This window comes from Streptomyces sp. NRRL F-4489, from assembly GCF_001509485.1.
Lineage (GTDB): Bacteria > Actinomycetota > Actinomycetes > Streptomycetales > Streptomycetaceae > Streptomyces.
The window spans coordinates 1-56566 of sequence record NZ_LLZI01000090.1 but is presented as its reverse complement, the minus strand read 5'-3'; the positions used below and the strand labels follow the sequence as shown (position 1 = coordinate 56566).

The 56566-nt window shown below is 74.0% G+C and carries 51 protein-coding genes and 2 tRNA genes (1 of these 53 cut by a window edge); 39 read left to right on the top strand and 14 right to left on the bottom strand.

Annotated features, from left to right (window positions below):
- From ADL22_RS09580 to ADL22_RS09570, 3 genes are all read right to left on the bottom strand, one after another.
- A protein-coding gene (locus tag ADL22_RS09580) for a Cmx/CmrA family chloramphenicol efflux MFS transporter (RefSeq protein ID WP_066975757.1) crosses the window boundary here: on the bottom strand, positions 1 to 10 show its start. Its footprint begins 1187 nt before the window's first position; only the first 10 of its 1197 coding nucleotides appear in the window; it begins with the start codon at positions 8 to 10; the stop codon falls past the left edge of the window.
- Positions 11 to 390: 380 nt separating this feature from the next.
- A complete protein-coding gene (locus ADL22_RS09575) occupies positions 391 to 2820 on the bottom strand; it encodes a Tex family protein (RefSeq protein WP_066975755.1) in 2430 nt (809 codons plus the stop codon).
- Positions 2821 to 3021: 201 nt separating this feature from the next.
- Entirely contained in the window at positions 3022 to 3894 is an 873-nt protein-coding gene (locus tag ADL22_RS09570; protein WP_066975753.1) for an SCO6745 family protein, read from the bottom strand.
- Positions 3895 to 4052: 158 nt separating this feature from the next.
- Between ADL22_RS09570 and ADL22_RS09565 the strand changes: the two genes are divergently transcribed.
- Together ADL22_RS09565 and ADL22_RS09560 are read left to right on the top strand one after the other, a co-directional pair.
- Positions 4053 to 5015, top strand: coding sequence for a GlxA family transcriptional regulator (locus tag ADL22_RS09565; RefSeq protein WP_066975805.1), 963 nt, complete (start codon positions 4053 to 4055; stop codon positions 5013 to 5015).
- Between the two features lie 66 nt (positions 5016 to 5081).
- A complete protein-coding gene (locus tag ADL22_RS09560; RefSeq protein WP_066975751.1) occupies positions 5082 to 5726 on the top strand; it encodes a DJ-1/PfpI family protein in 645 nt (214 codons plus the stop codon).
- A gap of 46 nt (positions 5727 to 5772) precedes the next feature.
- Here the strand turns inward: ADL22_RS09560 and ADL22_RS09555 are convergent, their stop codons facing one another.
- On the bottom strand, positions 5773 to 6579 hold the full coding sequence (locus ADL22_RS09555) for an enoyl-CoA hydratase/isomerase family protein (RefSeq protein WP_066975749.1): 807 nt from the start codon (positions 6577 to 6579) through the stop codon (positions 5773 to 5775).
- A 54-nt stretch (positions 6580 to 6633) separates the two neighbouring features.
- Here ADL22_RS09555 and ADL22_RS09550 point away from each other — a divergent pair, with 54 nt between their 5' ends.
- From ADL22_RS09550 to ADL22_RS09535, 4 genes are all read left to right on the top strand, one after another.
- Entirely contained in the window at positions 6634 to 8286 is a 1653-nt protein-coding gene (locus ADL22_RS09550) for an ABC-F family ATP-binding cassette domain-containing protein (RefSeq protein WP_066975747.1), read from the top strand.
- A 78-nt stretch (positions 8287 to 8364) separates the two neighbouring features.
- A tRNA-Met gene (locus ADL22_RS09545) sits at positions 8365 to 8438 on the top strand.
- Between the two features lie 139 nt (positions 8439 to 8577).
- Positions 8578 to 9168 (top strand): HdeD family acid-resistance protein, encoded by a 591-nt coding sequence (locus ADL22_RS09540; RefSeq protein ID WP_066975745.1) that lies wholly within the window; start codon positions 8578 to 8580, stop codon positions 9166 to 9168.
- Positions 9169 to 9370: 202 nt separating this feature from the next.
- Positions 9371 to 9862 carry an ATP-binding protein gene (locus ADL22_RS09535; protein WP_066975742.1) on the top strand — a complete coding sequence of 164 codons (492 nt, stop codon included), beginning with the start codon at positions 9371 to 9373 and terminating at the stop codon, positions 9860 to 9862.
- Here the strand turns inward: ADL22_RS09535 and idi are convergent.
- A complete protein-coding gene (gene idi, locus ADL22_RS09530) occupies positions 9837 to 10448 on the bottom strand; it encodes an isopentenyl-diphosphate Delta-isomerase (protein ID WP_066975740.1) in 612 nt (203 codons plus the stop codon). The two genes, ADL22_RS09535 and idi, sit on opposite strands and share 26 nt — an antisense overlap.
- Positions 10449 to 10887: 439 nt before the next feature.
- On the opposite strand from idi, the gene ADL22_RS09525 reads away from it, so the two are divergent.
- The 15 genes from ADL22_RS09525 (at position 10888) to ADL22_RS09455 (ending at position 28229) form a co-directional block, all read left to right on the top strand.
- The gene (locus ADL22_RS09525; protein ID WP_066975737.1) at positions 10888 to 12699 is read left to right on the top strand and encodes a DUF5941 domain-containing protein; all 1812 of its coding nucleotides are present in this window, start codon (positions 10888 to 10890) and stop codon (positions 12697 to 12699) included.
- Positions 12696 to 13454 (top strand): sugar phosphate nucleotidyltransferase, encoded by a 759-nt coding sequence (locus ADL22_RS09520; RefSeq protein ID WP_066975735.1) that lies wholly within the window; start codon positions 12696 to 12698, stop codon positions 13452 to 13454. Before ADL22_RS09525 ends, ADL22_RS09520 begins: the two co-directional genes overlap by 4 nt.
- Entirely contained in the window at positions 13442 to 14503 is a 1062-nt protein-coding gene (locus ADL22_RS09515) for an iron-containing alcohol dehydrogenase family protein (protein ID WP_066975732.1), read from the top strand. The genes ADL22_RS09520 and ADL22_RS09515 overlap by 13 nt, the downstream gene beginning before the upstream one ends.
- Positions 14481 to 15260 (top strand): CDP-alcohol phosphatidyltransferase family protein, encoded by a 780-nt coding sequence (locus ADL22_RS09510; protein ID WP_079063977.1) that lies wholly within the window; start codon positions 14481 to 14483, stop codon positions 15258 to 15260. The genes ADL22_RS09515 and ADL22_RS09510 overlap by 23 nt, the downstream gene beginning before the upstream one ends.
- Positions 15257 to 16156 carry a glycosyltransferase family 2 protein gene (locus tag ADL22_RS09505; RefSeq protein ID WP_066975728.1) on the top strand — a complete coding sequence of 300 codons (900 nt, stop codon included), beginning with the start codon at positions 15257 to 15259 and terminating at the stop codon, positions 16154 to 16156. Before ADL22_RS09510 ends, ADL22_RS09505 begins: the two co-directional genes overlap by 4 nt.
- A 77-nt stretch (positions 16157 to 16233) precedes the next feature.
- A complete protein-coding gene (locus ADL22_RS09500; RefSeq protein ID WP_066975725.1) occupies positions 16234 to 17163 on the top strand; it encodes an ABC transporter permease in 930 nt (309 codons plus the stop codon).
- A gap of 4 nt (positions 17164 to 17167) precedes the next feature.
- On the top strand, positions 17168 to 17959 hold the full coding sequence (locus ADL22_RS09495) for an ABC transporter ATP-binding protein (protein WP_066975803.1): 792 nt from the start codon (positions 17168 to 17170) through the stop codon (positions 17957 to 17959).
- Positions 17960 to 18409: 450 nt separating this feature from the next.
- Positions 18410 to 19276, top strand: coding sequence for a squalene synthase HpnC (gene hpnC / locus ADL22_RS09490; RefSeq protein WP_066975723.1), 867 nt, complete (start codon positions 18410 to 18412; stop codon positions 19274 to 19276).
- A 25-nt stretch (positions 19277 to 19301) separates the two neighbouring features.
- Complete coding sequence (gene hpnD / locus ADL22_RS09485) at positions 19302 to 20225, top strand: presqualene diphosphate synthase HpnD (RefSeq protein ID WP_066975721.1); 924 nt, start codon at positions 19302 to 19304, stop codon at positions 20223 to 20225.
- A gap of 100 nt (positions 20226 to 20325) precedes the next feature.
- The gene (hpnE, locus tag ADL22_RS09480) at positions 20326 to 21771 is read left to right on the top strand and encodes a hydroxysqualene dehydroxylase HpnE (protein ID WP_066975719.1); all 1446 of its coding nucleotides are present in this window, start codon (positions 20326 to 20328) and stop codon (positions 21769 to 21771) included.
- 12 nt (positions 21772 to 21783) lie between these two features.
- Positions 21784 to 22899, top strand: coding sequence for a polyprenyl synthetase family protein (locus tag ADL22_RS09475; protein ID WP_066975717.1), 1116 nt, complete (start codon positions 21784 to 21786; stop codon positions 22897 to 22899).
- A 107-nt stretch (positions 22900 to 23006) separates the two neighbouring features.
- Entirely contained in the window at positions 23007 to 25076 is a 2070-nt protein-coding gene (shc, locus tag ADL22_RS09470) for a squalene--hopene cyclase (protein WP_066975716.1), read from the top strand.
- Positions 25076 to 25732, top strand: coding sequence for a 1-hydroxy-2-methyl-2-butenyl 4-diphosphate reductase (locus tag ADL22_RS09465; protein WP_066975714.1), 657 nt, complete (start codon positions 25076 to 25078; stop codon positions 25730 to 25732). Before shc ends, ADL22_RS09465 begins: the two co-directional genes overlap by 1 nt.
- A 5-nt stretch (positions 25733 to 25737) precedes the next feature.
- Positions 25738 to 26763 carry an adenosyl-hopene transferase HpnH gene (gene hpnH / locus ADL22_RS09460; RefSeq protein ID WP_066975712.1) on the top strand — a complete coding sequence of 342 codons (1026 nt, stop codon included), beginning with the start codon at positions 25738 to 25740 and terminating at the stop codon, positions 26761 to 26763.
- Positions 26764 to 26846: 83 nt separating this feature from the next.
- Positions 26847 to 28229 (top strand): aspartate aminotransferase family protein, encoded by a 1383-nt coding sequence (locus ADL22_RS09455; RefSeq protein ID WP_066975710.1) that lies wholly within the window; start codon positions 26847 to 26849, stop codon positions 28227 to 28229.
- Between the two features lie 49 nt (positions 28230 to 28278).
- On the opposite strand, the gene ADL22_RS09450 is transcribed toward ADL22_RS09455, so the two are convergent.
- Positions 28279 to 29085 carry a tyrosine-protein phosphatase gene (locus ADL22_RS09450; protein WP_066975708.1) on the bottom strand — a complete coding sequence of 269 codons (807 nt, stop codon included), beginning with the start codon at positions 29083 to 29085 and terminating at the stop codon, positions 28279 to 28281.
- A 284-nt stretch (positions 29086 to 29369) separates the two neighbouring features.
- Between ADL22_RS09450 and ADL22_RS09445 the strand changes: the two genes are divergently transcribed.
- On the top strand, positions 29370 to 30170 hold the full coding sequence (locus ADL22_RS09445; protein ID WP_066975706.1) for an SGNH/GDSL hydrolase family protein: 801 nt from the start codon (positions 29370 to 29372) through the stop codon (positions 30168 to 30170).
- A 68-nt stretch (positions 30171 to 30238) separates the two neighbouring features.
- Here ADL22_RS09445 and ADL22_RS09440 read toward each other — a convergent pair whose 3' ends face one another.
- Positions 30239 to 30622, bottom strand: a complete 384-nt coding sequence (locus ADL22_RS09440; RefSeq protein ID WP_066975704.1) for an ATP-binding protein — start codon at positions 30620 to 30622, stop codon at positions 30239 to 30241.
- Positions 30623 to 30836: 214 nt separating this feature from the next.
- Here ADL22_RS09440 and ADL22_RS09435 point away from each other — a divergent pair, with 214 nt between their 5' ends.
- From ADL22_RS09435 to ADL22_RS09425, 3 genes are read left to right on the top strand one after another with little or no spacing between them, the layout of a single operon-like run.
- On the top strand, positions 30837 to 31703 hold the full coding sequence (locus ADL22_RS09435) for a helix-turn-helix domain-containing protein (RefSeq protein ID WP_066975703.1): 867 nt from the start codon (positions 30837 to 30839) through the stop codon (positions 31701 to 31703).
- A gap of 7 nt (positions 31704 to 31710) precedes the next feature.
- Positions 31711 to 31974, top strand: a complete 264-nt coding sequence (locus ADL22_RS09430) for a DUF397 domain-containing protein (RefSeq protein WP_066975701.1) — start codon at positions 31711 to 31713, stop codon at positions 31972 to 31974.
- Positions 31975 to 31984: 10 nt separating this feature from the next.
- A complete protein-coding gene (locus tag ADL22_RS09425; protein WP_079063976.1) occupies positions 31985 to 32890 on the top strand; it encodes an SAM-dependent methyltransferase in 906 nt (301 codons plus the stop codon).
- A 20-nt stretch (positions 32891 to 32910) separates the two neighbouring features.
- On the opposite strand, the gene ADL22_RS09420 is transcribed toward ADL22_RS09425, so the two are convergent.
- The gene (locus tag ADL22_RS09420; RefSeq protein ID WP_066975699.1) at positions 32911 to 33918 is read right to left on the bottom strand and encodes a carbohydrate kinase family protein; all 1008 of its coding nucleotides are present in this window, start codon (positions 33916 to 33918) and stop codon (positions 32911 to 32913) included.
- Positions 33919 to 34258: 340 nt separating this feature from the next.
- Here ADL22_RS09420 and ADL22_RS09415 point away from each other — a divergent pair, with 340 nt between their 5' ends.
- The 7 genes from ADL22_RS09415 (at position 34259) to ADL22_RS09385 (ending at position 41816) form a co-directional block, all read left to right on the top strand.
- Positions 34259 to 35662, top strand: coding sequence for an NAD(P)/FAD-dependent oxidoreductase (locus ADL22_RS09415; protein ID WP_066975697.1), 1404 nt, complete (start codon positions 34259 to 34261; stop codon positions 35660 to 35662).
- A 292-nt stretch (positions 35663 to 35954) separates the two neighbouring features.
- Entirely contained in the window at positions 35955 to 37301 is a 1347-nt protein-coding gene (locus ADL22_RS09410; protein ID WP_079063975.1) for an MBL fold metallo-hydrolase, read from the top strand.
- Positions 37302 to 37631: 330 nt separating this feature from the next.
- Positions 37632 to 39707, top strand: coding sequence for a sensor histidine kinase (locus tag ADL22_RS09405; protein ID WP_066975694.1), 2076 nt, complete (start codon positions 37632 to 37634; stop codon positions 39705 to 39707).
- Complete coding sequence (locus ADL22_RS09400; RefSeq protein ID WP_066975692.1) at positions 39697 to 40146, top strand: roadblock/LC7 domain-containing protein; 450 nt, start codon at positions 39697 to 39699, stop codon at positions 40144 to 40146. The genes ADL22_RS09405 and ADL22_RS09400 overlap by 11 nt, the downstream gene beginning before the upstream one ends.
- Positions 40143 to 40556, top strand: coding sequence for a DUF742 domain-containing protein (locus tag ADL22_RS09395; RefSeq protein WP_079063974.1), 414 nt, complete (start codon positions 40143 to 40145; stop codon positions 40554 to 40556). The genes ADL22_RS09400 and ADL22_RS09395 overlap by 4 nt, the downstream gene beginning before the upstream one ends.
- The gene (locus ADL22_RS09390) at positions 40534 to 41160 is read left to right on the top strand and encodes a GTP-binding protein (protein ID WP_066975690.1); all 627 of its coding nucleotides are present in this window, start codon (positions 40534 to 40536) and stop codon (positions 41158 to 41160) included. Before ADL22_RS09395 ends, ADL22_RS09390 begins: the two co-directional genes overlap by 23 nt.
- 74 nt (positions 41161 to 41234) lie before the next feature.
- Positions 41235 to 41816: a GAF domain-containing protein gene (locus ADL22_RS09385; RefSeq protein WP_066975797.1), complete on the top strand. Its 582-nt coding sequence runs from the start codon at positions 41235 to 41237 to the stop codon at positions 41814 to 41816.
- 38 nt (positions 41817 to 41854) lie between these two features.
- Here ADL22_RS09385 and ADL22_RS09380 read toward each other — a convergent pair whose 3' ends face one another.
- Positions 41855 to 43111, bottom strand: coding sequence for an acyl-CoA dehydrogenase family protein (locus tag ADL22_RS09380; protein WP_066975688.1), 1257 nt, complete (start codon positions 43109 to 43111; stop codon positions 41855 to 41857).
- A 277-nt stretch (positions 43112 to 43388) separates the two neighbouring features.
- On the bottom strand, positions 43389 to 46607 hold the full coding sequence (locus ADL22_RS09375) for an amidohydrolase family protein (protein ID WP_066975685.1): 3219 nt from the start codon (positions 46605 to 46607) through the stop codon (positions 43389 to 43391).
- 165 nt (positions 46608 to 46772) lie between these two features.
- On the opposite strand from ADL22_RS09375, the gene ADL22_RS09370 reads away from it, so the two are divergent.
- Positions 46773 to 47687 (top strand): alpha/beta fold hydrolase, encoded by a 915-nt coding sequence (locus ADL22_RS09370; RefSeq protein ID WP_066975683.1) that lies wholly within the window; start codon positions 46773 to 46775, stop codon positions 47685 to 47687.
- A 120-nt stretch (positions 47688 to 47807) separates the two neighbouring features.
- On the opposite strand, the gene ADL22_RS09365 is transcribed toward ADL22_RS09370, so the two are convergent.
- Together ADL22_RS09365 and ADL22_RS09360 are read right to left on the bottom strand one after the other, a co-directional pair.
- Positions 47808 to 48788, bottom strand: coding sequence for a transketolase family protein (locus tag ADL22_RS09365; RefSeq protein WP_234430615.1), 981 nt, complete (start codon positions 48786 to 48788; stop codon positions 47808 to 47810).
- A 56-nt stretch (positions 48789 to 48844) separates the two neighbouring features.
- Positions 48845 to 49546 (bottom strand): thiamine pyrophosphate-dependent enzyme, encoded by a 702-nt coding sequence (locus tag ADL22_RS09360; RefSeq protein ID WP_066975681.1) that lies wholly within the window; start codon positions 49544 to 49546, stop codon positions 48845 to 48847.
- Positions 49547 to 49695: 149 nt separating this feature from the next.
- Here ADL22_RS09360 and ADL22_RS09355 point away from each other — a divergent pair.
- The 6 genes from ADL22_RS09355 to ADL22_RS09330 all read left to right on the top strand — a co-directional run bounded on the left by ADL22_RS09355 (position 49696) and on the right by ADL22_RS09330 (position 55181).
- Positions 49696 to 49769: transfer RNA gene (locus ADL22_RS09355), tRNA-Pro, on the top strand.
- Between the two features lie 367 nt (positions 49770 to 50136).
- On the top strand, positions 50137 to 50643 hold the full coding sequence (locus tag ADL22_RS09350; protein ID WP_066975679.1) for a helix-turn-helix domain-containing protein: 507 nt from the start codon (positions 50137 to 50139) through the stop codon (positions 50641 to 50643).
- A 61-nt stretch (positions 50644 to 50704) separates the two neighbouring features.
- Complete coding sequence (locus ADL22_RS09345) at positions 50705 to 51277, top strand: hypothetical protein (RefSeq protein WP_234430618.1); 573 nt, start codon at positions 50705 to 50707, stop codon at positions 51275 to 51277.
- Positions 51270 to 52490: an MAB_1171c family putative transporter gene (locus ADL22_RS09340; protein WP_066975675.1), complete on the top strand. Its 1221-nt coding sequence runs from the start codon at positions 51270 to 51272 to the stop codon at positions 52488 to 52490. Before ADL22_RS09345 ends, ADL22_RS09340 begins: the two co-directional genes overlap by 8 nt.
- Before the next feature lie 167 nt (positions 52491 to 52657).
- Positions 52658 to 53923 carry a cytochrome P450 family protein gene (locus tag ADL22_RS09335; protein WP_066975673.1) on the top strand — a complete coding sequence of 422 codons (1266 nt, stop codon included), beginning with the start codon at positions 52658 to 52660 and terminating at the stop codon, positions 53921 to 53923.
- A gap of 289 nt (positions 53924 to 54212) precedes the next feature.
- Positions 54213 to 55181 carry a D-alanyl-D-alanine carboxypeptidase family protein gene (locus ADL22_RS09330; RefSeq protein WP_066975670.1) on the top strand — a complete coding sequence of 323 codons (969 nt, stop codon included), beginning with the start codon at positions 54213 to 54215 and terminating at the stop codon, positions 55179 to 55181.
- A gap of 92 nt (positions 55182 to 55273) precedes the next feature.
- On the opposite strand, the gene ADL22_RS09325 is transcribed toward ADL22_RS09330, so the two are convergent.
- Both ADL22_RS09325 and ADL22_RS09320 read right to left on the bottom strand, forming a co-directional pair.
- Positions 55274 to 55885: a DUF309 domain-containing protein gene (locus ADL22_RS09325; protein ID WP_079063973.1), complete on the bottom strand. Its 612-nt coding sequence runs from the start codon at positions 55883 to 55885 to the stop codon at positions 55274 to 55276.
- Between the two features lie 75 nt (positions 55886 to 55960).
- Positions 55961 to 56290 (bottom strand): DUF427 domain-containing protein, encoded by a 330-nt coding sequence (locus ADL22_RS09320; protein ID WP_234430614.1) that lies wholly within the window; start codon positions 56288 to 56290, stop codon positions 55961 to 55963.
- Positions 56291 to 56566 lie beyond the last annotated feature (276 nt).

The window sequence follows — 56566 nt, the reverse complement described above, 5'->3', positions numbered from 1 at the left end:
CGAATGGCATGAGATTTCTCCGCACCACACACGACCGGCACGGCCCGGCGGCACCGTCGGCGGACCCGACGGCGCACCAAGGACGGCCGGTAGGGGAAGCGGCAGCCCCGGCTACCGCGATGACAAGACCTGCCTCAACGGCGGCCCAGTGGCGGAGAGTTGATGAGCAAACGCCACCGGACGGCGCCGGTGGCTAGCGTCTTGACGCCTCGGGGCTGTTCATGATCCGCAGGCTAACGGGCCCGGCCCGCCCCGTCCACGGATTTATCCACCGGGGCCCGGCCCCGGCAGGCACCGGCCCCGGAAACACCCCGGGCGGCGGCAGGACACCGCGTCCCACCACCGCCCGGAAGCAACGCCCAACGGCTCAACGGCCAGGGCTCCGCGCACTCAGCGCCCGCTCCGGCCCCCCAGCAGTCCGGCCCGCCGCAGCGCGTCCGCCATCGCGTCGTTGACCGGTGCGGCGTCCCGGCCGCCCCGGCCCTCACCGCCGCCGCGCCGGCCGCCGCCGCCCTGCCGCTGCCGCGGCGCGCCGCCCCGGCCCTCGCGGCCCTCGCGGCCTTCCCGGCCACCGCCGCCACCGCGCCGTTCGCCGCCGCCCGCCGGGCCCTTGCCGGGCTCGTCGTCCAGCCGCAGGGTCAGCGAGATCCGCTTGCGCGGGATGTCCACGTCGAGCACCTTGACCCGCACGATGTCGCCCGGCTTCACCACGTCCCGCGGGTCCTTGACGAAGGTCTTCGACATCGCCGAGACATGCACCAGACCGTCCTGGTGGACGCCGATGTCCACGAACGCCCCGAAGGCGGCGACGTTGGTCACCACACCCTCCAGGAGCATCCCCGGCGCCAGGTCGCCGATCTTCTCGACACCCTCCTTGAAGGTCGCGGTCCGGAACTCCGGGCGCGGGTCACGGCCCGGCTTCTCCAGCTCCTGGAGGATGTCGGTCACGGTCGGCAGACCGAAGGAGTCGTCCACGAAGTCCGCCGGGCGCAGCGCGCGCAGCACCGCCGTGTTGCCGATCAGCTCCCCGACCTCGCTCTTGGCCGCCGTGACGATCCGGCGCACCACCGGATACGCCTCCGGGTGCACGCTGGAGGCGTCCAGCGGGTCGTCGCCGCCGCGGATCCGCAGGAAGCCCGCGCACTGCTCGTACGCCTTCGGGCCCAGCCGCGGTACGTCCTTGAGGGCCTTGCGGGAGCGGAACGGGCCGTTGCCGTCGCGGTGCGCGACGATGTTCTCGGCCAGGCCCGCGCTGATGCCGGAGACCCGGGCGAGCAGCGGCGCGGAGGCGGTGTTGACGTCCACCCCGACGCCGTTCACGCAGTCCTCGACCACCGCGTCCAGCGAACGGGACAGCTTGGTCTCGGCCAGGTCGTGCTGGTACTGGCCGACGCCGATCGACTTGGGGTCGATCTTGACGAGTTCGGCCAGCGGGTCCTGGAGGCGGCGGGCGATGGACACCGCTCCGCGCAGCGACACGTCCAGCTCCGGCAGCTCCTGGGAGGCGAACGCGGAGGCGGAGTACACCGACGCGCCCGCCTCGGACACCATCACCTTCGTCAGCTTCAACTCCGGGTGCGCGGCGATGAGTTCGGCCGCCAGCTTGTCGGTCTCCCGGGAGGCGGTGCCGTTGCCGATCGCGATCAGCTCGACGCGGTGCTCGCGCGCCAGCCGCGCCAGCGCCGCCAGCGCCGCGTCCCACTTCTGCTGCGGCACATGCGGGTAGATGGTCTCGGTCGCCGCCACCTTGCCGGTCGCGTCGACGACGGCCACCTTCACGCCCGTACGGAAGCCGGGGTCCAGGCCCATCGTGGCGCGCGTCCCGGCGGGCGCCGCGAGCAGCAGATCGCGGAGGTTCGCGGCGAAGACCCGGACGGCCTCGTCCTCGGCGGCCTGCCGCAGCCGCAGCCGCAGATCGATGCCCAGGTGCACCAGGATCCGGGTGCGCCAGGCCCAGCGGACGGTGTCCTGGAGCCACTTGTCGCCCGGCCGCCCGCGGTCCGTGATGCCGAAGCGGTGCGCGATGGCCCGCTCGTAGGCGCTGGGGCCCTCGCCGGCCTCCGCCGGGTCCTCCGGCTCCAGGGTCAGGTCGAGGACGTCCTCCTTCTCGCCGCGCAGCATCGCCAGCACGCGGTGCGAGGGCAGTTCGGTGAACGGCTCGGCGAAGTCGAAGTAGTCCGCGAACTTGGCGCCGTCCTCCTCCTTGCCCGGACGGACCTTCGCCGCCAGCCGGCCGCGCGACCACATCCGCTCGCGCACCTCGCCGATCAGGTCCGCGTCCTCGCTGAACCGCTCGGTGAGGATCGCCCGCGCGCCCTCCAGGGCCGCGGCCGCGTCGGCCACGCCCTTGTCCGGGTCCACGAACGCCGCGGCGGCCGCGGAGGGTTCGGCCGACGGGTCGGCCAGCAGCCCTTCGGCCAGCGGCTCCAGGCCCGCCTCCCGGGCGATCTGCGCCTTGGTGCGCCGCTTGGGCTTGAACGGCAGGTAGATGTCCTCCAGCCGGGCCTTGGACTCGGCGCCGCGGATCCGCGCCTCCAGGGCGGCGTCCAGCTTGCCCTGGGAGCGTACGGACTCCAGGATCGCGGTGCGCCGCTCCTCCAGCTCCCGCAGATAGCGCAGCCGCTCCTCCAGGGAACGCAGCTGCGCGTCGTCGAGCATCTCGGTCGCTTCCTTGCGGTAGCGCGCGATGAACGGGACCGTCGAGCCGCCGTCGAGCAGCTCGACCGCGGCCTTCACCTGCCGCTCCTTGACGCCGAGCTCCTCGGCGATCCTCGCTTCGATGGACCCGAGGGCCCCGGTCGGCTCCGTGGCTGCCGTCACGTTGATCCTGCCCGCCTTCCAGCGACTTGCCTTGAGCCTGCATTGTGCCGGGTGGCGGCCCGCACTGTCGCACCGCCCGGCCGGGGCGGCGCGGTGTGAGATGACGCACCCACAGCCCGCCGCCCCGGAACGAACGCGGAGCGTCCGGTGGTGTTTCACGTGAAACACCACCGACGTCTCACGTCCGCCGCCACGCGGTGCCTACTCCTTGCCGAACATCTCCGCGGGGAACGCCCCGGCGGCCATGAGGCGCGTGGTGAACCCGCCCGCCAGCTCGGTCAGCCGGGCCACCCCGGCCGCCCCCAGGTGCTCGTACGGCCCCCGGTCCAGCCGGTCGGTGGTCCGCTCCAGGTCCTTGCGCAGTTCGACGCCGGCCGCGGTCAGCTCGTTGCCGGCGTCCAGCAGACCGCGCCCGCGCAGCCGTTCCTGGGCCGCCGCCAGCTCCTCCTGAGACCAGCCGCGGGTCGCCAGCAGACCGCGGTAGCTCATCCCGCGCCCGGTGGCGGTGTGGGTGACCAGTGCCTCGACGGGGTCCAGCTCCGCCTCCACCAGCGCCACCAGGTGCCCGTCGCCGCGGTGCTCGCGCAGCAGGGAGGCGGCGTGCCAGTAGGCCAGGTGCGGGGCGTCGGGCACCGGGAGGTCGGCGTGCGCGGCGTACAGGGGGCGGAAGGCCCGGGAGCAGCCCTCGGCGGCGCGCAGCGCCAGCCGCGCCGCCTCGGCCATCTCCGGCGAGGCCAGTGCCTCGTCGCCGAGCAGGCGGCGCAGGGTGGCGTCCACGGCGCGCAGCCGGGCGTCCAGTACGGCCTGCGGGGTCGTCACCGTCCACACCTGCGGGACGTGCCGGGCGACCAGCTCGTACTTGAACGAGAAGAAGGCCGCGGCGACCGTGCCCGGGCCCACCGCGCCCATCGGCGCGCTCCGGGACGCGAAGTAGCCGGCGCGGCCGTCCTCGACGCCCAACGCGGCCATTTCCGCGGAGAGTTCGGGGGCGAAGTAGTGCGCCGAGTGGAAGGGGTTGAGCACCTGCTGGCAGTGGCGGCCGGCCTTGTCGGGCAGTGCGCTGGATGAGGTCATGACGAGCAGGTTACCGACCCGTTGGTATGGCGTCGCCGGGGGTCCGCCGCCACCCGGCCCCGGCACCCCGGCGGGACAGCGACGATGACGAACCCATGGCAGAAAAGGTGGGTTTTCCGTCATTGCCGCCACACCGCCCGATGATCAGGATGGACGGTATGGAACCCCGCGATGTGCTGGTCGTCCTCTACGACGGCGTGCAGAGCCTCGACGTGACCGGCCCGGTCGAGGTGTTCACCGGCGCCGCCGGCCGCGTCCCGGGCGCCTACCGCATCCGCACCGCGAGCCCGGACGGCGCCCCGGTCCGCGCTTCCAGCGGCCTCACCCTCGTCCCCGACCTCGCGCTCGCCGAGGCCACCGCCCCGCCGCACACCCTCCTCGTCCCCGGCGGCGAGGGCACCCGCAACCCCGACCCCCGGGTCGTCGACTGGCTGCGCGCCCACGCCCCGCGCGCCCGCCGCAAGGTCTCGGTGTGCTCCGGCGCCTTCCTGCTGGCCGCGGCCGGCCTGCTCGACGGCCGCCGCGCGACCACTCATTGGAGCCTGTGCGCCGCGCTCGCCGCCCGCCACCCGGCCGTCCGCGTCGAACCCGAGCCGATCTACGTCCGGGACGGCGACCTGGCCACCTCCGCCGGCGTCACCGCCGGTATCGACCTGGCGCTGGCCCTGGTGGAGGAGGACCTCGGCCGGGACACCGCCCTGTGCGTCGCCCGCCTGCTGGTCGTCTTCCTGCGCCGCCCGGGCAACCAGACCCAGTTCAGCGCCCAGCTCGCCGCGCAGACCGCCGAACGCCGCCCGCTGCGCGACGTCCAGCAGTGGATCAGCGAGAACCCGGGCGCGGACCTCTCCGTCGAGGCGCTGGCCGCCCGCGCCGGACTCTCCCCGCGCCACTTCGCCCGCGCCTTCCGCGACGAGACCGGAATGACCCCGGGGCGGTACGTCGACCGGGTCCGCCTGGAGGCCGCCCGGCGGCATCTGGAGGACACCGCCGACGGCATCGAGCGGATATCGCGGCGCTGCGGCTACGGCACCCCCGAGGCGATGCGCCGGGCCTTCGTCCGGGCCCTGGGCACCTCCCCGGCCGAATACCGCCGCCGCTTCCGCCCCGCCGCCCTGCCCTGACCCGGCCCCCGGACCGCACCACCCAGCACGCACCCCTCACCCGCACGATCGGAAACGAGGCACCCCATGCAGATCGCCATCCTCCTCTACGACCGCTTCACCGCCCTCGACGCCATCGGCCCGTACGAGACCCTGGGCCGCCTCCCGGGCGCCGAGGTGGTCTTCACCGCCGAGCGCCCCGGCACGTACCGCAGCGACCTGGGCAGCCTCGGCCTGACCGCCGGCGCCGCGCTCGCCGACGTCCCGGCCCCGGACGTGCTCGTCGTCCCCGGCGGCCCCGGCCAGACCGCGCACATGCAGGACGGCCCGCTGCACGAGTGGATCCGGGCGGTGGACGCCGGCACCACCTGGACCACCTCGGTGTGCACCGGCTCCCTCATCCTCGGCGCCGCCGGCCTCCTCACCGGCCGCCGGGCCACCAGCCACTGGCTCGCCCTGGACCAGCTCCCCGCCCTCGGCGCCGAACCGACCGGCCAGCGGGTGGTCTTCGACGGCAAGTACGTCACCGCCGCCGGCGTCTCGTCCGGGATCGACATGGGCCTGGCGCTGGCCGGCCGGATCGCCGGCGACACCGCCGCCCAGACCATCCAGCTCGGCATCGAGTACGACCCGCAGCCGCCCTACGACGCCGGCTCGCCGGACAAGGCCCCGGCCGAGGCCGTCGCGGCCCTGCGCGGTATGACCCGCTTCGTCCTGACCGGCGAGGAGTGAAGGACGGCCGGAGGGGGCGGCCGGGACGCGTAGACCTGACGGGCCGTCAGGTCAGGTCGGTCTCCCGGTCCTCCGCCCCCTCCGGTCCCTCCGCCCACGGGAAGCGCGGCACCCGCCGCTCCAGGAAGGCCGCCGCGCCCTCCGCCGTCTCCCCGCTCTCCCGCGCCCGCGCCGCCCAGTACGCCCCGCGCGCCTCCGCCTCTTCCGGGGGCACGTCCCACGTCCCGTTGGCCAGCTCCTTGGCCGCGGTCTGGGTGAGCAGCGACCGGCTCGCCAGGACGGCGGTGAACTCCGCGATCCGCTTGTCCAGCCCGCCCGCGTCCACCACCTCGTCCACCAGCCCGGTCCGCAGCGCCCGCGCGCAGTCGATCAACTCCCCGGAGAACAGCAGGTACTTGGCGGCCGGCAGCCCCACCAGCCGGACCAGCCGCCGGGTCGCCGACGCCGGATACGCCACCCCCAGCTTCGCCGGCGTCACCCCGAAGCGCGCCCCCTCCTCGGCGAACCGCAGATCGCAGGCGGCCGCCAACTGCGCCCCGCCGCCCACGCAGTAGCCGCGTATCGCCGCCACGGTCGGCCGGGGGAAGGCCGCCAGCGCCTCCTCGGCCGCCACCGCCAGCCCCGGCGAATCGCCCGCCGCGTCCCGCAGCGACCCGATGTCCGCGCCCGCGCAGAACGTGCCGCCCTCGCCGGTCAGCACCAGCGCCCGCACCGCGCGGTCCGCCGCCAGCCGCGCCAGCAGCGGCGGCAGCTCCCGCCACATCGCCGTGGTCATCGCGTTGCGCTTGCCCGTATTGCTGATCGTGACGGTCGCGGTACCGCCGCCGACCTGCGTCCTGAGACCCGGTTCCATGCCCGGATATTAGAGCGACCGCCGCCCGCCGGGCCGGATACGATCGGCGGCCTGATGTCAGCCACACTCGTCGCCAAAGACCTCGCCGCCGGCCACGGCGAGCGCGTCCTGTTCTCCGGTCTCGATCTGGTCGCCGCCCCCGGCGACGTGATCGGCCTCGTCGGTGCCAACGGCGCCGGGAAGTCCACCCTGCTGCGCATCCTGGCCGGCCTGGTGCCCCCGGAGGAGGGCGGCCTCGCGCTCAGCCCGCCCACCGCCACCGTCGGCCACCTCCCGCAGGAGCCCGACCGCCGCCCCGGGGAGTCGGTCCGCGCCTTCCTCGCCCGCCGCACCGGCGTGGCCGACGCCCAGCGCGCCCTGGACGCCACCACCGAGGCGCTGGCCGCGGGCCGCCCCGGCGCCGACGACGCCTACGCCACCGCCCTGGAGCGCTGGCTCGCCCTGGGCGCCGCCGACCTCGACGAACGCGCCGAGGAGACCGCCGCCCAGCTGGGCCTGGCGGTCAGCCTCGACCAGCCGATGACCACCCTCTCCGGCGGCCAGGCCGCCCGTGCCTCGCTCGCCTCCCTGCTGCTCTCCCGCTACGACGTCTTCCTCCTGGACGAGCCCACCAACGACCTCGACCTGGACGGCCTGGCGCGGCTGGAATCCTTCGTCACCGGCCTGCGCGCCGGCACCGTCCTGGTCAGCCACGACCGCGAGTTCCTGGCCCGCACGGTCACCCGCGTCGTCGAGCTGGACCTCGCCCAGCAGCAGGTCAACACCTACGGCGGCGGCTACGCCGGCTATCTGGAGGAGCGCGAGCGGGCCCGCCGGCACGCCCGCGAACGCTACGAGGAGTACGCCGACACCAAGGCCGCCCTGGAGACCCGCGCGCACACCCAGCGCAACTGGATGGAGAAGGGCGTCCGCAACGCCCGCCGCAAGGCCCCCGACAACGACAAGATCGCCCGCAAGGGCCGTATCGAGGCCACCGAGAAGCAGGCCGCCAAGGCCAAGCAGACCCAGCGGATGATCGAGCGGCTGGAGACCGTCGAGGAGCCCCGCAAGGAGTGGGAGCTGCGGATGGAGATCGCCGCGGCGCCCCGGGCCGGCGCGGTGGTGGCCACCCTCCGGCAGGCCGAGGTCCGCCGCGGCGCCTTCCGCTTCGGCCCGGTCGACCTCCAGATCGACTGGGCGGACCGGGTAGCCATCACCGGCCCCAACGGCTCCGGCAAGTCCACCCTGCTCGCCGCCCTCCTGGGCCGGCTGCCGCTGGACTCCGGCGCGGCCGCGCTCGGCCCGGGCGTGGTGGTCGGCGAGATCGACCAGGCCCGCGGCCAGCTCTTCGCCGGCGACGGCGACACCTCGCTGATGGACGCCTTCCGGGCCGCCGTCCCGGACCTGCCGCCCGCCGACGTGCGCACCCTGCTCGCCAAGTTCGGCCTCAAGGCGAACCACGTCCCGCGCCCGGCGCGCACCCTCTCGCCCGGGGAGCGCACCCGCGCCGCGCTGGCCCTCCTCCAGGGCCGCGGGGTCAACCTCCTCGTCCTGGACGAGCCGACCAACCACCTCGACCTGCCGGCCATCGAGCAGCTGGAGTCCGCGCTCGCCTCGTATCCGGGCACCCTGCTGCTGGTGACCCACGACCGCCGGATGCTGTCGGCGGTGCGGACCACCCGCCGGATCGAGGTCGAGGCCGGCCGGATCACCGACCGCCCGGTCTGACCGGCGGCCCGCTCCGGAGCCCGCGCCGGTTTTCGATTTGTGTCCGGGGCGCCGGCCCCGTACAGTCATCCGAGTCGACGCGGGGTGGAGCAGCTCGGTAGCTCGCTGGGCTCATAACCCAGAGGTCGCAGGTTCAAATCCTGTCCCCGCTACTCGTAAGACAGCAGGCCCGGTGCACACGCGCCGGGCCTGCTGCCGTTTCCGCGTGTCCGCGGAGCGCCTTCCTCACCCTGCCCGCCCCCGTGATCCGGGGTATACCGGGTAAAACGGTCACGATCGAGGGAGGCGGCGATGGTCCGCAGGTCCAGGTCCTCCGGGCGCAACCCCGGCGCGGTCCGGCTGGGACGCGGCTTCGGTCTGCTGGCGGTGCTCGGGATCGTCCTCGCCCTGGCCGGGATCGTCGGCCTGGTCTACGTGGGCGTGGCCACGCTCACCACGATGCTGCTCTTCGGCTGGCTGCTGCTGATCGGCGGCGTGGTGGGGCTGGTGCACGCCGTGCAGTCCCGGGGGTCGGGCTTCTTCTGGCTCGCGGCGATCGTCGCGGCGCTGAACATCGCGGCCGGGGTGGTGGTGCTGCGCCGGCCGGACGCCTCCGCCGCCGCGCTGACCATGTTCGCGGCCCTGCTCTTCCTGACCGGCGGGCTGTTCCGGCTGGCCGGCGCCGTGGTGGTGCGCGGCCCGCAGTTCGGCTGGACGCTGCTCCAGGGCGTGATCGGCATCCTGCTCGGCATCCTGGTGCTGGCCAACTGGCCGCACAGCAGCCTGTACGTGATCGGCTGCTTCTTCTCGCTGGCGCTGCTCTTCGACGGGCTCGGCCTGTTCGCCATGGGCGTCGGCGGGCGGCGGGTGGTCGGCATGGTCGAGCAGCGCGGAGTGGCTTGATCCGTACCCCGCGCGGAGCGGTTCCGGTGGTGCGCCGGCGCCTCCCCCCGGCCACCACCGCCACAAGAGGAAAGAAAACCAACAGAAGGCGCCGCGCGGCCGATCAATTCCGACAGAATCGGTCAAAAAGCGTCGATAGGCGCTGACTTGCGTTCAGCGGGCCGGGACGGACCGGCGGATTCTCAACACTCGTCGTGTGAGGATGCCTTCCGGACCACCCGCAGAACCCCCCGAGGAGCTGACCTCCCCGCCCGCCTACGAAGGTGTCTGGCGGTTCACCGCCCCGGCACTGGAGTCCTCGGTGCCGCAGGCGCGCCACGCGGTGCGGGATCTGCTCGCCGAACAGCGCGCCCCGGTCGCCGCCGGCACCCTGGACGCCCTGCTGCTGATCGTCTCCGAACTGGTCACCAACGCCGTCCGGCACGCCGCGCTGCTCTCCCCGCACATCGCCGTCCAGCTCGGCATCGGCGCCGGCTGGCTGCGGATCGCCGTCGAGGACGGCCACCCCTACCGCCCCAAGGCCCTGGAGGCGGACGAGGGGGACGTCGGCGGCCGCGGCCTGTGGCTGGTGAAGGTGCTCACCGCGGAGGCGGGCGGGAAGTGCGGTGTGGAGCACACCGCGGACGGCGGCAAGGCGATCTGGGCCGAGCTGCCGCTCGCCCCGCCCGCTACCAGCCCGCCGCCTGCCCCGTGAGCTCCCGGACCGCCGGCCGCGCCGCGTCCAGCACCGTCATGAACCACGCGGAGAACGGTGCCGCGCCGTGCCGCTCGGCCAGCTCCTCCGGCGTGACGAACGCGATCTCGGCGATCTCCTCCGGGTCCGGCGCCGGCTCGGCCCGCACCAGCCCGACGAACAGGTGGTTGTACTCCTGCTCCACCAGGCCGGAGGCCGGATCCGGGTGGTTGTAGCGCACCGTCCCCGCCTCGGCCAGCAGCGCCGGGGCGACGCCCAGCTCCTCCGCGGTCCGCCGGGCCGCCGCCGCGAACGGCGTCTCGCCCGGGTACGGGTGCCCGCAGCAGGTGTTGGACCACACACCGGGGGAGTGGTACTTCGCCAGCGCCCGCCGCTGGAGCAGCAGCCGCCCCTTCTCGTCGAAGAGGAAGACCGAGAAGGCCCGGTGCAGCCGGCCGGGGGGCTGGTGCGCGGAGAGCTTCTCCGCCGTGCCGATCGTCGTGCCGTCCTCGTCGACCAGCTCCAGCATGATCGGCTCGGCGGCGCCGTCCGGCGTGCCCGCCGCCGAGGTCCCGGCGGTCTGTCCGTTGGCAGGTGTGATCGGCATGCCCATCCTTGTCGTCGGTCGTCCACGCCAAGTCTGCCCCACCGGGCCGCCCGCCACGGGCAGAGCACTGCCGGACACCGCGCGGCGCCGCGTGTCCCGGCGCGCACCGGCCACCGCGCGCCCCCGCCACGCCCCCGGCATGGCCCTCGCCACAGCCTCACCGCGGCAACCCGTGACCAGCCCCCGCATAACCGGCGCCCCGCCCAGGCCGCCGGTTGTTCCGGCACCGCCCGATCCACCATGATGATCGCGGCAGGCGCACCCGCCGCTCACCCGATCGAGTGGTGAATACGTGGTGAACGGCCGCATCCCGCGATCCGATAGCCTCTGCCGACGTGCCACCCGGCCCGCCCGGACGAGGTGTGCCGCACCCGCCGCCCGGAGAGTTCGCCTACGGACAGACCGGCGCCGCTCGTCAGCATCCAAGGAGTGAGTTCGTCTGTCGACCGCCATCCTCACCGGTCCGCCGGTCGCCGGGTCGTCGCTCGAGGCCGACCTGCGCACACTGGGTTTTGACGTCCGCACGGCCGGTGACCCCGCCGCCACCGCCGAGCTGCTGGCCCAGGTGCCCGCCGACGAGCGGGTCGCCCTGGTGGACCCCCGCTTCGTCGGCCACCTGCACGCCCTGCGGCTCGCGCTGACCGACCCGCGCTTCCCGGCCGCCGCGGTGCCCGGCGCGCTCACCGTGCAGCCCGCCGCCCGCGCCGAGCTGGACCGCGCTGCCGCCCGCATACCGGTCGGCGCCGGCACCGCGCACCTCACCGACCTGCTCACCGACACCCTCACCGACGCCCTGGACCGGGCCGGTGCCGGCCTCCACCGGGTCGAGCTGGGCAGCCTCACCGCCACCATCGCGCTCACCCCCGCCCAGCGGGCGGAGGCCAAGGAGGCGGTCGCCGCCGTCGACGACGAAGCGGTCCGGCTGCGCACCGCCGTGAAGTCCCGCGACGGCTTCTTCACCACCTTCTTCATCAGCCCGTACTCCCGCTACCTCGCCCGCTGGTGCGCGCGCCGCGGCCTGACCCCCAACCAGGTCACCACCGCGTCCCTGCTCACCGCCCTGATCGCGGCGGGCTGCGCGGCCACCGGCAGCCGCGGCGGCTTCATCGCCGCCGGCGTGCTCCTGCTGCTCTCCTTCGTCCTGGACTGCACCGACGGGCAGCTCGCCCGCTACTCGCTCCAGTACTCCACGCTCGGCGCCTGGCTGGACGCCACCTTCGACCGGGCCAAGGAGTACGCCTACTACGCCGGGCTCGCGCTCGGCGCGGCCCGCGGCGGCGACGACGTCTGGGCGCTGGCGCTCGGCGCGATGATCCTCCAGACCTGCCGCCACATCGTGGACTTCTCGTTCAACGAGGGCAGCGAGTTCGAGGGCGGCGCCGGGAGCGCCGGGCCCGCCGTCGCCCTGTCCGACCGGCTCGACCGGGTCGGCTGGACGGTCTGGGCCCGCCGGATGATCGTGCTGCCGATCGGCGAACGCTGGGCCATGATCGCCGTCCTCACCGCGCTCACCACCCCGCGTATCGTCTTCTCCGCCCTGCTCATCGGCTGCGCGCTGGCCGCCTGCTACACCACCGCGGGCCGGGTGCTGCGCTCCCGGGCCCGCCGCGCCCGCCGCACCGACCGCGCCGCCCGGGCGCTCGCCGACCTCACCGACTACGGCCCGCTGGCCGAGCTGCTCACCCGCGGCGGCCGGGGCCGGGCGGCCACCGGTTCCCTGCTCGCGCCCGTTATGGCGTTTCTCTCGTCCGCGGTGCTGCTGGTGTGGGTGATCTCCCAGCCGGACCCCGCGTCCTGGCGCACCGCCGGGGTCGCGGCCTGCGCCGCGCTGCTGGCCGCCGCGGCCCTGTCCCGCCCGCTCAAGGGCGGGCTGGACTGGCTCGTCCCGCCCTTCCTGCGGGCCGGCGAATACGTCACGGTGCTGGTGCTGGCCGCCCGGTCCGGCGCCCACGGGGCGCTCCCCGCGGCGTTCGGGCTGGTCGCGGCGGTCGCCTACCATCACTACGACACGGTCTACCGCATCCGCGGTGGCACGGGGGCCCCACCGCGGTGGCTGGTCCGGGCGACCGGCGGATACGAAGGGCGGATCCTGGTCATCACCGTCCTCGCCGCGCTGCTCCCCGCCACAGGTTTCACGCTCGCGCTCACGGCCCTCGCTGTGGTCCTGGCGCTGCTGGTGCTCGCCGAGAGCATCCGCTTCTGGGTGTCCTCGCAAGCACCCGCCGTACACGACGAAGGAGAAACCGCATGATCGGCCTCGTGCTGGCCGCCGGCGCCGGACGGCGTCTGCGCCCCTACACCGACACCCTGCCGAAGGCCCTGGTGCCGGTGGGTCCGGAAGGGGACGAGGAGGCGGCGACCGTCCTGGACCTCACGCTCGGGAACTTCGCCGAGATCGGCCTGACCGAGGCCGCCGTCGTCGTCGGCTACCGCAAGGAGGCCGTGTACGCGCGCAAGGAGGCCCTGGAGCGGAAGTACGGCCTGAAGCTGACCCTCGTCGACAACGACAAGGCCGAGGAGTGGAACAACGCCTACTCGCTGTGGTGCGCCCGCGACGTGATCGCCGCCCATGACGCGGTGATCCTCGCCAACGGCGACACCGTGCACCCGGTCTCCGTCGAGAAGACGCTGCTCGAAGCCCGCGGCGAGGGCCGCCAGATCATCCTCGCGCTGGACACCGTCAAGCAGCTCGCCGACGAGGAGATGAAGGTCGTCGCCGACCCCGCCAAGGGCGTCCGCAAGATCACCAAGCTGATGGACCCGGCCGAGGCCACCGGCGAGTACATCGGCGTCACCCTCATCGAGGGCTCGGCCGCCGCCGAGCTGGCCGACGCCCTGAAGACCACCTTCGAGCGGGACCCCGACCTCTACTACGAGGACGGCTACCAGGAGCTGGTCAACCGCGGCTTCACGGTCGACGTGGCGCCGATCGGCGACGTCGCGTGGGTCGAGATCGACAACCACGACGACCTCGCGAAGGGCCGTGACATCGCATGCCGGTACTGACCCGCCTCATCCCGTCCCCGGTCGTCGTCGACATCAGCGCCGGCGCCCTGGACGATCTGGCGGGTCTGCTGGCCGACCAGCGCATCTCGGCGTCCGGCAAGCTCGCCATCGCGATCAGCGGCGGCTCGGGGGCCCGGCTGCGCGAGCGGCTGGCCCCCGCCCTCCCCGGCGCCGAGTGGTACGAGGTCGGCGGCGGCACCCTGGACGACGCGATCAAGCTCGCCGACGCCATGAAGAAGGGGCACTACGACGCGGTCGTGGGCCTGGGCGGCGGCAAGATCATCGACTGTGCGAAGTTCGCCGCCGCGCGCATCGGGCTGCCCCTGGTCGCGGTCGCCACCAACCTCTCGCACGACGGGCTGTGCTCCCCGGTCGCCACCCTCGACAACGACGCCGGCCGCGGCTCGTACGGTGTGCCCAACCCGATCGCCGTGGTCATCGACCTCGACATCATCCGGGAGGCCCCGGCCCGCTTCGTCCGCTCCGGGATCGGCGACGCGATCTCCAACATCTCCGCGGTCGCGGACTGGGAGCTCTCGCACCGCGAGACCGGCGAGGCGATCGACGGACTGGCCGCGGCGATGGCCCGGCAGGCCGGCGAGGCCGTGCTCCGCCACCCCGGCGGCGTCGGCGACGACAGCTTCCTCCAGGTGCTGGCCGAGGGCCTGGTGCTGACCGGCATCTCGATGTCGGTGGCCGGCGACAGCCGCCCCGCCTCGGGCGCCTGCCACGAGATCAACCACGCCTTCGACCTGCTGTTCCCCAAGCGGGCGGCGAGCCACGGCGAGCAGTGCGGCCTGGGCGCCGCGTTCGCCACCCACCTGCGCGGCGACCGGAAGACCGCCGCGCTGATGGTCCAGGTGCTGCGCCGCCACGGGCTGCCGGTCACCCCCGGCGACATCGGCTTCACCGACGAGGAGTTCGTGCAGGCCGTCGAGTTCGCCCCGAAGACCCGTCCGGGCCGCTACACGATCCTGGAGCACCTGGACCTGTCCACCGACGAGATCAGGGACGCATACGCCGACTATGCCGAAACCATCAGTAGCTGAGCTCCGCCCGGTCGTCCACCCCGAGGGCGTGAAGGACCGGCGCAGCGGTGAGCACTGGGCCGGCCGCCTCTACATGCGGGAAATCTCGCTGCGCTGCGACCGGTATCTGGTCACCACCCGGGTCACGCCCAACCAGCTGACCTACCTGATGACCCTCTTCGGCGTGCTCGCCGCCCCGGCACTGCTGGTGCCCGGGATCTGGGGCGCCGCGCTCGGCGTGCTCATGGTCCAGCTCTACCTGCTGCTGGACTGCGTCGACGGCGAGGTGGCCCGCTGGAAGAAGCAGTTCTCGCTGGGCGGGGTCTACCTCGACCGGGTCGGCGCGTACCTGTGCGACGCCGCGGTGCTGGTCGGCTTCGGCCTGCGCGCCGCCGACCTGTGGGGACCGGGCCGGATCGACTGGCTCTGGGCGTTCCTCGGCACCCTGGCCGCGCTCGGCGCGGTGCTGATCAAGGCCGAGACCGACCTGGTCGCCGTCGCCCGCCACCAGGGCGGCCTGCCGCCGGTCAAGGAGGCCGCCTCCGAGCCGCGCTCGTCCGGTCTCGCGCTGGCCCGCAGGGCCGCCGCGGCGCTGAAGTTCCACCGGCTGGTCCTCGGCATCGAGGCGTCCCTGCTGATCCTGGTCCTGGCGATCGTGGACGCGGTCCGCGGCGACCTGTTCTTCTCCCGCCTCGGCGTCGCGGTGCTGGCCGGTATCGCGCTGCTCCAGACGCTGCTGCACCTCGTGTCCGTCCTCGCCTCCAGCAGGCTGAAATGACCGCGGCGTCCGCGATGCGGCTCGGGGCGGTGGTCCTCACCATGGGCAACCGCCCCGACGAGCTGCGCGCCCTGCTGGAATCGGTCGCCCGGCAGGACGGCGACCCGATCGAGGTGGCGGTGGTCGGCAACGGCGCCCCGCTGCCCGAGCTGGCCGTTCCGGGCCTGTCCGTGCGGACCGTCGAGCTGCCGGAGAACGTCGGCATCCCGGCCGGCCGCAACGCCGGCATCGAGGCGTTCGGCCCCGGCGGCCGGGACGTCGACGCGCTGCTCTTCCTCGACGACGACGGGCTGCTGGCCCGGAACGACACCGCCGAGCTGTGCCGCCAGGCGTTCGCCGCCGACCCGCGGCTGGGCATCATCAGCTTCCGGATCGCCGACCCGGACACCGGCCTGACCCAGCGCCGGCACGTCCCGCGGCTGCGCGCCTCCGACCCGCTGCGCTCGTCCCGGGTGACCACCTTCCTCGGCGGCGCCAACGCCGTCCGCACCGCGGTGTTCGCCCAGGTCGGCGGCCTGCCCGGCGATTTCTTCTACGCCCACGAGGAGACCGACCTGGCCTGGCGGGCGCTGGACGCCGGCTGGCGGATCGACTACCGGGCGGACATGGTCCTGCACCACCCGACCACGGCCCCGGCCCGGCACGCGGTCTACCACCGCATGGTGGCCCGCAACCGCGTCTGGCTGGCCCGCCGCAACCTCCCGGCCCCGCTCGTTCCGGCCTATCTCGGTGTCTGGTTCCTGCTCACCCTCGCCCGCCGTCCCGCGCTGCCGGGACTGCGGGCCTGGCTGGGCGGATTCCGCGAGGGCTGGGCCACTGAGTGCGGTCCCAGGCGCCCCATGAAGTGGGCTACCGTGTGGCGACTGACCCGTCTGGGCCGCCCTCCCATCATCTGACAAGCTCGTATCTGAGAGCATCAGGCGCGAACCGGTGCGTGCCCCGGCAGCGCACCATGAGGACGAAAGTGTCAACTGTGAGCGAGACTACGCACGGCAGTGCGGTCGCCATGAGTGCCCCGCCATCCGCGGACGAAGGGCTCACGCCGGCCCAGCGGGCCCAGAAGTACGGACTGTCGCAGAGCGGGGCCCGGCCCAGCCTCCCGGAGTACGTCCGGCAGCTGTGGGACCGGCGGCATTTCATCTCCGCCTTCGCCAGCGCCAAGCTGACCGCGCAGTTCAGCCAGGCGAAGCTGGGCCAGGTCTGGCAGGTGGCGACACCGCTGCTGAACGCCCTCGTGTACTACCTCATCTTCGGTCTGCTGATCGGCACCCGGAAGGGCGTCCCGGACTACGTCCCGTTCCTGGTGACGGGCGTCTTCATCTTCACCTTCACGCAGAGTTCGGTGATGGCCGGCACGCGGGCGATCTCCGGCAGCCTCGGCCTGGTGCGGGCGCTGCACTTCCCGCGCGCCTGCCTGCCGATCTCGTTCTGCCTGATGCAGCTGCAGCAACTGCTGTTCTCCATGGGCGTGCTGGTGGTCATCCTGCTGGCGTTCGGGCAGGTGCCGACGTGGTCCTGGCTGCTGGTGCTGCCGGCGCTGCTGCTCCAGTTCGTGTTCAACACCGGCCTGGCGATGATCATGGCCCGGCTCGGCAGCAAGACCCCGGACCTGGCGCAGCTGATGCCCTTCATCATGCGGACGTGGATGTACGCGTCCGGCGTGATGTTCAGCATCAGCGTGATCATGCAGGGCAAGCACGTCCCGCACTGGGTCGAGGTGCTGCTCTACTCCAACCCCGCCGCGGTTTACATCGATCTGGTCCGGTTCGCGCTGATCGACAGCTTCAAGGCGAGCCAGCTCCCGCCGCACGTCTGGGCGTACGCGCTGGGCTGGGCGCTGCTGGCGGGCGCCGCGGGCTTTGTGTACTTCTGGAAGGCTGAGGAGCGGTACGGACGTGGCTGAGCAGATGGACGGCGTCCAGCCGACGGCGGCGGCGCAGGAGCGGATCCCGACCGTGATCGCGGACGAGCTGCACATCGTCTACCGGGTCTACGGGACGGGTGCGGGCAAGGGCAGCGCGACCGCCGCCCTCAGCCGGATCATCCGGCGCCGCCCCTCGGTGGGCGTGCGCGAGGTGCACGCGGTCAAGGGGGTCTCCTTCACCGCGTACCGCGGCGAGTCGATCGGCCTGATCGGTTCGAACGGTTCCGGCAAGTCGACGCTCCTCAAGGCGGTGGCGGGCCTGCTGCCGGCCGAGCGCGGCAAGGTCTACACGCACGGCCAGCCCTCGCTGCTGGGCGTCAACGCGGCCCTGATGAACGACCTCACCGGTGAGAAGAACGTCATCCTGGGCGGTCTGGCGATGGGCATGTCCCGCGAGCAGATCCGCTCCCGCTACGACGACATCGTGGACTTCTCGGGCATCAACGAGAAGGGCGACTTCATCTCGCTGCCGATGCGCACCTATTCGTCCGGTATGGCGGCCCGGCTGCGCTTCTCCATCGCGGCCGCCAAGGACCACGACGTGCTGCTGATCGACGAGGCGCTGGCCACCGGTGACCGGGCGTTCCAGAAGCGCTCCGAGGCCCGGATCCGCGAGTTGCGCAAGGAAGCCGGTACGGTCTTCCTGGTCAGCCACAACAACAACTCGATCCGGGACACCTGCGACCGCGTGCTGTGGCTGGAGCGGGGCGAGCTGCTGATGGACGGTCCGACGGACGAGGTCATCAAGGCGTACGAGAAGGAGACGGGCAAATAGCCCATCCTTCGCAGAAGGCCCCCGTGAGTCCGGTTCGCGGGGGCCTTCGAGTGTCAAGGGCTGGTCAACTCCCGGGGAAACGGGAACAGTTGAATTCCGCCCGATGTTGACCGGATCGTTGCCCGGCGGCGGCGGTACCCGCCCGGACGCCGGGCAGACATGCGGCGTAAGCTGTACGGGTACTGAACGGCACAAGTGGTGCAAGTCGGGCAATCTTCACCCGAGCGAGCGACGAAAGCTCGATCGGAGCGCGTCGCGGGCAGCGGCGTGTCCGAAATGGGATGTTTTAGCTTGGCGGTGTAGAACGGGAGACGTGACGGCAATGGCTACTGGTTCGCTCCGGCTCCACGACGTGCCGGGTAGCCCCCGGTGAGCCGAGGAGACGAGCAGGCGCATCGCGCCTTCCTCCGGAGGGTGGCGGTGAGTGGCAGGAGGGACCACACGCGCACCGTGCTCGATCAGGCCGCGCACGAGAATTTCCCGGTCGCGCCGTTCTTCCTGCCCCGCGCCTGGCGCGCCGACCTCATGGCCCTCTACGGCTTCGCCCGCCTCGTGGACGACATCGGCGACGGCGACCTCGCCCCCGGCGGCGGCGACGCCGTCCTCCTCGGCCTCGACCGCGAGTGCCACGACGACCGCCCCGCGCTCCTCGACGCCCTCGAAGCCGACCTGTACCGCGTCTTCAGCGACCGCGCCCCCGGCCCCAAGCACCCGCTGATGCGCCGCCTCGGCCCCACCGTCCGCCGCTGCGGGCTGACCCCCGAGCCGTTCCTCGGCCTGATCGAGGCCAACCGCCAGGACCAGCGGATCAGCCGCTACGCCACCTACGGCGACCTCGCCGCCTACTGCGAGCTGTCCGCCAACCCCGTCGGCCGGCTCGTGCTCGGCGTCACCGGCACCTCCAGCCCCGAGCGCGTCCGCCTCTCGGACGCCATCTGCACCGCCCTCCAGCTCGTCGAGCACATCCAGGACGTCGCCGAGGACCTCGGCCGGGACCGGATCTACCTCCCCGCCGAGGACATGAAGCGCTTCGGCGTCACCGAGGAGGACCTGGCCGCGCCCACCGGCGGCCCCTCGGTGCGCGCCCTGATCGCCTTCGAGGCGGAGCGCGCCGGGCAGCTGCTCGACGAGGGCGCGCCCCTGGTGGGCAGCGTGCACGGCAGGCTCAGGCTGCTGCTGGCCGGCTTCGTGGCCGGCGGGCGCGCCGCGCTCCAGGCGGTCGCGGCCGCCGATCACGACGTACTCCCCGGCCCGCCGAAACCGGCCAAGCTCAGCCTGCTGCGCGAGGTCGGGGCGGCATTGCGACGAGAGGGGTGAGGCGAGGGTGGAGGCAACCGCACAGATGTCCGCGCCGGTGCTCGCTGCGTACCGCTACTGCGAGACGGTCACCGGCCAGCAGGCGCGCAATTTCGCGTACGGGATCCGGCTGCTGCCGGCCGACCGGCGGCAGGCCATGTCGGCGCTCTACGCCTTCTCCCGCCGGGTCGACGACATCGGCGACGGCGCCCTGGAGCCGGCCGCCAAGCAGGCCCGCCTGGAGGACACCCGCGCCCTGCTCGCCCGGATTAAGGACGGCCGGATCGCCGAGGACGACACCGACCCGGTGGCCGTCGCGCTGGCCGACGCCGCCCGCCGCTTCCCCATCCCGCTCGGCGCGCTGGACGAGCTGATCGACGGTGTGCTGGCGGACGTCCGCGGCGAGACCTACGAGACCTGGGACGAGCTGAAGGTCTACTGCCGCTGCGTCGCCGGGGCCATCGGGCGGCTGTCACTCGGCGTGTTCGGCACGGTACCCGGCGCACTCGACGCCGAACGCGCCCCCGAGTACGCCGATACGCTCGGGCTGGCGCTCCAACTGACCAATATCCTCAGGGATGTTCGCGAGGACGCGGGCAACGGACGGACGTATCTCCCGGCCGAGGATCTCGCCAAGTTCGGCTGCTCGGCGGGGTTCGGCGGGCCGGTGCCGCCGCCCGGCGCCGACTTCGCCGGCCTGGTGCAGTTCGAGGCCCGGCGGGCCCGCGCGCTGTTCGCCGAGGGCTTCCGGCTGCTGCCGATGCTCGACCGGCGCAGCGGTGCCTGCGTCGCCGCGATGGCCGGTATCTACCACCGGCTGCTGACACGGATCGCCGCCGACCCGGAGGCGGTGCTCCGCGGCCGGGTCTCGCTGCCCGGCCGGGAGAAGGCGTTCGTCGCGGTGCGCGGGCTCTCCGGGCTCGACGCCCGGGCGATCGGCCGCCGGCAGGCGGTCAGGAGGCGTGGATGAGGTGCCGGACCGCGTACGCCGGCCACGGTGCGGCACCGGTGCGGCGGGCAACCCTGCGCCGGACGGAGGCGTCCATCACAGGCGTGAGGGGGGAGAGCGCATGACCGCGGGAGCCGTGCCGACCAAGCGCGCCGCCGGCCGTCCCGAAGGGGCGGCCGCGGTGGTCATCGGGGGCGGACTCGCCGGCACCACCGCGGCGCTGGCGCTGGCCGACGCCGGGCTGCGGGTCACCCTCGTCGAGGGCCGCCCGCGCCTGGGCGGCCTGGTCTTCTCCTTCCGCCGCGACTCCGCCGCCGGCGAGCTGACGGTCGACAACGGCCAGCACGTCCACCTCCGCTGCTGCACCGCCTACGGCGACCACCTCCGCCGCCTCGGCGGACACCACCTCGCGCCCGTCCAGGACCGCCTGGACGTCCCCGTCCTGGACGCCGTGGGCGCCGGCGGCCGGCCCCGGCTCGGCCGGCTGCGCCGCACCGCCCTGCCGGTCCCGCTCCACCTCGCCCAGAGCCTGGCCCTGTACCCGCACCTGACGCCCGCCGAACGCGCCGGCGTGGTGCGCGCCACCCTCGCCCTCGCCCGCCTCGATCCGGACGACCCCGCCCTGGACCGCACCGACTTCGGCAGCTGGCTGCGCCGCCACGGCCAGTCGCCGCGCGCCGTCGAGGCGCTGTGGGACCTGGTCGGCGTCGCCACCCTCAACGCCACCGCCGGCGACGCCTCGCTGGGCCTGGCCGCCAAGGTCTTCAAGACCGGGCTGCTCTCCGCCCCCGGCGCCGCCGACATCGGCTGGGCCCGCGTCCCGCTCGGCGACCTCCACGACACCCTCGCCACCGCCGCGCTGCGCGAGGCCGGCGTCCGCATCGCGCTGCGCACCCGCGCCACCGCCGTCACCCGCGACGGCGACGGCTGGCGGGTCGCGGTGGCCAGCGGCCCGCACGGCGGCGACACGCTCACCGCCGGCACCGTCGTCCTGGCCGTACCGCAGCGCGAGGCGCACGGCCTGCTGCCCGAGGCCGCGCTGCCCGGCAAGGACCGCCTCCTGGACATCGGCACCGCGCCGATCCTCAACGTCCATGTGCTCTACGACCGCCCGGTGCTGCGCCGCCCGTTCTTCGCCGCGCTCGGCTCCCCGGTCCAGTGGGTCTTCGACCGCACCGGCCCCTCCGGCCTGGCCCGCGCCGACGGCCACCGGCGCAGCCAGTACCTCGCCCTCTCCCAGTCCGCCGCCCAGGAGGAGATCGACCAGCCGGTCGCCAAGCTCCGCGCGCGCTACCTCCCCGAGCTGGAGCGGCTGCTGCCGGCCGCCCGGGGCGCCCGGATCCTGGACTTCTTCGTCACCCGCGAGCGCACCGCGACGTTCGCGCCCGCGCCGGGCGTCGGCCGGCTCCGCCCGGCCGCCCGCACCCAAGTCCCCGGCCTGTTCCTGGCCGGCGCGTGGACCGCCACCGGGTGGCCCGCGACCATGGAGAGCGCCGTCCGCAGCGGCACCGCCGCCGCCCGCGAGGCGCTCACCGAACTCGGCCGCCCTCCGGGCCGATTGCCCTGACATGGAGGCGGCATGACACCGCGTACGCGCGCTCGCACGAGCACGAGCATCGGAAACAGAGGAGAAACCGTGGCTTCCCCGGCTATCGACACCGCGAGCGTCACCGCGCTGCTGGAGCGCGGGCGGGCACTCGCCACTCCCGTGCTGCGTGCCGCCGTGGCCAGACTCGCCCCTCCCATGGACGCCGTCGCCGCGTACCACTTCGGCTGGATCGACGCGGCCGGCAACCCCACCGCCGGCGACGGCGGCAAGGCCGTCCGGCCCGCGCTCGCGCTGCTCTCCGCCGAGGCGGCCGGCGCCGCCCCCGAGGCCGGGGTGCCCGGCGCGGTCGCCGTCGAGCTGGTGCACAACTTCTCGCTGCTGCACGACGACCTGATGGACGGTGACGAGCAGCGCCGCCACCGCGACACGGTCTGGAAGGTGCACGGCCCGGCCCAGGCCATCCTGGTCGGCGACGCGCTGTTCGCACTGGCCAACGAGATACTGCTGGAGCTCGGCACGGTCGACGCGGGCCGCGCCACCCGCCGGCTGACCCTGGCCACCCGCAAGCTGATCGACGGTCAGGCGCAGGACATCTCCTACGAGCACCGCGAGCGGGTCACCGTCGAGGAGTGCCTGGAGATGGAGGGCAACAAGACCGGCGCGCTGCTGGCCTGCGCGGTCTCCATCGGCGCGGTGCTCGGCGGCGCCGACGACCGCACCGCCGACATCCTGGAGCGGTACGGCTACCACCTCGGCCTCGCCTTCCAGGCCGTCGACGACGTCCTGGGCATCTGGGGCGACCCGGGCGCCACCGGCAAGCAGACCTGGAGCGACCTGCGGCAGCGCAAGAAGTCGCTGCCGGTCGTCGCCGCGCTGGCGGCCGGCGGGCCGGCCTCCGAGCGGCTGGCCCGCATCCTGGCCGCCGACGCCAAGAAGACCGCCACCGAGATCGCCGACTTCACCGAGGAAGAATTCGCCTCCCGCGCGGCGTTGATCGAGGAGGCCGGCGGGCGCGAGTGGACCTCCCAGGAGGCCCGCCGCCAGCACGCCACCGCCATCGCCGCCCTGGACGAGGTAGAGATGCCCGAGACGGTCCGCGCGCAGCTCGTCGCGCTCGCGGACTTCGTCGTCGTACGGGAGAGATGAGGACCATCGACACGCACTGAATCGCAGTCGCCGGCCGGTGCCGCACCGGGCGCCGGCCGACGGAATCCCTGACCACGCATTGACAGTTCACTGCAGAAGGGGAAGCCATGACAGCGACGACCGACGGCAGCACCGGGGCGCTCCGGCCCCGGGGCTCCTCGGCCACCGACGCCGGGACCGCCGCCGCGACCGCGGCCGCGGCGACCGCGCCGGCCGGCGGCGCGCGTACCGCCGTACTGCCGGAACCGGCGGACGCCGCGCGGGAGGCCACCGCCCGCGCCACCGACTACCTGCTCTCCATCCAGGACCCCGCCGGCTGGTGGAAGGGCGATCTGGCGACCAACGTCACGATGGACGCCGAGGACCTGCTGCTCCGCCAGTTCCTGGGCATCCAGGACGAGAAGACCACCGAGGCCGCCGCCCGCTTCATCCGCGGCGAGCAGCGCCCGGACGGCACCTGGGCCACCTTCCACGGCGGCCCCGGCGACCTGTCCACCACCATCGAGGCGTACGTCGCGCTGCGGCTGGCCGGCGACGCGCCGGACGCCCCGCACATGGCCACCGCCGCCGCCTGGATCCGGGAACGGGGCGGGATCGCCGCCGCCCGCGTCTTCACCCGCATCTGGCTCGCCCTCTTCGGCTGGTGGAAGTGGGACGACCTGCCCGAACTCCCGCCGGAGCTCATCTACTTCCCGGCGTGGTTCCCGCTCAGCATCTACTCCTTCGGCTGCTGGGCCCGGCAGACCATCGTCCCGCTCACCATCGTCTCGGCCAAGCGCCCGGTCCGCCCGGCGCCGTTCGGCCTCGACGAGCTGCACACCGACCCGGCCAATCCCAACCCGCCCCGCCCGCCGGCCCGGGTGACCAGCTGGGACGGCCTCTTCCAGCGCCTGGACAAGGCGCTGCACCTCTACCACAAGGTCGCCCTCCGCCGGCCGCGGGCCGCCGCGATGCGCTCGGCCGCCCGCTGGATCATCGAGCGGCAGGAGAACGACGGCTGCTGGGGCGGCATCCAGCCGCCCGCCGTCTACTCCCTCATCGCCCTGCACCTCCTCGGCTACGACCTCGACCACCCGGTGCTGCGCGAGGGCCTGGCGTCCCTGGACCGCTTCGCGGTGTGGCGCGAGGACGGCGCCCGGATGATCGAGGCGTGCCAGTCCCCGGTCTGGGACACCTGCCTGGCGACCATCGCACTGGCCGACGCCGGGGTGCCCGCCGACCACCCGCAGCTGGTCAAGGCCGCCGACTGGATGCTCGGCGAGCAGATCGACCGGCCCGGCGACTGGTCCGTGCGCCGCCCACAACTCCCGCCCGGCGGCTGGGCGTTCGAGTTCCACAACGACAACTACCCCGACATCGACGACACCGCCGAGGTGGTCCTGGCGCTGCGCCGGGTCCGCCACCCCGACCCGCAGCGGGTGGCCGACGCCATCGGCCGCGCGGTGCGCTGGAACGCCGGTATGCAGTCGCGCGACGGCGCCTGGGGCGCGTTCGACGCCGACAACACCAGCCCGTTCCCCAACCGCCTGCCGTTCTGCGACTTCGGCGAGGTCATCGACCCGCCCTCGGCCGACGTCACCGCCCACGTCGTGGAGATGCTCGCCGAGGTCGGCAAGGCCCACGATCCGCGCACCCGCCGCGGCGTCGCCTGGCTGCTGGCCGAACAGGAGCCCAGCGGCGCGTGGTTCGGGCGCTGGGGCACCAACTACGTCTACGGCACCGGCTCGGTGCTGCCCGCCCTCGTCGCCGCCGGCCTGCCCGCCTCGCACCCGGCGATCCGGCGGGCCGTCGACTGGCTCGAGCGGGTGCAGAACGACGACGGCGGCTGGGGCGAGGACCAGCGCTCCTACCAGGACAAGGAGAAGTGGGCCGGGCGCGGCGCCTCCACCCCCTCGCAGACCGCCTGGGCGCTGATGGCGCTGCTGGCGGCCGGTGAGCGGGACAGCGAGGCGGTGCGCCGCGGGGTGGAGTGGCTGGTGGCGAACCAGCGGCCGGACGGCTCCTGGGACGAGCCGTACTTCACCGGTACGGGCTTCCCCTGGGACTTCTCCATCAACTACCACCTCTACCGCCAGGTCTTCCCGCTGACCGCGCTCGGCCGCTACGTCCACGGCGGGCCGGCCACCGCCGGGGGAGCCGAGGCCGCGGGGACGGCCGGGGCACCGGTGGGCGCCTGATGCCGGGACGGCCCCCGCCGGACGCGGCACCGCCGCTGCTGGTCGCCTGCGCGCTCGGCATCGAACGGTTCGCGCTGCGGGGCGGTGACCACGGGGCGGCCCGCCCGCCCGTGGTCACCCTCCGTACCGGCATGGGCCCCCGGGCGGCCGAGCGGGCGCTGACCGCCGCGCTGGGCGAGGGCGCGGCCACCGCCGGCTCCCCGGTGGTGGCCAGCGGCTTCTGCGCCGGGCTCGCGCCCGGGATGCGGCCCGGGGACGTGGTCGTCGCCGAGGCCGTCCGCGACCACCGCCCCGGCGCCCCCGAGGTGCCCTGCCGGGACAACGCCCCGCTGGTCGCCGCCCTGCGCGCCCGCGGCCTGCGGGTGCACACCGGGCTGCTGCGCGGCGCCGACCACGTCGTACGCGGCGCCGAGCGGGCCGCGCTGCATGCCCAGGGCGCCCTCGCGGTGGACATGGAGTCCGCCGCGACGCTGCTGACGGCCGTACGCCGCGGCAGCCCCGCGGTTGCCGCCGTCCGGGTGGTCGTGGACGCCCCGGAACACGAACTCGTCCGCATCGGGACGCTGCGCGGTGGAATATCGGCCTTCCGCGTGCTGCGCTCGGTATTTCCTGTTTTCTTTGAATGGCACCGTTCTTTGCTGCTCCCCAGGAGGTGAGCCAGATGGCCATGCCGCTCCGCCAATCCATCCGGGTCGGGACCTATCTGTTTGAACAGAAAGTGCTGCGCAAGCGGGAGAAATTCCCCCTGATTGTCGAACTGGAGCCGCTGTTCGCCTGCAATCTGAAGTGCGAGGGGTGCGGGAAGATCCAGCACCCGGCGGGCGTCCTCAAGCAGCGGATGCCGGTGGCCCAGGCGGTCGGGGCGGTGCTGGAGTCCGGTGCCCCGATGGTCTCCATCGCCGGCGGCGAACCCCTGATGCACCCCCAGATCGATGAGATCGTGCGGCAGCTGGTGGCCCGCCGGAAGTATGTCTTCCTGTGCACCAACGCGCTGCTGCTGCGCAAGAAGATGGAGAAGTTCACGCCCTCCCCGTATTTCGCGTTCGCGGTGCACATCGACGGGATGCGGGAGCGGCACGACGAATCCGTCGCGAAGGAAGGCGTATTCGACGAGGCGGTGGCGGCCATCAAGGAGGCCAAGCGGCGCGGCTTCCGGGTCACCACCAATTCCACGTTCTTCAACACCGACACCCCGCAGACCGTCATCGAGGTGCTGAACTTCCTCAACGACGACCTCCAGGTGGACGAGATGATGCTCTCGCCGGCCTACGCCTACGAGAAGGCCCCCGACCAGGAGCACTTCCTCGGCGTGGAGCAGACCCGGGAGCTGTTCCGGAAGGCGTTCGCCGGCGGCAACAGGCAGCGCTGGCGGCTCAACCACAGCCCGCTCTTCCTGGACTTCCTGGAGGGCAAGGCGGACTTCCCGTGCACCGCCTGGGCGATCCCGAACTACTCGCTGTTCGGCTGGCAGCGGCCCTGCTACCTCATGAGCGACGGCTACGTCCCCACGTACCGCGAGCTGATCGAGGAGACCGACTGGGAGAAGTACGGCCGCGGCAAGGACCCGCGGTGCGCCAACTGCATGGCGCACTGCGGCTACGAGCCCACCGCCGTCCTGGCCACCATGGGCTCCCTGAAGGAGTCCCTGCGGGCGGCCCGGGAGACCGTGGGCGGCAATCGCGGGTGACGCGCCGCGCGGGGGCGCCGGGGGGCCGCGCGCCCGCCGGCGCCCCCGGCCCGTTCCCGCCGACCGCCCGTAAGGAGACACCCGTGTCCGGATTCGACCTCAAGCGGCTGCTCGCCGAGCGCGGCGCCGAGCGCTACGACCTGCACGCCCGCCACCTCAACCACCAGCTCCCGCGGATGCTGCACACCATCGGCTTCGACAAGGTCTACGAGCGGGCCGAGGGCGCCTACTTCTACGACGCCGACGGCCAGGACTACCTCGATATGCTCGCCGGCTTCGGCGTGATGGGCCTGGGCCGCCACCACCCGGTCGTCCGCCGGGCGCTGCACGACGTCCTCGACGCAGGGCTCGCCGACCTCACCCGCTTCGACTGCCCGCCGCTGCCCGGTCTGCTCGCCGAGAAGCTGCTGGCCCACGCGCCCCACCTGGACCGGGTGTTCTTCGGCAACAGCGGCACCGAGGCGGTGGAGACCGCCCTGAAGTTCGCCCGCTACGCCACCGGCCGCCCGCGCGTGCTGTATTGCGCGCACGCCTTCCACGGCCTGACGACCGGTTCGCTCTCGGTCAACGGCGAGGACGGCTTCCGCGACGGCTTCGCACCGCTGCTCCCGGACACCGCCGTCGCACTGGGCGACCTGGCCGCGCTGGAACGTGAGCTGCGCCGCGGCGACGTGGCGGCCTTCGTGGTCGAACCCATCCAGGGCAAGGGCGTCACCCCCGCCCCGCCCGGCTTCCTGCGCGCCGCCCAGGAACTGCTGCACCGCCACAAGGCGCTGCTGATCGCCGACGAGGTGCAGACCGGCCTGGGCCGCACCGGCGACTTCTTCGCCTACCAGCACGAGGAGGGTGTGGAGCCGGATCTGGTGTGCGTCGCCAAGGCGCTCTCCGGCGGCTACGTCCCGGTCGGCGCCACCCTCGGCAAGGACTGGATCTTCAAGAAGGTCTACTCGTCCATGGACCGGGTGCTGGTGCACTCCGCGAGCTTCGGCGCCAACGCCCAGGCGATGGCGGCCGGGCTGGCGGTGCTGTCGGTGATGGAGGACGAGGAGGTGGTGGCCAACGCCCGGCACACCGGCGAGCTGCTGCGCTCCCGGCTGGCGGCGCTGGTCGACCGCTACGAGCTGCTGCACGAGGTGCGCGGCCGCGGCCTGATGATCGGGATCGAGTTCGGCCGCCCGAAGTCGCTGGGCCTGCGCAGCCGCTGGACGATGCTCCAAGCCGCCCGCAAGGGGCTGTTCGCGCAGATGGTGGTGGTGCCGCTGCTCCAGCGCCACCGGATCCTCACCCAGGTCTCCGGCGACCACCTGGAGGTCATCAAGCTGATCCCGCCGCTGATCATCGGCGAGCGGGAGGTGGAGCGGTTCGTCGCGGCGTTCACGGCCGTGATGGACGACGCGCACAGCGGCGGCGGCCTGCTGTGGGACTTCGGGCGGACCCTGGTCAAGCAGGCGGTCGCCAACCGCTGAGCGGCCGGACGGCACCCGGGCGGCCGCGCCGGCCCGGGTGCTTGGGGGTTCAGTCCTCCAGCAGCTGGGCGCGCAGCCGCTCGCGGGTGGCGGGGGAGAGCTTCAGGCCCTCGGCGAGGTAGGTCTCCACCGAGCCCCAGGTCTCCTCGATCGCGTCGAAGGCCGCGGTGAGGTAGTCCAGGCGGGCGCCGAAGAGCGGCGAGAGCAGCTCCATGACCTCGGGCGACATCCCGGCCGCTGAGTTGTCCGAGCGGCGGACCTTGTAGCGCCGGCTGGGGTCGTCGGACTTGAGGTAGTCCGCCACGATGGCGTCCCGCTCCACGCCGACCGCGAGCAGGGTGACCGCGATGGACAGTCCGGCGCGGTCCTTGCCGGCCGCGCAGTGCATCAGCGCCGGCACGCTGTCCTCGGCCAGGGCGTGCAGCACCCGGCTGTGGTCGGCGGTGCGGGTGGTGATGATCTCGCGGTACGTCTGCGCCATCCGGCCGGCCGCCTTGCCGTCGCCGAGGAGGACCCGTAGCTGGTCCAGTTCGCCGTCGCGCACCATCGTCCAGAACTCCGCGCCGTCGGCGGGGTCGGTCAGCGGGATGTTGACGTTCCGCACGCCGGGCAGGGCGACGTCGGGGCCCTCCAGCTTGATGTCGGAGGCGTTGCGGAAGTCGAAGACGGTGTGCAGCCCGAGGCCGGCCAGGAACGCGGCGTCCGCCTCGGTGGCGTGCGCGAGGTGGCCGCTGCGGTAGAGCCGGCCGTACCGGAGGCGACGCCCGTCGACGGTCGGCAGTCCGCCCACGTCACGGAAGTTGCGGACCTCCGCGAGCTCCGGCTGGGACTGGGGGACCTGTGGCGTCTGCGTCACGGGCGCTCCTCGGGATCGGCCGCCGACGCTGCTCGTCGACGAGGCGGGCTGCTTCGACGATACGACATTGATGCAATAGGCAATCAGGCGGCAACACCCCCGCGACGGCGCGCGACGGAGCGGCGACGGCGCGCATCATCCCGTACGCGCGGCCCTCGTTCAGCACTTCATGATCGATCATTATTCCGACTTGAGCAGAATTTGACCGGGTGGCATTAATCACCTCCCGTCAACCCCTGGTTACGGTGGCGTAGGTCACTTCTGAAGGTGAAGTATGTCCTGACGTGGCAGACGATTCGAAGAACATCAGCAACGGCGCGGCAGGCGCCATCGGGTCGTACGCAGCCGTCGGGGACAGCTTTACCGAGGGGGTCGGCGACCCCGGACCGGACGGGGCGTACATCGGCTGGGCGGACCGCCTCGCGGTCCTCCTCGCCGACCAGCGGGACGAGGGGGACTTCCGCTATGCGAACCTCGCCGTACGGGGGCGGCTCCTGGACCGCATCGTCGAGGAGCAGGTGCCCCGGGCCAGGCAGCTCGCCCCCGAGCTGGTGACGTTCTGCGCCGGCGGCAACGACATCCTGCGCCCCGGCTCGGACCCGGACGCGGTCGCCGAGCGCTACGAGGCGGCCGTCGCCGAGCTGCGCGAGACGGTGCCGACGGTGCTGCTGTGCACCGGTTTCGACACCCGCGGCATGCCCGTCCTCAAGCACCTGCGCGGCAAGATCGCCACGTACACCGCCCATGTGCGGGCCATCGCCGACCGGCACGGCTGCCCGGTGCTCGACCTGTGGTCGCTCAAGTCCGTCCAGGACCGCCGGGCGTGGAGCGAGGACCGGCTGCACCTCTCGGCCGACGGGCACACCAGGGTGGCGCTGCGCGCGGCGCAGGTGCTGGGCCTGCCGGTGCCGGCCGACCCGGACCAGCCGTGGCCGCCGGAGGCGGAGCGGACCCCCGCCGAGGCGCGGCGGGACAACATCCACTGGGCGCGCGAGCACCTCGTCCCGTGGATCGGCCGCCGGCTGCGCGGCGTCTCCTCCGGCGACGACGTGGAGCCCAAGCGGCCCGACCTGCTGCCGCTGTAACAGCCCGCGGCAACGACCGCGTCCCGTAAGGGAGTCGAGGCCCCGGCCGCCCCTGGCGGCGCGGGGCCTCAGTGCGCCGCGGTGCGGTACGGCAGATCCGCCCAGACCACCTGGCCCCGGCCGCTGTCGACGGGCCGGGTGCCCCAGCTGTCCGAGAGCGCGCCCACGAGGAACAGGCCGCGCCCGCCCTCCTGGTCGAGGCTGCCGGGCTGGGCGTGCGGCGCGGAGGCGTCCGGGCCGCCCTCGTCGGTGATCTCTATCCGGATGTGCGCGCCGATGACCGCCAGCTCGCAGCCGACCTTCTCGCTGTCGGTGTGCCGCACCGCGTTGGTGAACAGCTCGGTGACCACCAACTCCACGTCGTCGCGGACCTGTTGAGCAGCGCCCCACTCGCGCAGCAGTGTGCTCACGCGCCGGCGCGCCTCGGGCACGGAGGTGCGCCGCGCCGGCAAGTGGAACGCGTCCTGCGGGCTCTGGGCGAGGAAGCCGCCGCATCGCCCTAACGACGGAGCGTTTTTGTAGGAAGCCACGACATAACTATGTGCGATGTTGGTCACCGTTGGCAAGGATCACTCTGTAATTTGCAGAATTGAAAGTGCAGTCTGTTCGAGCTGATGACGGCATGACACACTGCTGAACACTGAAGCTGGTTGGAGGGGATCGGACGTGGCGGACCCACGGTCTGCGGGCGCACCCACCGTCCTGCGGGTGGTGCTCGGCAAGCGACTGCAGGATCTGCGCGAGAAGGCGGGGCTCTCCTTCGAGCGGGCCGCCGCCGCACTGGACGTGACGCACGCCACGATACGGCGCATGGAGAAGGCCGAGGTCGGCCTCAAACTCCCCTACGTCGAGAAGCTCCTGGCGACCTACGGCGTCACCGACCAGGAGGAGATCGACGGCTTCCTCTCGCTCGCCCGCGAGGCCAACCGCCCCGGCTGGTGGCACCGCTTCCGCGACGTCCTCCCCGAGTGGTTCAGCGCCTTCGTCAGCCTGGAGAGCGAAGCCAACCTCATCCGCTCCTACCAACCGCACTACGTCCCCGGCCTGTTGCAGACCGAGGACTACGCCGCCGCCGTGCTGCGCGCCGGGATGCCGCACGCCGCGCCCGCCGACATCGACCGCCTCGTCGCCCTCCGCATGGAGCGGCAGCCCCTGCTGACCCGGGACGGCGCCCCGATGCTCTGGTCGGTGCTGGACGAGACCGTGCTGCGGCGGCCCATCGGCGGACCCAAGGTGATGCGCGACCAGATCGCCCGGCTGATGGAAGCCACCTCGATGCCGAACGTCCGGCTCCAGGTGATGCCGTTCGCCGCGGGCCCGCACCCCGCCATGTACGGGCCGTTCCACATCTTCCGCTTCCCGATACCGGAACTCCCGGACATCGCGTACGCGGAAAGCCTCGTCGGAGCCGTGTACTTCGACCAGCGCAACGACGTCTCGCAGTTCCTGGAGGCCCTGGACCGGATGTGCGCGCAGGCCGCGCCGGCACACACCACCGAGGCCATTCTGGGTGGCTTTCGCAAGGAGATCTAAACCCCCCATGGATCGCATACGTATCTACAACGGCATGCCCGCCAACGAACTGGGCACCGAGGGCTGGCACAAGCCGTGGAGCGGCGGAAACGGCGGCGAGTGCGTCGAGGCCATGCGCCTGCGGGACGGCCGGGTCGCCCTGCGCCAGTCCACCGACCCGGACGGTCCCGCGCTGATCTACACCCACCGCGAGATGGTCAGTTTCATCGAGGGCGCGAAGGCCGGCCACGCCGACTTCCTGCTCTCCGCCGCGCCGTGCCCGGCGCACTGAGGGAGGCGCCATGACCGAGCAGCACAGCCCTCCGGAGCAGGCGGACCCCGCCGTCCCGGAGATCGGCCCCTACCCGCCCGGCCCGGACCACCTCGGCTTCGCCGCCGACGAGATCGACACCAGCCGCGCCCACCCGGCCCGCATGTACGACTACTTCCTCGGCGGCTGGGACAACTACGAGGTCGACCGGGTCGCCGGCGACCGCGTCATCGACCTCTACCCGCAGGTCCGGGACAGCGTGCGGGCCAACGGAGCCTTCCGCCGGCGCGCGGTCCGCGCGGTGGCGGCCGCCGGCGTGCGGCAGTTCCTCGTCCTCGGCATCGGCATCCCCACCTCGCCCAACCCGCACGAGGTGGCCCGGGAGACCGCCCCCGAGAGCCGGGTGGTCTACGTGGACAGCGACCCGATCGTCGCCACCCACGCCCGCGCCCGGCTCGCCAACGCCGCCGGCACCGCCTTCGCCCTCGGCGACCTCCGCGACCCCAAGGCCGTCCTGGACGACCCGGCGGTCCGCGCGCTGATCGACTTCGACCGGCCGGTGGGCCTGCTGATCGGCGGCGTGATGGACTTCCTCTCCGCGGACGACAACCCCGCCGGACTGCTCGCCGCGTTCGGCGCCGCGCTCCCCGCCGGCAGCCACCTGATCCTGTCGCACGGCACCTACGAGCCGTACGAGGGCTACGCGCAGGGCCGGGTCGACGAGGCCGCCCGGACGCATGTGGAGGAGGTCTACAAGAGCTCCACCGCCCCGCTGACCCTGCGCACCAAGGACGAGATAGCCGCCCTCCTCGGCCCGTTCACCCCTCTGGAACCAGGCGTCGTCCGCGTCCCGCTGTGGCGGCCCGACGAGGACGTCCCCGGTCCCGAGGAGCTGAACAGCATCATTTTCTACGGCGTGGTGGCCCGCAAGGGCTGACCGGAGCGGCCGGGCGCCCGCTACGCGCCGGTGGGCGAGACCTGGGGCTCCTCGACAGGGGAGACCTGGGGCTCGGCCACGGCCGCCAGGGGGGCCGGGGGCGGCGGCGCGGCCGCGGTGAGGCCGGCGCCGAGGTCGTCGGGAGAGGCCAGCGCCGTATGCGTGCCCGCCGCCGTGCAGGCGTGGGCGCCGGCGACCGCGCCGAGCCGGGCGCACTCCTCCAGGCTCCGCCCGGACAGCTTGCCGTAGAGGAAACCGCAGGTGAAGGCGTCGCCGGCGCCGTTGCTGTCGATGACCGGGCCCGGCGGTACGGCCGCGGGGATCAGCCGGGGGGTGCGGTCCTCCGGGGTGAGGAGGTACGCGCCGCCCGCGCCGGCGGTGGCGATCACCGCGCCGGCCCGCCCCTCGCGGATGATCTCCCGCATCACCGGCCCGATCCGTTCACCGGCCCCCGCCGTGCTCAGGAAGACCAGGTCCGAGCGGAGCGCGAACTCCCGGTGGTGCTCGGTCAGCCCGTCCCAGTCGTGCAGATCCGTGGAGACGGGAACACCCAGGGCGGTGATGTCGTCGTAGAGATAGCGGGCGAAGTGGCTGATCGACAGATGGACGTGCCGGGTGCGGCGCAGGAGGGGGAGGTAGTGCTCGGGCGGCATCCGCAGATCGAGCGGGTCCCGGGCGTCGTAGAAGGACATCCGGCGGCCGTCCGGTGAGACGAGGTTGACCGCCCGCCGGGTGCCGTGCGGCGAGATCAGCGGCCGGAAGTCGACACCGCTGCCGGCCAGCCGCGCGCGGACCAGGGCGCCCGGGGGGTCGTCGCCGAGGAAGTCCACGAATCCGGTGGCCAGCCCCAGCGCCGCGCAGCCGAGCGCGACACCGGTGCCGGTGTGCCCGGCCCATTCGCGGATGGGCGGCACGGCGTGGCTGTCGGCGGACGGTACGGGCAGCGCGCCGACCCGCACGATGGTGTCCACGCCCGATCCGCCGACGACGAGTACGTCATATGGCTCAGATACCTGCTGGAAGGTCACAAGCGTCCCTGAATCCCTTGCTGGTGAGACGAGTCCCGTGCTGGTGGGAGCGGCCGCGCCGGCGGTGCGCCCGCCGACGGGAGTCTAGACGCACACTCGCCTCATATCGGGATGTCAGGGACACGCGTGACGCGGGGGGCGCGGGCCCGGCACCGGCGGGGGCCGGCGCGGCGGCGCGGGCGGCGCCGGCTCGTCCGCAGGCCCGGGGGCGGCCCGTTGACACCGGTGCGCCGGGCGGCCCAGGGTGAGGGGCCATCAGTTCGAAGAGCGAGCGGAGCAGGGGTGACGGGCCGCGGCCGGACCGCGCCGGGCACCCGGCCGCGGGGAAGAAGAGGCACGCATGGCGGAGCACACCGGGCGCGGGCGGACCGCGATCGTGATCGGCGGCGGACTCGCCGGGATGCTCGCCGTCACGGCCCTGCGCGGCCACGCCGACACCGTCACGGTCGTCGAACGGGACCGCTACCCGGCCGGCACCGCCTTCCGCAAGGGCGTCCCGCACGCCCGCCACCTGCACATCCTCCTCAGCGGCGGCCAGCGCGCCCTGGACCGGCTGCTGCCCGGCACGGTCGCCGCGCTCACCGAGGCCGGCGCCCGCAGCCTGTATCTGCCGCGCGATCTGGTCACCCGTACGCCCACCGGCTGGCAGCGGCGCTTCGACGAGGGCCGGCATCCCACCCTCAGCGTCACCCGGCCGGTCCTGGACGCCGTCGTCCGCGAACGCGCCCTGCGCGCGGCCGCCGCGGACACCCGCGTCGAGGTCCTGGAGGCGACCGAGGCCGTCGGCCTGGCCGGCGACGCCCGGCGGGTGACCGGCGTCGCGGTCCGCTCCCGCACCGGCGACCGGGCGGCCGGAGACGCCCGGGTGCTCACCGCCGACCTGGTGGTCGACGCGTCCGGCCGCGGCTCCCGTACACCGCGCTGGTACGCCGAACTGGGCCGCGAGGCGCCGCGCGAGGAGACCGTCGACTCCGGCCTGGCCTACGCCACCCGGATGTACCGCTTCACCGGACCCGGCGGCGAACCGGGCATCGGCGTCAACGTCCCCGGATGGCCCGGGTGCCCCAGAGGCGCGGCGTTCGTCCCCGTGGAGGACGGCAACTGGCTGCTGACGCTGTCCGGGGTGCGCGGGCACCACCCGCCCACGGACGGGGCGGAGTTCACCGCGTTCAGCGCCACCATCGGCGACCCCTACGTCCACGGCCTGCTGGCCCGCGCCGAACCGGTCTCACCGGTGCACGGCTTCCGCGACACCTGCAACCGCCGCCGGTACTACGACCGGCCCGGCGCCCTCCCGGAGGGCCTGCTGGTCCTCGGGGACGCCAACTGCACCTTCAACCCCGTTTACGGCCAGGGCATGACGGTGGCCGCCCTCGGCGCGCTGGCTCTGCGCGACACCCTCGACCGCGCCGGGGGCCTGGGTCCCGGCGCCGCGGCCCGGGCCCAGCGGGCGATCTGCCGGGCCGCGGAACCCGCCTGGATGGCCGCGGTCGGCGCGGACCGCCCCTACGTACGCGGACCCGGCGCCACGGCGGGCCCCGGTGAGCGGCTGACGACCTGGTACCTGGACCGGCTCTCGGCCCGCGCCGCCATCGATCCGGTCGTCGGCGCCGCGTTCCGGGACGTCTTCTGCCTCACGGCGCCGCCGTCCCGGCTGATGTCGCCGCGGGTCGTGCTCCGCACGGTCCTGCTGCCGCGGCGGCCGGGGCTGCGGGAGCCGGCCGGTGTGGTGGAGAGGGTGTGAGGCGGCTTCCGGCGAGGTGAGGAGGGGGCGGGCCGGCGGCTGAGTGCCGGAGGCGGCCCGTGCCGAGTTCACTCTCACGGGTGTTTTCGCCGGTGTCGGCGGGGGTGCGCCCGGGTGTCGTAGGCCCCCCGTAGTCGCTTTCGCGTGGCCGAACGCGCTGGTCAGGGCGGGTGGGGTGACGTGTGGCCGGGGCCGGCGGGGGCCGAGGTGGGGCGCGGGGGAGTGGGCGGGCCGGAACACAGCGGTCGCGCGGTGCGTTCACCCCGCGACTGATCCGAACCATGGAGGTGCCGTGACCGCGTCCCGACCCCGCCCCGCGCGACTGTCCGCGCCGCGCCCCGCGAGCTTCGGCGCCGAGCCGACGGGGGAGCGGCTGGCCAGGATGCGCAGATCCCCGCAATTCCGGGACGGCCAGTTCCGGAATCCGGTGCCCACCCGGCAGGTGCTGCGCGGCGCCGCCTGGCCGATGGCGCGTACGCAGCTCAGCCGCGAGGGGCGGCTGCGCCGGGCGCCGGTCGGACGGATACCGGTGCACCGCCCGACCGCGGCGGAGCTGGGCCGCCCGCCCGCCTCCGGGCTGCGGCTCACCTGGATGGGGCACTCCACCGTGCTCGCCGAGATCGACGGGCGGCGGGTGCTCTTCGACCCGGTGTGGGGCGAGCGCTGCTCACCGTTCGCCTGGGCCGGGCCGAAGCGGCTGCATCCGGTGCCGCTGCCGCTGGCGGAGCTGGGCCCGGTCGACGCCGTGGTGATCTCGCACGACCACTACGACCACCTCGACATGCCCACCGTGCGGGCCCTGGCCGCCACCGGCGCGGCCTTCGTCGTACCGCTGGGCATCGGCGCCGACCTGGAGTTCTGGGGCGTACCGCCGGCGCGGATCACCGAACTGGACTGGCACGAGGCGGCCCGGGTCGGCGAGCTGACCCTCACCGCGACGCCGGCGCAGCACTTCTGCGGGCGGGGAATGCGCGGTCCGCAGCACACCCTGTGGGCCTCCTGGGTCGTCGCCGGCCCCGGGCACCGGATCTACCACAGCGGCGACACGGGCTACTTCCCCGGATTCGCCGAAATCGGCGCGGCGCACGGGCCGTTCGACGCGACGATGATCCAGATAGGGGCCTATTCGGACTTCTGGCCGGACATCCATATGACGCCGGAGGAGGGGCTGCGGGCCCATCTGGACCTCCAGGGCGGGGAGCCGCGCGGGGTGCTGCTGCCGATCCACTGGGGCACGTTCAACCTCGCCCCGCACCCGTGGGCCGAGCCGGCCGAGCGGACCGTCGCGGCCGCCTTCCGGGCCGGGGCGCCGGTGGCCGTACCGCCGCCGGGCCGGCCGTTCGAGCCCGCCGACGAGCAGGTCGTGGAGCCGTGGTGGCGCGCGGTGGCGCTGCCACCGGTCCAGGGCTGGCCGAGTTGGCCGCCGGCTGCTCCGGCTCCGGCTGCCACCCCGGCGCCGGTCCTGGCCGCTGCCTCGGACCTGACCTCTGCGTCGGTCCCGAACGGAGCGGTCCCGAACGGAGCGGTCCCGGCCGAAGCGGGCCCGAACGAAGCGGTCCCGGCCCGAGCGGTCCCGGCGGTGGGTGAGGCGGCCGGCGCCGTGGGCCTGGAGGCGGGGGACAAGGGGGCCGGGCTGTGACAACTCCCTGAATGCGGCGAGGTGTTGACGCCGCGAGGCGATAGTGCGGCGGGCCGTTTGGGGTACGTGGCGCGGCGGGGCGCAGCCGGTTGGCGGTCGCCCCGCGCGCCGGTGGCGGGTGTGAGGCGCCGGGGTCGCGTGGGGTGTGCGGGACGTGCCAACTGCCCGCCCGCGTACGGCCGTTCGGATGTTTTCGCAGGTGTGTGCGGGGGGTGCCTCCTCAGGGAGGTGGCGCGGGGTAGCGAAAGGCGCGGGCGGCCCGAACGGCACCTCCGCAACAACTAGCGTGCGTGCTCCGCGAACCGCCAACGGCCGATCCGGAGGGCGCCGATGCCTACCGCTACCCCGCCGAGGACCGAGATGTCCCGGGAGGCTCCCAGGTCCCACGGCGGACGGCACGGGCGGGCCGCCTTCCCCGAGCCGGCCGCCGGCGCCGCCCTGCGGTCCCGCCTGGTCCGGCTGGCCGCCGTCCCCGCCCTGCTGACCGCCGTCGTCTGCACCGGCGCCGCCGCGTTCACCGTCCACAGCGGCGGCGCCCGGCTCACCGGCCGCGAGTGGACGGTGCTGGCGGGCGGTCTCGTCGTGGTGTGCGGGATCGTGCTGTGCGCCGGGCTGGCCGGGAACGCCGAGGCGCGCGCCGTGGCGAACCGCTGCGCCCGGCTGCGCCTGGTGTGCGCCCGCGCGCAGAACGACCTCGCCGACCTCCTCGACCGCGTCCGCAACGACGCATGGCTGCGGCCCCGCGACGACCACGAGCCGCTGCCGGAGCCCGGCGGCGACCCGCTCGGCCTGCTCGCCCACGACGTCGCCGCCACCGGCCGGGCCGCCGAGGCCGCGCTCATCGAGGCGGTCGGCATCGTCCGCAGCGAGGCCAGCGGCGACCAGCAGAAGCTGGAGGTCTTCGTCAACCTCGCCCGGCGCCTGCAGTCCCTCGTCCACCGCCAGATCCTGACCCTGGACGAGCTGGAGTACCAGGTCGAGGACCCCGACCTGCTCAAGGGCCTGTTCGTCATCGACCACCTGGCCACCCGGATCCGCCGGCACGCCGAGAACCTCGCCGTCCTCGGCGGCGCCATCACCCGCCGCCAGTGGACCCGTCCGATCACCATGACCGAGGTGGTGCGCTCCTCCACCGCCGAGGTGGAGCAGTACACCCGGATCAAGCTGGTCTCGCCCTTCGAGGGCACCCTGCGCGGCCACGCCGTCGCCGATGTCGTCCACCTGCTCGCCGAACTGGTCGAGAACGCCACCGAGTTCTCCGACCCCGGGACGCCGGTCACGGTGCGGGCGCGGCACGTCACCGCCGGGCTCGCCGTCGAGGTCGAGGACCGGGGCCTGGGCATGTCGGCCGAGGAGCAGGAGCAGATGAACCGGCTGCTGGCCGACCCCGAGCACATCGACCTCACCGAACTCCTCGACGACGGCCGGATCGGCCTGTACGTGGTCTCCTCGCTCGCCCAGCGGCACGGCCTGGTGGTCCGGCTCCAGGGCAGCATCTACGGCGGCGTCCAGGCCGTGCTGATCGTGCCGCCGGACCTGCTGGGCGCCAACTCCGCCGAGACCCGGGAGGAGTTCCCGGACGGGATGGAGGACGAGGAGGAGCCGCCCGCCGCGCCGGCGCCGGGCCGCGGCGGGCGGCGCGCGTACGGGGACCGCTTCGACGACGTCCCCGACCGCCGCGACCCGGCGGCCGCCGCCGGGGGCTACGCCGCCGGTGCCTCCGGGACCGAGGGTTCCTTCGGCGCCTCCGGGGCCCATGCCCTGGCCCCCGTACGGGCGCTCCCGGCGGGCCCCGGCACGCCGTCCGGCCGCCGCCGGATCGTCCGCACCCCGGCCGGCGCCACCGCCGCCGCGGTCGAGGCCGCCGCCCGCTCCCCGCAGCACACCGCCGCCACGCCCGACGGCCCGCCCCCCGGCGGCCACCACCCGGCCGACCACCGCCCCACCGAGTCCGGCCCGGCGACGGCCCGCCCCGGCGGCAGCCGTACCGCCGAGCCGTACGCGACCCCGGCCCCCGCCCGCCCCGCCGCCCCCGGCCCCGTGGTGCTGCCCCCCCCGCCGCTCCCCCTGGACGAGACGCCCCGGCCCCGGTTGCCGCGGCGGGTCAAACAGGCACACATCGCACCGCAGTTGCGGGAAGGGCCGCCGCCGCGGCCGTCCCGCGGCGGGCCCGAGCGGCTCCACGACCCCTCGCTGATGGCCGCCTACCAGCGCGGTTTCAGCCGCGGCGACCCCAGCTACGCGGCCGGCCTGATCGCGGCCGGCCACCCCGCCCCCGGCCCGGCCACCACCCCGGGCCAGGACGGCGGAGCCGGCGGCCCCGGAGACCCCGGGCCGCTCCCTGCCCCCGACCACGACGCCCCGATGGCCCACCCCCGAGGAGACAACCCCGATCATGGTGAGTGACGTGCGTGCGCAGACGCACCCGGAGTTCCGCGGCGGTCAGCACACCGACCTCTCCTGGCTGCTGACCGGCCTCGTCCAGCGGGTCCCGCACACCCGCAGCGCCGTCCTGCTGTCCGCGGACGGCCTGGTCAAGGCGTCCCACGGCTTCGAACCGGACGTCGCCGACCACATGGCGGCGCTCTCCTCCGGCCTGTACTCCCTCGCCCGCAGCGCCGGTTCCCGCTTCGGGGAGGGCAGCGACATCCTCCAGGTCGTGGTCGAGATGGAGCAGACCTTCCTCTTCGTCGCCGCCGCCGGCTCCGGCGCCTGCCTGGCCGTCCTGGCCGGCCGCGAGGCCGACGCCGGCGTCCTCGGCTACGAGATGGGGATGCTGGTCAAGAGCGTCCGGCCGTACCTCTCCACGCCCCCGCGCCACCAGAGCCCGGCGGGTGGCCGTTGACCGTCCTCCTGCCCCGCCGGCAGCGGCGGCCCGGCCCGGACGCCCCGTGGGTCGACGACGGGGCCGGCCGCCTGGTCCGCCCGTACACCGTCAGCAAGGGCCGGACACGCCCCACGGCGCACTTCGACCTGATGACGCTGGTGCGGGCGACCGGGCGGCGGCCCGCCGGGCTCCAAGGGCCCGACTACGACCGGGTGCTGGGCCTGTGCAATGGGCCCGTACCGGTCGCCGAGGTCGCCGCGCACACCCGGCTGCCCGCCGCGGTCGCCAAGGTGCTCCTCGCCGATCTCGTCGACTGCGGGGCCCTCACCGCGCGGACCCCCGCGGCCGTCGCGGGACCTGGGCCCGCTCCCCGTACCGACCGTGCGCTGCTGGAGGCGGTGCTGCATGGACTTCGTGAACGACTGTGACCCCCGGCTCCGCGGCGACCCCGAGCCCGAGCCGTTCCCCACCGCGCTGAAGATCCTCGTCGCGGGCGGCTTCGGCGTCGGCAAGACCACCTTCGTCGGCGCGGTGAGCGAGATCGAACCGCTCAGCACCGAGGAGCTGATCACCCAGCTCAGCGCCGGCACCGACGACCTGACCGGCGTGGCCGACAAGGACACCACCACCGTCGCCATGGACTTCGGCCGGATCACGCTCGGCCCGGAGCACGTCCTGTACCTCTTCGGGACGCCAGGCCAGCACCGCTTCTGGTTCCTGTGGGACGAACTGTCCCACGGGGCGCTGGGCGCGGTGGTGCTCGCCGACACCCGGCGGCTGGACCAGTCGTTCGCCGCCGTCGACTTCTTCGAGGGGCGCGGGATTCCGTTCCTGGTCGCCGTCAACGAGTTCGACGGCGGGCACCGCTACGCCCCCGACGAGGTCCGGGCCGCCCTCGACCTCGCGCCCGGCATCCCGGTGCTGCGGTGCGACGCCCGCCAGTGCGCCTCCGCCACCCGCGTCCTGGTCTCCCTCGTGGAACACCTCCTGTCCCCCGTCCCCGCCCTCACCGCCACCCCGGAGCTGCCGTGACCGCCCCCTCCGCCCGCTTCCGCTTCCCGTCCCGCTACCCGTCCTGGCGCAACCCCTCCGCCGAACTCCCGTATCTGAACGAGGACTTGACCCGCCGGCTGCTGATCACGCCGGAGGACCACGAGGCGCCGGCCCGGGTCGCCCGGCTGCGGGAACTGGGCATCGGCAAGAACCCGCTGCCCGCCTTCGACGCCTTCGCCCGCAAGCTCGCCCGGACCACCGAGACGCCCTACGCCATGGTCAACTTCATCGACGAGCGCGAGCAGTACTTCGCCGGCCTCTACGCCCCCGACCTGGACACCGCCGTCGAACTGGGCCCGGCGCCGCCCAGCGGCCGCCCCGAGCGGTTCATGGCCCGCGACCACGGCTACTGCCCGTACGTCGTGGTCCGCCGCAAGGCGCTGGTGCTGGAGGACGTCTGCGACTACCCGCGGTTCGCCGGCAACCCCGTCGTCGACGAACTGGGCATCCGCACCTACCTCGGCGCCCCGCTGATCGACCACACCGGCACCACCCTCGGCACCGTCTGCGTCATCGACCGCGAACCCCGCCCCTGGGGGCGCGAGGGGCTGCACACCATCAAGGCGTTCGCCGCCGAACTCGTCGAGGAGATCCACGAGATGGAGCGGCGGCAGCGGGAGACCGGCGCCCCCTGAGCCTTGGCGAGCCCCCTGACCGCCGCCGCCCCGCCCGTTCACCGCGCCCCGGCCAGCTCCCCCCGCCCGCCCGGGACCCCGTCCCCGTCCCCGTCCGCGCGGTCCGCCGGTGCCGTCCGCAGCAGCTCAGCCAGCCGGTCCGACCACTCGCCCTTGCCCTGCCCCAGCGCCAGCTCACCCAGCCGCAGCAGCTGGACGTCGGAGGTGCCGGCCGGGGCGAAGATGTGGTGCGCGTCGCGCAGGAACCGCTCCACCGGCCGGTCGGTGAACAGCCCGCACGCGGCGTGGATCTCCATCGCGTCCCGCGCCGACTCCAGCGCCGATTCGGCGTTGACGAGCTTGGCGTTCATCAGCTCCGCGTCGCACGGCTGCCCCTCGTCCAGCAGGCGCACCGCGTGGTACGCGGCCAGCCGGGCCAGCAGCAGCCGCGACTGGATGCGGCCCAGCTTCAGCTTGACGGTGGGGAGTTCGGCGAGCGGTTCGCCGTAGCGGTGCCGCTCGGCGCAGAACGCGGTGGTCTCGTCCAGCACCGCCTGGTGGATGCCCAGCGACACCGCGGTCAGATTCGGCCGCCCGTACAGCACGCTGGAGGAGTACGCCACCGCCAGCCCGTCGCCCTCCCGGCCCAGCAGCCGCGACGCCGGCACCCGGCAGTCGTCGAAGAACAGCTCGCCGAAGCTGAAGCCGTGCAGCCCCATCGCCGGCCGCTGCGGCCCCACCCGGAAGCCGGGCGTGCCGGACTCCACCAGGAACGCCGACAGGCCCCGGGAGCCCTCGCCGGTGCGCACCACGACCCCGTGCAGATCGCCGATGTGGCTGTTGCCGACGTAGATCTTGCGGCCGTTGAGGACGTAGTCGCCGCCGTCGCGGACGGCGGTGGAGGCCATGCCGAGCACATGGCCGCCGGACTGCGGCTCGGTGACCGCGATGGTCGGCAGGCAGTCGCCGGACGCGATCGCCGGCAGCCAGGTCTTCTTCTGCTCCTCGCTGCCGAAGTGCACGATCTTCGCCACGCCCAGCTGGGACGCCTGCACCATGGCGCCCATCGCGGCGCTCACCCGCGACAGCTCCTCGATGACGATGGTCTTGGCGACGTGCCCGGCGCCCATACCGCCGTACGCGCGGTCCACCGTCACGCCTATCCACCCCTGGCGGGCGATCAGCCGCGACAGGTCGGGGCAGACCGCGCGGCTCGCCTCCATCCCCGCGATCCTGGGCCGTACCTCGCGCTCGGCGAAGTCCCGTACCCGGCGCCGGAGCACCTCGTGCCGCTGGTCGGTGAAGTAGCGATACAAGACGAGCCTCCTTGCGCGACCTCCCGCGTGCCGGCCGCTCCCCGCCTCGGGGCGGCACGGGCGGTGCCGCCGTGGTCCCACCGGCAAGCGCATCTGTCGCTTACCGCGTGCAATACCCGTTGGCATACCAGCTGCGGATCGGCCGAAACATCGGCCCGGCGCATCCGGGAAGGCAGCGGGAGCGCGCCAACGCTCCGCACAACCCCCCTTCCGGAGACGGCGGAACGGCGCGGTCCGGATGTCCCGCGGACCGCGCCACCCCGCGCCTCCCCGGACCTCAGTGCCCGGTGTCGCAGCACGACTCCCGGCGCTGCTGCCGCCCCACCTCCAGCCAGTCCGTCCCGGCCGCCGCCGACCGGGCCGCCGGACCGCCCGGCGCGGGGAACGACTCCACCAGCGCCCGCTGCTCGTACAGCCGCCCGCCCTTGAGCACCGCCGGTGTCCGCACCAGCGCGCCGATATCGCGGAACGGATCGCCGTCCACCAGCGTCATATCGGCGAGCTTGCCGGCCTCCAGCGTCCCCAGATCACGGTCCGCGCCGAACACCCGGGCCGGCAGCGCCGTCGCCGTCCGCAGCGCCTGCGCCACGGTCAGCCCGCCCGCGTGCAGCGCCCGCAGCGCCAGATGGAGCGCCAGGCCCACCGCCACCAGCGGCTGGTCGGTGCCCAGCGCCACCAGCCCGCCGCCGTCCAGGATCCGCCGGTACACCCCCACCTCGGTGGCGATGTCCGCCAGCTGCGCGGGCGTCGGCCGGTGCCCGGCGGCCTCCTTGACGACCGCGGTGTCCCACGGCGGCATCAGCCGCGTCACCCGCACGTCGTCGGCCAGCGCCGGGTCCGCGCCGATCAGCGGCGCCGCGGAGAACGGCGTGGCCAGCATGTGGAAACCGCCGCCGTGCCGGTAGACCTCCACCACGTCCTCGTACGCGTGCCCCGACGCCGACACCGCGTGCCCGAACTCCAGCCGCTGGGTGGCCTGGAGATGCGTCGTCAGGTCCTGCCCCAGCTGCACGCCCGGCGTCAGCAGATGGCTCCCGGACCGCACCCCGAGCCGCTCGTGCGCGAACCGCGCCGCCTCCGCCATCACCCAGCCCGGCGCCCGCACATACGTCTTGACGAAGTCCCAGTCCAGCGCCGCGCCCCGGGCCAGCGACCGGCGCAGCCCCTCCGGGGTCCGGTGCGCCCGCCCCATGCTGTACGCCACCCGGCCGCCGTCCAGCAGCTCACCGCAGGTCAGCAGCCGCGGCCCGGTCAGCGCCCCGGCCGCCAGCGCCTCCCGCAGCCGCGCCTGCTCGTACGAGAAGCCGCCGCAGGACACCGTGGTGGTGATGCCGTACGCCAGCTGGAGCGCGGTCTGCCGCCCGCCGTACGTGGTCTGCCAGGGGTGGGTGTGCGCGTCCCACAGCCCGGGCAGCACGGTCCGCTCCGAGGCGTCCACCCGGCGCGCGGTGCCCGCCCGGGACGCGCGGTGCGGCTCCACCGCCGTGATCCGGCCGTCCCGCACCACCACGTCGACGTCCTCCCGGACCGTCTCGCCGGTGCCGTCCCAGAAGCGCCCGGCGTGCACGACGGTGTCCCGGGCCCGGTCCGGCCGGCGCTCCAGCGCCACCGGAACCGTCCGCGCCGGTCCGCCGGCCACCGGGACCAGCCGCAGCTTCCCCGCCGAGAGGTACAGCAGCGTGGCGGAGTCCCCGGACCACGACGGGTGGTCCGCAGCCTCCTCGGTCAGCTGCCGCGGCGCGCCGTCCGGCGTCCCGTCCGGCCGCACCGGCAGCACCCACAGCGCCGACTCGGCGATCAGCGCCAGCCACGTCCCGTCCGGCGACCACACCGGCCCGGAGTCGTAGCGGTCGGCGATCGAGACATGCGGGGCGACCTGGTGCAGCCGGTCCTTCCCGGTCTCCGCGTCGACGATCCGGATGACGTTGTAGCCCTCCCGGAAGCGGCGGTTGAGGCGGTTGCGGTCGCACAGCGCCAGCCACCTGCCGTCCGGCGACCAGCTCGGCCGCCCCGGCAGCCCGCCCGCGCCCATCGGCGCCGCCAGCACCTTCTCCGAACCGTCCGGCAGGTTCCGTACGACGAGGTTGCCCGCCATGTCCAGCGCCGCCAGCCGCGTGCCGTCCGGCGACAGCGCCGGCTGCACCCGCCCGCCGGCCGCCAGCACCGTCTCCGCGCCCGAATCCAGCTCGTGGCGGCGCACCGCGAACAGCCCGTCCCGGTCGTCGGCGTACACCAGCGCCCGGCCGTCCCGCGACCAGCTCGGCGCGAGGACGTAGCGGGTGGCGGCGGCCGCGGTGATCCGGCGCGGCGCGCCACCGCCCGAAGTCGGCGCCAGCCACAGGGAGTTGAGCGCGGCGAAGGCGACCCGGCGGCCGTCCGGGGACAGCGCCGGCAGGTGGATACCGCGGACCGGCGCGGCGGCCGTCCGCTCGAAACCGTAGTCCTTGACCTCGTACCGCGGCCGGTCCAGCGGCAGGCGCGCGGCGAACGGGACGGTCTCGCCCTCCCGCGGCGCCTCCGGCCGGACGATGCGGAACTGCCCGCCTACGGTGAGCAGCAGCTCGTCCCGGGAGACCCAGCGCGGCGGCACCGGCTCCACATCGCCGTCCACCGCCACCGCCGCCCCGTCCACCACGAGCGTGCAGCTCGGCCCCGGATAGTCGGTGGTCCGCAGATACGCCAGCCGGCCGGCCGGGGACAGCGCGGGCACCATCACCTGCGCCGCGGCCGTCTCGGTGTGCTCGGTGCGCACCGGGCCGCGGCCGTCGGCGGGTACCGACGCCACCGTCCGGGACACCAGCGCGCTGCCGTCCACCCGGCCCCGGACGAACACGATCCGGGAGCCGTCCGGCGACCAACAGGGGTCGAAGTCCTCCCAGGCGCCGTCCTGGTGGGGCCCCTCCTGGCCCGGCAGCCCGGTCACCCGGGTCAGCCGTCCGGACGCCACCTCCAGCACCCATATCCGGTACGGGCTGCCCGCCACGGGGTCGCCGCCGCGCTCCGACGCGAACGCGATCCGGGCCCCGTCCGGCGACCAGGCCGGCCCCCGGTCGTCCCACGGCCCGTCGGTCAGCTGCGTGAGCCCGGAACCGTCCGGGCGCAGCGTCCACAGGTGGAAAGTGCCGCCCCGGTACGCGCAGACCGCCAGCCGCCGGCCATCCGGGGCGAACACCGGGCGGGTGGGCTCCAGATCGGGCGGGGTCAGCGCCCGCGCCTCACCGCCGGCCCGGGGCAGCGACCACAGGACGTTCTGGACCTCGGCGACGATCCGGTCACCGGACGGGGCGAGGGTGGCCGCGCCGTTGGTGGCGGCGGTGAAGGACAGCGCGGCGGGGGCGCCGGCGGGCGGCGCGGCCGTTCCGGCGGCGGCCGCGGGGACGGCGATCTGGGCGAGTCCGGCCGCGGCGGCGGCCGAGGCGGTGCCCTGGAGGAATCTGCGGCGGGTGAGCGGCGAACGGGGGAGCGGGGTGTTTCCGGGGCGGTCTGCGGTGTCCAACGATCCTCCTGCGCAAGGGGGTTGCGGCACAGTGCCGGCACAGAACGGGACGATCGTGTCACGCCGCGCGCCCCCGGGGCCATCCCCGCCACGCGCGCCCCGTGGCCAACGGCCGCCCCGCGGGCCAGAGTGGGCGCTACCGGCCCCGTGACCCCAGGAGGCACCGTGCAGCAGGACATCCACCAGGCCCCCGATGGCGCCCGCATCGCCGTGTACACCTGGCTCCCGGAGTCCGGCCCGCCCCGCGCCCTGGTGCAGATCGCCCACGGCGCCGCCGAACACGCCCGCCGCTACGACCGCTTCGCCCGCCACCTGATCCGCCACGGCTACGCCGTCACCGCCTCCGACCACCGCGGCCACGGCGCCACCGCGCCCTCCACCGGCGGCCGCGGCGTCACCGGCCCGGACGCCTGGCGCGCCATCGTCGCCGATCTCAAGGCCGTCGGCGACCGCGCGGCCGCCGCCCACCCGGGCCTGCCCCTCGTCCTCCTGGGGCACAGCATGGGCTCCGTACTGGCCCGCGACTATGCCCAGGAATACGGCGCCGACCTCGCCGGCCTGATCCTCACCGGCACCTTCCGCACCCTGCCCGGCCTGGACATCGAGGCCGCCACGGCCGCCCTGGAAGCGGAGATCACCGCCCACGGCCCGGCCCACCCCTCGCCGTTCCTCCCCGAGACCTTCGCCTCCTTCAACGACGCCTTCCCGCACCGCACCGGCTGCGAATGGCTCTCCCGCGACCCCGCCGAGGTCGACCGCTACGCCGCCGACCCGGACTGCGGCTTCCCGTTCTGCGCCGGCCTGGCCCTGGACTGGGTACGCGCCCTCCGCAAGGTCAACGACCCCGCCCACCTCGCCCGCATCCCGCGCGGCCTCCCGGTGCACGTCGCGGTCGGCGACCAGGACCCCTGCCACCAGCGCCTGACCCTCGTCCACGAACTCCTGGAGGACTTCCGCTACCTCGGCACCCGCGACCTGACCTGGCGCGCCTACCCGGGCGCCCGCCACGAGATCCTCAACGAGACCAACCGGGAGGAGGTGGAGGGAGACCTGCTGGCCTGGCTGGAGGAGCGGGTGTGAGGGGGGCGTCCCCGGGGCGGTGGGACCTGGCTACGTCCCTGGGGTGCCGCGCCTGGCTCACGCCCCCGGGGCGCGGTCGCCCCCCGCTGTGCCGCTACGCCCCCGGGGCGCCACGGATCTCTACGCCCCCGTGGCGCGGCCGCCCCCGCCGTCCGGGTACGCCCCCAGAAAGCCGGTGATCCGGGCCCGCAGCCCCTGGGCGTCGAGCCCGTGCGCCGCGAGGTGCTCCTCCAGCCGCCCGTAGCGGCGCAGCTCCCGGCGGCCGACGCCGAGCCCGAGGACCCGGTGCGGCCGGTCCGCCAGCGCGTCGTTGGCGAACCGGGTGGAGGTCCCGGCCAGATACGGCTCGACCAGCACCACATCCGCCGCACCCGTGGCCCCGGCGGCGGCCCGCAGCGCCCGGCCGTCGAAGGGCCGCACCGTCGCCGCGTACAGCACCGTCACATCCAGACCCTCCGTGGCGGCCAGCACCGGATCCAGCATCGGCCCCACGGCCACCACCACCCCGCCACGGCCCTCCCTCAGGACCATGAACCCGGCCCCGGCCCCGGCCCCGTCCCCGCCCACCGGCCGCCCCACCGCATTCACCTGCACCGACAGCCGCACGTACACCTTGTCGTCACCGGCCGCGGCGGCCTTCCGCAGCAGCGTCTCGGCCTCGTCCGGATGCCCCGGCACATGCACCGTCCACCCGTCCAGGGTGTCCAGCAGCGCCACGTCGCCCGGCGCCATATGGGTGAAACCGCCGCTCGGCCAGTCATAGGACGCGCCGGCGCTCACCAGCACCCCGCCCGTGCCCTGGTGGCCGAAATCCAGCTTCAGCTGCTCGAAGGGCCGCTCCACCAGGAAACTGGCAAAAGTGTGCAGCACCGGCCGCATCCCGGTCAGCGCCAGCCCGCCGCCGACCCCGACCAGCAGCTGCTCGCGGATCCCGACATTGATCACCCGCTCGGGATGCCGGCGCGCCGCGTCCGCGAAACCGGCGGTGCCGATATCGGCGAGCACCACCGCCAGCCGCGGATCCTCGTCCAGCAGCCGCGAGGCGACCGCCGCGAACCGTTCCCGCATGGTGTCCTCGAACCGTTCCCGCATGGTGTCCATCCCCGCATTCCTCTCAGGTCGTCTCTTGTCGGGTTACTCCGGAAACCGGGCCGCGCTCATCCCGCGTCCTTCGGCTCGACCCGGGCCACCACCGCGTGCGGCCGCCCCGGATGCGGGGCGCGGTACGCCTCGTACAGCGCCGCGTGGTCGCGGCCGTCCACGGTCGCCGCGGACCAGCCGGCGGCCTCGAAGCGGGAGGCGATCCCGCCGCGCCAGCCGTGGGTGGCCGAGGAGTTGTCGATGACGACGGTGTGCAGCCGGTCCAGTCCGGCCGCGCCGGCGTACGCGAGCGCCTCGTGGTTGCTGCCCTCGTCCAGTTCCGCGTCGCCGATCAGCACCCAGACGGCCGCGTCGGTACGCCCCTGGGCGCGCAGGCCCAGCGCGGTGCCCACGGCCAGCGGCAGCCCGTGCCCGAGTGAACCGCTGCCGATCTCGACGCCGGGGACCAGGGTCCGGTCCGGATGGTGGCCCAGCGGCGAGTCGTACGCGCCGAAGCCGTTCAGCCAGCCGGCGGGGAAGAAGCCCTTGGCGGCCAGCACCGCGTAGTAGGCCATCGGGCCGTGCCCCTTGGAGAGCAGGAACAGGTCCCGGCCGGGGTCGCCGGCGGTGGCGGGGGAGACCCGCAGCACCCGGTCGTAGAGGACCCAGAGGGCGTCGAGGGTGGAGGTGGCCGCCGGCCCGTGCTTCTCGTCGCCGGTCATCAGCCCCATCAGCCGGGGCAGTTCCGCGAACCGGTCGTCCGTCGCTGTGTGCGTCATACCGCAGACCTTGCAACCTCAAGCTCCCTTGAGGTCAACCGTCGCCCGCCCCGGCCCGCCCCCGCCAGGAAATGGCGTCGCGCACCCTCTGACATGCGGTATCGTTTCCGTGCACGAACGCCCGGGGAATTCCCCGCAGCATCGGGCAACGGGACGTGGCGCAGCTTGGTAGCGCACTTGACTGGGGGTCAAGGGGTCGCAGGTTCAAATCCTGTCGTCCCGACTTGCGAAGGCGAGTCGGAGGCCGTGTCGGAGATGACCGACACGGCCTTTTCCGTGTTTCCGCCGGCCCGGCCGATCCCGTGCCTTCCCGCTTTCGCGCCGCCCCGCGTGCCCTTCCGCGCCTGTTCGTTCGCCCGCGCCGGTCCGTGCTCTCGCGCGCCGCGGCGGATCTCTCCGCGCCCTCCCCGGCTCCTCCGAAGCCGCTGGTCAACGCACTGTTGTTGCGTGGTCACTCAACCACCGGTTAAGTTCGGGGTTCCTCACTGTCCGTATGTGGACTGGTGCGGCGCGTTCCCGGCGTGACAGGATGGGGGCGTGGCTTCAGGCGGCCTTAACTGCTCGTTGGGGCCGGCTCGACGAACGGGGGAATGGCAGTGGGGGGCGACGGCCGGCCCAAGGGGGAGGGCAGCGTGCTCGCGGAACGGCTCAACCACCTTTTCGCGCACATGCATCCGCCCGGCGCCCCGTACACCAACGCCCATGTGGCCGAGGAGATCAGCCACGGGGCCGCGGAGTACGGCGGGGTGAAGGTCACCGAGCAGTACCTGTCCATGCTGCGCAACGGACGGCGGACGAACCCGAGTCCGGAGATCCTGCGCGCACTGGCGAAGTTCTTCGCCGTCCCGGTCGGGTATCTCCTGGGTGACCTCTCCCAGCCGCAGGCCGCGCGGGTGGAGGAGGAGGTCCGGTTCCTCGCCGCCATGCGGGACCAGCGGGTGCGCGCCATCGCCCTGCGCTCGGTCGGGCTGCCTCCGGAAGTACAGGACAGCCTGACGACGATCATCTCCCAGTTCCGCCGGCAGATGAACCTGCCGGACGGTCCGCCGGAGCAGGGGGGTGACCGGCGTGGCGAACGGCCCGGTACGGACCGCTGAGCGCGACCGGATCTTCACTACCTGGCGGCGGGCCGGACACGAGGACGGGACGAGCATGCGAGTGGGGCAGATGCGCAGGCGGTGCAAGCAGCTCATCAAGGAGCTGCGGCTGCCCGCCTCGACCGATCTGCGCGGGGTCTGCGACCTCGTCGCGGCACGGGTCGAACGGCCCGTCCACCTGGTGCCGATGAGCCTGGGCGGCGTCGTCTCCGGCATGACCGCCACCACCGACGACGGCTACTGGGTCTTCTACGAACTCAAGACCTCCCCCTGGCACCAGACCCACATCGTGCTCCACGAACTCAGCCACCTCCTCCTCGGCCACGCCCAGGACCCCGCCGTCACCGAGGACGCCCTGCGGATGTGGACGCCGTCCGTCGACGTCGCCACCGCGATGCGGCGGATGGGCCTGACCATGGGATTCGCCCGCCACCACGGCTACGACAACCTCGCCGAGCGGGAAACGGAAGTACTCGGCACGCTCCTGATGGAGCACGTCGTCCCCATGGCGGTCGAACCGGAACTCCCGCTGGACGGCCCGGCCGCCGAGGTCGCCGCCGCACTCGGCCCCGCGCTCCAGCACATCCGCCGCCAGCAGGAGGCGGCCGGACCGTCCGGAGGCGCCGGTGTTTGACCTCGTCTACCTCTGCTTCGGGGCCGCCGCCTGGGCGCTCGTGGCGTACAAGGCGGTCGCGTGGTTCCGGGACCGCCGCAACACCGACCTCGGGCTCGCCTGCGTGATGACCGGCGGCGTGGCGACGGTCTTCCTCTTCTCCGCGCCCAGCCTCTACCGCGGCTTCGACCGGCTGGTGGGCGTCGCCAACCTCGCCATGGTCTTCCTGTACTCCTCCGTCGTGGTCTTCGCCGCCGGCGCGCTGGTCCTCCTGCTCCGCTGGACCGCCGGCGAGGGCGAGGCCGCCCGCGCCCGGGCCCGCCGGCGCGCCCGGGCCGCCGTCGGAGCGGTCGCGGCTCTCTGGGCGGTGGCCGTCACCGGCTTCGCGGTCGGCCGCCCGGACGCCGTCGAGCACCCCCGCGACTTCAGCACCGCCTACACCGACGCACCCGGGGTCATGCTCTTCCTGGTGCTGTATCTGGCCATCTTCGGCGCCAGCCTGGCGGGCCTGGGCACCCTCTGCCCCCGTTACGCGCGCCGGCTCGGCAGCACCTGGCTGGCCCGCGGCCTGCGGGTACTGGCCGCCGGCTGCTGGCTCGGCCTGGTCTACTGCGCCTGCAAGGTCATCGGCTTCGCCCTGTCGTGGGCCGGCCACCCGGCCCTGTGGCTGTCCAACGGCGTCGCCCCGCTCAGCGCCTCGGTCGCCGCGCTCCTCGTCCTCACCGGCTTCTCCCTCCCCGCCGCCGGGCCGCGCGTCGCCGCCTGGCGCCGACTGCGCCGCCTCACGCCCCTCTGGCGGACCGTCACCGCGCAGAACCCCGAAGTCACCATGGACGGCTCCCGGTGGACGGGCCACTGGCCGTTCGCCGACCTCGAATGGCGCGCCAACCGCCAGATGGCCGAAATCCGCGACGTCCAGCGCGGCATCCGCCGCCACGTCGAGTCCGACGCCATCGACATCGTCCGCGAACGGGCCCGCGCGGTCTCCCTCGACGACCGCCAGCTCGCCGCCGTCGCCGAGGCCGCCGCCCTCCGGCGCGGCCTGGAGAACCGCGCGGTCGGCCACGTCCCCGTACACGGCGCCGACAGCGTGGTGGTCACCGAGGGCCGCGACGGCGCCGGACTCGCCGCGGAATACGAGCACTTGGCGCTGGTCGCCGACGTCTACCACTCACCGCTGATCGAGACCGTGCTCACCGAGTTGCGCCAGCGCAGCGCCACACCTCGCGGCTGACCGCGACGCACAGACGGGGTGGCCCGGTACGGGGGTCCGGGCCTCCCGCGCCGCGCACGGCGGCACCGGCCCCGGCCGGTGCCGCCCGGCGCCCCGGGCCGGGGCACCGCACGCATCCGGCCGCCTCCCGGCGGGAGTTCCGGTGACAGGCCCTAGAGTCGGACGCCATGCAGAACACCGCCGAGACCGGCCCCGACACCACCCCCGTCGACACCACCCCGATCGACACCACGCCCCTCCTGGACGACCTGTACGCCGCCTGTGCGGCGCTCCGCGAGGCCGGGCCCGTCCACCGCATCACCGGCACCGACGGGCAGCCCGCCTGGCTCGTCACCCGCTACGACGACGTCCGCGCCGCCCTGGCCGACCCCCGGCTCTCGCTGGACAAACGGAACGCCACCCCCGGCAACTACCGCGGCTTCTCCCTGCCGCCCGCCCTGGACGCCAACCTCATGAACATGGACCCGCCGGACCACACCCGGATCCGCCGCCTGGTCGTCAAGGCGTTCACCCCGGGCCGCGTCGAGGCGCTCCGCGCGCCCGTCCGCCGGATCGCCGACGAGCTGCTCGACGCGATGGCCGACCGGGGCCGCGCCGAACTCGTCCGCGACTACGCCGGACCGCTGCCGATCACCGTCATCTGCGACCTCCTCGGCGTCCCCCAGGAGGACCGGCGGGACTTCCTCGCCTGGTCCGACGCGCTGATCACACCCGATCCGGCCCGGCCGCAGGCGATGAAGGAAGCGGTCGGCGCCATGCTGGAGTTCTACACCCGGCTGATCGCGGTCAAGCGCGCCGAACCGGGCGACGACCTGCTCTCCGACCTCATCGCGGTCCGCGACGACACGGGCGGCGCCGAGGACGCGGGCGGCACCGGCGGAGCGGCCGGCGACCGGCTCAGCGAGGACGAACTGACCTCCCTCGCCTTCCTCATCCTCCTCGCTGGCCACGAGAACACCGTCCAGCTCATCGGCAACGCCGTCCTCACGCTCCTCGACAACCCCGAACACCTCGCCGCGTTGCGCCAAAATCCAGCCGAACTACCGGCCGTCGTCGAGGAGTTCCTCCGCTACGACGGACCCGCCCCCCTGGCCATCCGCCGCTTCCCCGTCGAGGACATCGAGATCGGCGGCGTCCGCATCCCCGCCGGCGAGAGCGTGCTGCTCTCCCTCGCGTCCGCCAACCGCGACCCGGACCGCTTCCCCGACCCCGACCGCTTCGACCCGGCCCGCGGCCTCTCCGGCCACCTCGCCCTGGGGCACGGCATCCACTACTGCCTCGGCGCGCCGCTGGCCCGTATGGAGGCGGAGATCGCCATCTCCGCCCTGATCAGCCGCTTTCCCGGACTGCGCCTCGACATCCCCCGGGACGAAGTACGACACCGCCGGACCATCCGGGCACGTGGCCTGATTTCGCTGCCCGTGGCCTGGTAATCCGCAGACGTACAAGTTTTTGATGCGTAACCGTTGAGCCATGCGGTAGAAAAGTCCTGTGACCCGCCCGGTGTGCATCCCCCGTCGCACCGGGCGGGTCTTTCTTTGCGACTGGGGTCGTCCTTTGTGATCGCGGTCCTTCTTTGTGACCGCGGTCCTTCTTTGCGACTGCGGTCGTTCTTTGCGGCTGCGCACCGGCACCCCCGACACGCCGGGGCCGTTCCCCCTTCCGTGGTCCGTCCGGCGCAACCGCGCTGCGCACCCGGCCCGCCCTCCATAGCGTGACCCCATGGCAATCGACGCGCTTGTGTCCAAGAAGGCCGGGGCGCTGGCCCTGATCGCCGCCACCGGCCTGTCCCTCACCTCCATACCGGCCGGCGCCCGTCCGGCCGCCCCGACGGCCCGTCAACCCGCCGCGGCCGCCCACCGGCTGCCAGGCGGCCTGTCCGCGCTGGCCTGGATGGTCGCCGACGCCGACACCGGCAAAGTCCTGGCCTCGCACAACCCGCACCGCAGACTCGCCCCCGCCAGCACCCTCAAAACCCTCTTCGCCGTCACCGTCCTGCCCAAGTTCCCCGCCGGACACGTCCGCCAGGTCAGCGCCGCCGACCTCGCCGGCCTCGGCCCCGGCAGCAGCGTCGTCGGCGTCCGCCAGGGCCGCCGCTACACCGTCGCCGACCTGTGGCGCGGCGTCTTCCTGCGCTCCGGCAACGATGCCGTCCACGTCCTGGCCTCCATGAACGGCGGCTGGTCGGCCACCGCCCGGGAGATGCAGCAGACCGCCCGCCGACTCGGCGCCCGCGACACCACCGTCAAATCCCCGGACGGCTACGACGCCCCCGGCCAGGTCTCCTCCGCCTTCGACCTGACCGTCTTCGCCCGCGCCGGCCTCACCAACGCCGACTTCGCCCGCTACTGCGCCACCCCGCGCGCCGCCTTCCCGGCCGCCGGCGGCGCCACCGTACAGATCGAGAACACCAACCGGATGCTCGTCGGCTCCCACGGCCTGCCCCGCTACCCCGGCATCATCGGCGTCAAGAACGGCTACACCAGCAAAGCCGGCAACACCCTCGTCGCCGCCGCCCGCCGCAACGGCCACACCCTCATCGCCACCGTCCTCAACCCGCAGTCGGGTGAGGCCAACGGCGTCTACAAGGAAGCCGGGGCGCTCCTTGACTGGGGGTTCAACGATGTGGGGCGGGGGGAGGCGGTCGGCGGCGCGGGGCGGCCCATGCGCTCGGTGCGCTCCGGGGCCTGATGCTGAAGCCCGCCGCTCCCGTACGCAGCGCCGCTCGCGGCTGACCGGTGCGCGCGGGTCACGGGCGTACGCGGCTTACGGTCGCCCGCGGATCATCGGCGGGCGCGGAGCCGGGGAGCCGTTTCGGCCGCCGCCACCGGGCGGGCCGGCTCGCGGCCTTCCGGGGACCCGGTCAGCCGGCCGGCCAGTTCGTCCGCCCAGGCCGTCAGCCCCGCCACATCGATGCCGTGCGGCGGGTCCGCGGCATACGGGGCGATCGCCGCCGCACCCCGGCACAGCAGCGCCGCACCGCCGGGCGCGTTGCCGCGGGCCGCGTGCGTCAGCCCCACCGCGAGCTGGGCCAGCCCCCGCCACAGCTCCCGCTCATTCTCCGGAGCGGACTTCCAGGCGTCCTCCAGCACCTCGTGCGCGTGGAACGGCATCCCCGCGTCCAGCAGCCGCTGCGCCTCCGCCAGCGACGCGTCCGGCGTCCGCGACACCCCCTCCGGCTGCCGGGCCACTCCCGGCGCGCCGTAGGGCAGCGGCCGGCCGAGCCCGTCCCGCGGCCGCGCGTTGCGCGCCCGGCCCCGCTCGTCACGGTCCCGCCGTCGCGCCGCCGCATCGCCGCCGCCCTCCTGGCGACGGGCTTGCGGCCGGCGCTCCTGCTCCTGCTGTTCCGGCTGCTGGCGCTGCTCGTGCTGTTCCTGCTCCTCCTGTGCGTTCACTCCTCGATTGTGCGCCGGGGGGAGGGGGCCGGGCGAGGCGGACCCTTCCGGCGGCGCGGCCTTCGATCCACCGCGCTAGCCCAACTCGACCTCGTAGAAGCAGAAATGGTCCTTGATCGCCGCGACCTGGGCATGCGGCTCGGGGTACGCCCAGGCGATGTCCTCAGGGCCTTGTTCGAGTGACCAGTAGGAGGCGGTGCCCTTGAACGGGCACACGGTGTGCGTCGCGGAGGGTTTCAGGAGTTCCGTCCGTACGTCCTCCGGCGGCAGGTAGTACCGCACCGGATAGCCGGTCTCGGAGAGCAGCAAGGGCCGCCGGCTCTCGGCGAGCAACTGCCCGTTCACCACCACCCGGACATGGTCGGATCCTTCTTCGATTGCGATGCGGTGGCCTTGTGTGGACACAACCCTGATCTCCCTTCGAACGTCGGACCCGTACCGTCTCAGGGTCGCATCCGGGAAAGCTTCAGGGAGATCCCTGAGGCCGTCGCGCCCGGCGACCGGCACAGTATGAGTCATGACACAGAACGCGACGACACAACTCCTCCGCGCAGCCCTGGCCACTCCGCTGCGCGCCCCGACGCGCAGGACTGTTACCGGCGATGCGGCGGCCAGAGCTGCGGGATGGAGTGGATGGAGGGGACGGGCCGGTTCGGTCCGGTTGGGCGGGGCAGTGGCGGG

Bases quoted from the DNA above. Each gene is read 5' to 3' on its own strand.
- ADL22_RS09570 (WP_066975753.1), bottom strand. From the start codon at position 3,894: ATGACCTCATCCAGCGCACTGCCCGACAAGGCCGGCCGCCACTGCCAG.
- ADL22_RS09565 (WP_066975805.1), top strand. From the start codon at position 4,053: ATGGAACCCCGCGATGTGCTGGTCGTCCTCTACGACGGCGTGCAGAGC.
- ADL22_RS09560 (WP_066975751.1), top strand. From the start codon at position 5,082: ATGCAGATCGCCATCCTCCTCTACGACCGCTTCACCGCCCTCGACGCC.
- ADL22_RS09555 (WP_066975749.1), bottom strand. From the start codon at position 6,579: ATGGAACCGGGTCTCAGGACGCAGGTCGGCGGCGGTACCGCGACCGTC.
- ADL22_RS09550 (WP_066975747.1), top strand. From the start codon at position 6,634: ATGTCAGCCACACTCGTCGCCAAAGACCTCGCCGCCGGCCACGGCGAG.
- ADL22_RS09540 (WP_066975745.1), top strand. From the start codon at position 8,578: ATGGTCCGCAGGTCCAGGTCCTCCGGGCGCAACCCCGGCGCGGTCCGG.
- ADL22_RS09535 (WP_066975742.1), top strand. From the start codon at position 9,371: ATGCCTTCCGGACCACCCGCAGAACCCCCCGAGGAGCTGACCTCCCCG.
- idi (WP_066975740.1), bottom strand. From the start codon at position 10,448: ATGCCGATCACACCTGCCAACGGACAGACCGCCGGGACCTCGGCGGCG.
- ADL22_RS09520 (WP_066975735.1), top strand. From the start codon at position 12,696: ATGATCGGCCTCGTGCTGGCCGCCGGCGCCGGACGGCGTCTGCGCCCC.
- ADL22_RS09515 (WP_066975732.1), top strand. From the start codon at position 13,442: ATGCCGGTACTGACCCGCCTCATCCCGTCCCCGGTCGTCGTCGACATC.
- ADL22_RS09510 (WP_079063977.1), top strand. From the start codon at position 14,481: ATGCCGAAACCATCAGTAGCTGAGCTCCGCCCGGTCGTCCACCCCGAG.
- ADL22_RS09505 (WP_066975728.1), top strand. From the start codon at position 15,257: ATGACCGCGGCGTCCGCGATGCGGCTCGGGGCGGTGGTCCTCACCATG.
- ADL22_RS09495 (WP_066975803.1), top strand. From the start codon at position 17,168: ATGGACGGCGTCCAGCCGACGGCGGCGGCGCAGGAGCGGATCCCGACC.
- hpnD (WP_066975721.1), top strand. From the start codon at position 19,302: ATGTCCGCGCCGGTGCTCGCTGCGTACCGCTACTGCGAGACGGTCACC.
- hpnE (WP_066975719.1), top strand. From the start codon at position 20,326: ATGACCGCGGGAGCCGTGCCGACCAAGCGCGCCGCCGGCCGTCCCGAA.
- ADL22_RS09475 (WP_066975717.1), top strand. From the start codon at position 21,784: ATGACACCGCGTACGCGCGCTCGCACGAGCACGAGCATCGGAAACAGA.
- shc (WP_066975716.1), top strand. From the start codon at position 23,007: ATGACAGCGACGACCGACGGCAGCACCGGGGCGCTCCGGCCCCGGGGC.
- ADL22_RS09465 (WP_066975714.1), top strand. From the start codon at position 25,076: ATGCCGGGACGGCCCCCGCCGGACGCGGCACCGCCGCTGCTGGTCGCC.
- hpnH (WP_066975712.1), top strand. From the start codon at position 25,738: ATGGCCATGCCGCTCCGCCAATCCATCCGGGTCGGGACCTATCTGTTT.
- ADL22_RS09430 (WP_066975701.1), top strand. From the start codon at position 31,711: ATGGATCGCATACGTATCTACAACGGCATGCCCGCCAACGAACTGGGC.
- ADL22_RS09425 (WP_079063976.1), top strand. From the start codon at position 31,985: ATGACCGAGCAGCACAGCCCTCCGGAGCAGGCGGACCCCGCCGTCCCG.
- ADL22_RS09415 (WP_066975697.1), top strand. From the start codon at position 34,259: ATGGCGGAGCACACCGGGCGCGGGCGGACCGCGATCGTGATCGGCGGC.
- ADL22_RS09405 (WP_066975694.1), top strand. From the start codon at position 37,632: ATGCCTACCGCTACCCCGCCGAGGACCGAGATGTCCCGGGAGGCTCCC.
- ADL22_RS09400 (WP_066975692.1), top strand. From the start codon at position 39,697: ATGGTGAGTGACGTGCGTGCGCAGACGCACCCGGAGTTCCGCGGCGGT.
- ADL22_RS09390 (WP_066975690.1), top strand. From the start codon at position 40,534: ATGGACTTCGTGAACGACTGTGACCCCCGGCTCCGCGGCGACCCCGAG.
- ADL22_RS09365 (WP_234430615.1), bottom strand. From the start codon at position 48,788: ATGGACACCATGCGGGAACGGTTCGAGGACACCATGCGGGAACGGTTC.
- ADL22_RS09360 (WP_066975681.1), bottom strand. From the start codon at position 49,546: ATGACGCACACAGCGACGGACGACCGGTTCGCGGAACTGCCCCGGCTG.
- ADL22_RS09350 (WP_066975679.1), top strand. From the start codon at position 50,137: ATGGCAGTGGGGGGCGACGGCCGGCCCAAGGGGGAGGGCAGCGTGCTC.
- ADL22_RS09335 (WP_066975673.1), top strand. From the start codon at position 52,658: ATGCAGAACACCGCCGAGACCGGCCCCGACACCACCCCCGTCGACACC.
- ADL22_RS09330 (WP_066975670.1), top strand. From the start codon at position 54,213: ATGGCAATCGACGCGCTTGTGTCCAAGAAGGCCGGGGCGCTGGCCCTG.